We start from the raw sequence: 57,671 nt of genomic DNA on the forward strand, positions 1-57,671 counted from the left end.
GCCGCAGCCTACAACGCCAATTTTCAAAATGCCCATTGGAATTCTCTCCTTTTATATAAGGTGATTCTATTATAAACCACTTGCGGGTGTGCTTCAAGGGTGCAGCGTATTTTTCAGCGCACCGCCCAATTTTGGGGCTTCTGTTTGGTGAAAAATAGCAAAGCGGAGCGCAAAAAAAACGTGCAAAATATCCGTGCATTGTGCTAAAATAGAAAATGCACAGGAAAATGCAACACATTGCACGTTGGTGTCTAAAATGCGGTGAAACGCTTGTGCGCTTTACTGCACTATGATAAAATATGAACGTATTGTGGCAAAAATGTGTCTTTTAGGGATAAAAGAGGATACATGGATGCCTGAAAAGGAGAATATCTTATGAAGGTAACTGCACAGTGGATCGCAGAGCAGTGCGGCGTATCGCGTGGAACAGTGGACCGAGTTGTAAACGGCCGACCGAATGTAGCGCCGGAAGTGCGGGAGCGCGTGCAGAAAATAATCAGCGAATACGGCTACAAAACGCCGTCGCAGCGGCAGGCCGCCCGTGCGGGACACGGCGCGTTCCGCATCGGCGTGATTCTGCCGAGCTGGGATGCGTTTTTCATCCGCCGGATGCGCGAGGGCATTCGCGTGGCTGTACACAACCGCGGATTAAATGATGTAAATGTGCTGGTGGAGGAGCTGAAAAACCGCTCGCACCGTGCGTATTTCGAGGCCATCGGACGCATGGAGGAGCGCGGCATTGACGGTCTCATTGTCACCGCGCCGGACACGGTAGCGATGAGTGAGGAGATCGACCGGCTGGTCGCAATCGGTATTCCGGTCGTTACCTGCGACTCGGATGTGCGGCAGAGCCGCCGCCTGTATCATATCGGACAGAACATGGTCAAATCCGGCCGGATTGCAGCCGGACTGCTTGCACCGTACGTTGAGGGACAGGATGTGCTCGTCGTCACCGGCAACCGTGAATTCACGGCACACGGACTGCGTGTGCGCGGCTTCCTTGACCGTCTGCATGAGATTTTTGATGATAACGTAAACGTCAACGTCATCGAGAGCGTCGAGCAGTATGAGCTGACCTACGACGGCGTACTGCAGCAGGTGCGGCAGAACCCGCGTCTGCGCGGTATTTATATGGCAAACGAGTCCGTGCGCGGCTGTATGGACGCGCTCGAGCGCGCAAAGCCCAATCGGCGGATTCATGTTGTCTGTCACGATCTGACGCCGCATGCGCGCCAGTATTTGGAGGACGGACGGCTGGATTTCATCGTCGATCAGGATTTTTCGGCGCAGACGACGCGCGCGATCGAAGTGCTGGCGCATACACTGCGTACCGGAGAGTCGCCGCGGCAGAGCATCGAATACATTCACACCAGCATTATCACAAGGGAATTGTTGTGAGAAAGGAGCCTATATGAAAGCAAACTGGAAGCGCACACTGCTGTCTCTGGTGCTGTGCGCCGGATTTGTATGGCCGGCAGGCGCGGTAAGCACCGGGCAACCGGCGGCATCGCAGACGGGGACGAGCACCGCGCAGAGCAAACCGGCGGCTTATACCGTCAAGAAAATGGGTCTGCTGGGCGTCAAGCGTACGGTGGAGAGTGACAATAACACGGTGAAAATGCTGAACAAAACGGCAGCTTCGCTGGACAGCAGCTCGTATATGTCGGGTTCGGCGTCCGGTGCGACCGGCGAGAGCGAGATAGCAATCTACGCTGCGCTGATTGAGGATATGAAAAAGGCCATGGACGGACTGGATAAGACCAGTGATCTTTATAAGACCTATGCGGCACAGTTAAAGGTATTAGAGGATTACCAGACCAGCCTGAACCAGAACGCCGTCAGCGGCATGCAGCAGGCGATGGCCATGCTGTCTCAGCTGGATGACGCGGCGTACACGCTGCGCAAGCAGGCGAAAAACGTCTCCGGTCAGCTGGCGCTCGGTGCACAGACCATGCTGATTACCATTAAAAATCTGGGCTACACCAAGGAAAACCTGCAGGTGACGCTCACACAGCTGGACCGCAACCTGGCTGTGCTGAAAACGCAGAGAAAACTCGGCATGATTGGGCAGCTGCAGCTTGACACGGTGCAGAATCAGCGCGACAAGCTGGCGCAGTCCATCGACACACTGGAGACCACCCGCGAAAACCTCGGTTCGAGCGTTGCGCTGATGTGCGGTCTGGATGCGAATACCATCGTCATGCCGGCTGACTTTGAAACACTGTACGAGGGCAATCTGGATAAGATGTCTTATAATAAGGATTTGGAGCAGGCGCAGAAGAACAGCTTCCTCATCTGGCAGAAGCAGGACGCTGTGCGCAGCGCGTACAACTCGTACGACAAGAACATCAGCGGTACCGCCGAGGCGGTCAAGTCCGCTGAGGACGCACTGGCGGCGGCCAAGGAGTCGGTAGTGGCTGCATTCGACAGCACCTACAAGACTGTCAAGGACTGCCGGACGACTCTGGCAGCCAAGCGAACCGCACAGGCACAGGCGGAGCTTGACCTGAAAACCGCGGCCGTGAAGTACAGGAAGGGCATCATCTCCAAGCTGGCGTATCAGCAGGCGCAGGATGCCGTAACGACCGCAAAGCTGAATGTGGAAAGCGCGTATCTGTCGCTGTATACCGCATATAACCAGTACGAATGGGCCAAGGAAGGCGTACTTATCACCACCGCAGCCGCATAACAGAAGGGAGAAAACAATATGAAACGAACCATTGCAGCCGGTCTTTCTGCCGCTCTGCTGTGCGGCATGGTCGTACCGGCGTTTGCCGCCGATACCAAGACCGCGACGAACACCACCGGCACCACCCAGACCCAGCCGACGGCGCCGGTCAAGCTGACGTTTGACAAGCTGGAGGAGACCGTCCGCCAGAATAACGTCACCATCAAGGCGAACAACAACACCGTGCTCAGCGCGGAAAAGACCGATGTAAGTGACCAGTACATCGAAAGCTATTTCCAGCTTTCCGAGCAGATTTCGTCCTACCAGAAGCAGATTAAGGAGCTGCAGAAAACGCTGAACAGTCTGGATGCCAGCAAAGAGGAAAACGCCGGTCTGCGCAAGACGCTTGAGAGCCAGATTTCCATCCTGCAGCGCAATCTGGCAGCCGCCGAAGCATCGTACAAGAACCTCGACGATGACGAGGACGACGCAGAGGAGGATCAGGAGAAAACGGTCGATCACACCCGCCGTCAGATGCAGAATGCAGCCGATGAAATCTGCCTGAGTGCGGAAAACACGTACATTTCTCTGCGCGGCATGAAGTATACGCTCAACCAGACAAACCGCAGTATTCAGCAGCTCGACCGCAACATTGCGACTGTGCAGAAGCAGGTAAAGCTGGGTATGACCGGTGTAAACACGCTCAAGAGCCTGCAGGCACAGCGAGAGAGCGCCGTTGCCAGCAAGGCCTCGCTGACCACGCAGGTAGAGGCGCTGACCAACACGCTCGCTATCCAGTGCGGCTATACCACCGGTACACAGATCGAAACGAGCGATCTTCCGGTCGTAACCGCCGAGCAGGTCACCTCCATTGATTATAACAAGGATCTTGCCGAGGCGCTCAAGAACAGCTACGCGATCTACTCCAAGGAGTACGCAATGCAGACCGCGTCCGACGATTACGAGAACAACAAGACCAACACGCTGTATGCTTATCAGGCAGCCAAGATCGACCGCGACGCACAGAAGGAGAGCACGACCGCTTCCTTCCGCAAGCTGTATACCGACCTGCAGGAGAAGCAGACCGCACTTGCTGCGGCGGATGCCGATCTCGCACAGGCGAAAAAGACGTTTACGGTAAGCCAGGTGCAGTACACGCGCGGCATGATCTCCAAGATGGCGTACACGGATGCGCTTGACACCTTCACCACCGCACAGGAGACCGAGGTTGCAGCGCGTATTGATCTGCTGACCGCCTACAACACCTATCAGTGGGCAAAACGCGGTGTAATTACGGCAACAACTTGATAAGCTGACCGTTTTGGCGAATATAGCAGATATATATAATGAATTGGAGGACCCCGATGAGCAATAGCAAACGAATCCTTGCGGCGCTGCTGGCCAGTGCGATGGTACTGTGTGCAGGCTGCGGCAAGGAAGAGGAAACCGAGGAGGAAAGCTCAAACAGCACTGCGGTTGAGGTAACCGATGTTACCTCGGGTGCGATGAGCTCGGAGTACACGCTGAATGGCAAGATTGCCGCCGTCAATGAGGTGCAGGTGTTCCCGCTGCTGGCAGGTCAGGTGCAGACGCTGAACGTCAGCGAAGGCGACACCGTATCCAAGGGTCAGACCCTGTTTACGGTGGATACCTCGACGGTTACCTCGACGATGAGCTCGCTGCAGCAATCCTACAGCGCCACGAAGACCGCGACCGACCGTGCGATTGAATCGGCAAAGGTCGGTGTGGAGCAGGCGGAACTGGCGGTCAGCAACACGGAAGCACTGCTCGAAGCCGGTGCGGCTGCCGAGCAGGATCTGACCAAGGCTAAGCAGGCACTGACGCAGGCGCAGGCTGGTGTCGCACAGGCGCAAGCGCAGCAGTCCGCGTCTCTGGCGCAGATTCAGGCGTCCATGGACCAGATCAACAAGCAGGCAAGCCTTGGCACGGTAACCGCTCCGTGCTCGGGTACGGTTACGGCTGTAAACGTAGACCGCGGCGGCATGGCATCCTCGGCGCAGCCGAGCGTGGTCATTGCCGAGAACAGCGCGGTTGAAGTGCAGGTTTCGGTTGCTGAGGACGTATTCACCGGCATTAAGGTCGGCGATACCGCAAGCGTCACGGTTTCCGCTGTCTCCAAGGAGCCGATGAACGGCACGGTCAGCACGCTGCCGGCGGCTGCCAATGTGCAGACCAACCTGTATGACGTATCGGTTGCTCTGCCGTCCGGCACCAAGCCGCCGATCGGCGCGTTTGCTACCGTCACCTTCTATACCGACCGCCGCGCAAGCACGATTTCCGTGCCGACCGAGTCCATCCTGACCGGCAACAACAACGAGCAGTATGTGTTCACCGTAAATGCGGACGGCACTGCCGCAACCCGCGTTACCGTCACCACCGGACTGGTTACCAAGGATTCGACCGAGATCGTTTCCGGCCTCAAGGCGGGCGACCGGGTTGTTACCAAGGGTCAGTCCTATCTGTCGGACGGTGCAGCCGTGCATGTCGTCACCTCGGACGCCGCAGACGGCGGGGAGGGCTAAGCGCGCATGAAATTCGCACAAACCTTTATCAAACACCATGTAATGACCATCCTGCTGTACATACTGGTCGTTGTGTTTGGTTTTTACAGCTTCCAGAACCTGCCGCTGGCGCTCATGCCGTCCATGGAGGTTCCGGCAGCGGTTGTTTACGCTACTTATCCGGGGGCCGGTCCGGAGGATATCGAGCAGCAGGTAACCAAAAAGCTCGAGGGTGCGGTAGCGGGTCTGTCCGGTCTGGATACGCTTCAGTCCACCTCGTCCGAGAATATGGCTATGCTGGTTATCCAGTTTACGAATCATACGGATATGGATCAGGCAATGACCGACCTGCGCGACAAGGTTGCACAGGTAAAGAGCCAACTGCCGGATGACGCATCCGATCCGACCGTTATGTCGATTGATATTGACTCCATGCCGGTCGTACAGGTCGCGCTGCGCGGCAACGACCTGGCCTCTCTGCAGTCTATTGCGGAGGACGAGATTCAGCCGGCGCTCGAGCGTCTGGACGGCGTAGCGTCTGTTGATATTTCGGGCGGCTACGAGCAGGAGATCGCAGTCCATACGGATGCATCCCGCCTGAAGGGCTATAACCTGACGATTTCGTCCATCGGTCAGCAGCTCGGCGCGGACAACATCGCCATTCCGGGCGGCGAGCTGGATAATGGTTCGCAGACGCTGGCTGTCCGCACGGACGGCGAGTATTCGTCCATTGATGATGTTAAGAACGCCCTGATCTCGCTTCCGGCAGGCGGCACGGTACGTCTGAGCCAGATCGCGGATGTTTCCATGCAGCCCAAGGATCAGGACGCCATCTCCAAGGTTGACGGTGAGGAATGTATCATCCTGTCGGTCAACAAGCAGTCCGGCTCCAATACGGCGCAGATTGCCGAGCTGGCCAAGGCTGAGTTTGACTCCTTGCTTAAGAGCAACGATTCCCTGCAGTGGAATATCGTTATGGATCAGTCCGACTATATCAACATGACGGTTGATAACGCTATTCAGAACATCTGGATGGGCGTGCTGTTCGCCGCGATCGTGCTGTTCCTTTTCTTGCGCGACTTCGGCGCGACCATGGCTGTTACCATCGCAATGCCGTGCTGTATCCTGTTTACGTTCCTGATTATGAATGTGCTGGGCATTACGCTGAACATGATGTCGCTCGGCGGTATCACGCTCGGCGTAGGTATGATCGTGGATAACTCCATCGTTGTTCTGGAGAACATCTTCACCTATCGAGCGGACGGCTACGACCGTATGGATGCCTGCACCAAAGGCACCGGCGAGGTCATCGGTGCGGTTATCGCTTCCACGCTGACCACGGTTGCCGTATTCCTGCCGATTGCACTGTCCGGCGGCATGGCCGGCATGATGTTCAAGGAATTCTGTATCACCATCGTAGCGCTGCTGCTCAGCTCGCTGATCATTTCCGTCACGCTCGTGCCGCTGCTGTGCTATTTCCTGCTCGGCAGCACCAAGCAGAAGAGTGTCAAGCCGCAGGGCTCGGGCGCAACGCCGATCACCGAAAAGCCGCTCTCGCGTGCATACCGCAGTTCGCTGAATTTCCTGATCACCCACCGCTGGGCAGGCATCGCGCTGACCCTTGTCATCTGTATTGTCAGCGTGCTCAGCGTCAGCCAGGCGGGCATGGAGCTCATCCCGGAGATGGATGAGGGTCAGGTGAGTGTTACGGTTTCCATGCCGAACGGTTCGACTATGGAGGACACTGCCGCCATTGAGGACCGCATTGCGGCCATCGCAGTTGATACCATCCCGGAGCTGGAGCAGATCTACTACTCGACCGGTTCTTCGACCTCGATTATGTCCTCGTCCTCGGGCGCAAGCGTTACCATTTCGCTGGTAGATCTTGATCAGCGTGACCGCTCGTCAGCGGATATCGCCAAGCAGCTGCGCCGTGACCTGCAGGATATTGCAGGCTGTGAACTGACGGTTTCGACCAGCAGCACCATGTCGATGTCCACGGATTCGGACATCAGCGTTGAGCTGACCGGCGATGACTACGACCAGCTGGCTGAGACGGCAGACGATCTGGCAAACCGGATCGGCGCACTGCCGGATGCTATCAACGTGGAATCCTCGGCAGGCGAGCAGACCCCGCGTGTTGCCGTTAAGATCAACCGCGAGAATGCGTCTCGCTTCGGCCTGAGTGCGACTGCTATCGGCGGTCTGGTTCGTGGTGAACTGACCGGCTCGACCGCGACCACGCTCCGCATGAACGGTGAGGAATACGACGTTACCGTTGCCGGCGACGAGGATGTAGCAACCAGTCTGGACGCACTGCGCTCCATGCAGATTCCGACCATGACCGGCGGCACCGTACCGCTGTCCATGGTGGCGGATGTCTACACCGAGCTGAGCCCGCAGTCCATCGTGCGCAAGAACCAGAAGGAGACCGTTACCATCACCGGTGAAAGCGAATCCGGTGACAGCAATGCGATCCAGGCGGCTGTTGACAAAGTTGTGGCGGATTATGAGTTGCCGGACGGTGTAGAGGTCGGTTCCGGCGATACCGCCGCATCGCAGATCGCGGAAACCACCGGTACGCTGATGCTGGCCCTTGCGGTGGCAATCCTGCTGGTATATTTCATTCTGGCAACGCAGTTCAACTCGTTCTCGCTGCCGATTGCAATCATGCTGATCCTGCCGATCGGTCTGCTTGGCTCGATGATCCTGCTGTGGCCGACCGGAAATCATGTTTCCATGGTCGCACTGCTCGGTGTTATCATTCTGGCCGGTACAGTCGTCAACTCGTCCATCGTGCTGATCGACTATACCCTGCAGCGCCGTCAGCGCGGTGAGGATAAGAATACGGCTATCCTGAACGCATGTCCGCGCCGTGTCCGTCCGGTGCTAATGACCGCTATGACCACTATCCTCGGCCTTGTGCCGATGGTATGCTCGAGCGGCGAAGGCTCCGAGATGATGAAGCCGATGGGTGTTGTTATGATGACCGGTATGGTTATCTCCACCATCGCAACGCTGTTTATCACTCCGGTTTACTATTCGCTGACCGACAGCGTCGCTGCCCGCCTTTCCGGCCTGTTTAAGAAAATCAAGCTGCCCAAGTTTAACTTCCATAAGAAAAATCCGCAGCAGTAAGCAAAAAGGGAACCGATTTCGGTTCCCTTTTTGAATTGAGAATGGATAATGGAGAATGAATGGCGGGTAAAATGGGTACCGCAGTTGTCCAATGTCTGTACAGTCTACCCCGTAGGGGAGCACAGTGTGCTCCCGCACCCATTTAACGATGACTTGGGCGAACACGGTTCGCCCCTGCGGGTATGCGTGTGCAAATGAATTTACAAGCGACGTATTGATTCAACCGCCGCGATAATTTTCCATTCTTCATTCTCAATTTTCAATTCCGATATTCCCTTGCATATCGCACAAGTGAAGTCTATAATATTTGTATAAATTGCAGATAGGAGCGAACAATATGGCTTCGGATAAAACAAATGTAATGCGTGTGCTCGAGCAGCACAAGATCGCCTATAAGCCGCACGAATACCCGCACGGCAAGGACGCCGTAGACGGTGTTTCGGTTGCGGAACTGCTCGGCCAGAACCCCGATCAGGTATTCAAGACGCTGGTTGCACGAGGCAAATCGGGAGGCTTTCATGTATTCGTTATTCCGGTTGCAAAGGAGCTTGACCTGAAAAAAGCAGCCAAGGCGGCAGGTGAAAAGTCGGTCGAGATGGTGCATGTCAAGGAACTGTTGGGCCTTACAGGATATGTACGCGGCGGCTGCTCGCCGGTGGGCATGAAGAAGGCGTTCCCGACCGTGTTTGATGAGAGCGTGAACAATGTCCCGACCGTGATGGTCTCTGCGGGAAAGATCGGTTTCCAGATTGAATGTGCACCGGCGGATCTCATCAAGCTGACACGCGCCGCGACCGCGCATATCACGACGGATTAAGGCAATACTGCATGATTAAACAAGAGCGATTTGTGAGTGGATTTTGTGCACTGACGAGGCGCGGTTTTGCGGTAATACTTGATGTATTACCGTAGAATCAGCGGCAGCGCGACCGGAACCTGTACAAGGGACCGCTATAAAGTCAGGGCACAAAATTTCCGCAAAGCGCCGCAGTCTTAATTGTGCAGTGCTGCCTTACGTCTGCGGCTTCAGCAGCCCTGCCGCATCCGGAAACAGCGCGAACACGTTCTGCACGCCGCAGCCCGCCAGCTGCGCCAGCTTGGCCGCCAGCGTGGAATCATCGTCGTACAGGACAAAGTGTGCCTGTCCGTCTGCATTCATGTAGGTGAAGTATTTCGCGCACAGCTCGCGCGAAAAGAACGGCTGTGCGCCGGTCTGCGCGAGCAGCGCGGCTCTTGCTGCGGAACTGAGCGAAACGCCGTTCGGCGTGGGTGACGGCAGGGTGAAATCCTGCGAAACCGGCTGCAGAAACGCGGCAATCCGCGCAGCGCCGTAAATGCCCTGCAGGGAGGAAATGTACTCGGTCAGGCTGCCGCCCGAAATCGCGGTGGAGACCGTGAGTATCGCGTGCGACAGCGTGCGTCCGCACTCGAGCGGCACATACAGCGGAATATCCGCATCGTACAGTGCTTCGTCGAATGCGGCCAGCAGACGGCGGTTCAGCGGCGTGTCGTGTTCAAAATCCGCGAACACGCCGGGCGCTTCCGTACGCCGCGCTTCGAAAACCAGATCGGCGGCAATGCGCTCGGCGCTGCAGAAGTTGATAGCCTGCGGCGGGTCGGTCACGCCGAGCAGGCAGTGTCGCTGCACCGCGGACACCTTGAGCCGCTGCAGCGCCCCAGACTGTGAAATGCCAAGACAAAGCTGCAAAACCGGCATGCCGAGCGAAGCGGCTTTCGTCGTGTCGCGTCCGGTGCATACCAGAATAAGATTTTTCGTGTAGACCATAATCGTCAACTCCTTGATGATAGAAATACGTTGGAACGGCCCGCGGTCCGTTCCTCCTGTCGGCAAAACTGTAGTTTTGCAACAGCTTCTTTTCTGGACTTTTTGAATAAATTCCATTACACTATATGTAGCATTACGCTAAATTAGAATACGGGTATTAACAGGAGTGTATGAATGAGCAAACTGATTCCCGATTATGTATTTGATTCGATTTACGATATTACGCCGGAGGTGCTGACTGCCCACGGCGTACGCGGCGTGCTGGTCGATCTGGACGGCACAATGGCGTCCCACAAGGCTGCTTTGCCGCCCGATACGCTGCACCTCTTTGTCGATCGGCTGAAGGATGCCGGCATTGCTGTGCTGGTGTTCTCCAACAACCATCCCGAGCGGGTAGGGAAGTTCTGCGAGCCGCTCGGTGTAGGCTATATCAGCCATGCCGGAAAGCCGTTTTCCCGCGGCTTCCGCAAGGCGGCAAACCGGCTTGGCCTGTCCATGCGCGAGATTGCCGTCATCGGCGACCAGATTTTCACCGACGTGTTCGGCGGCAACCGCGCAGGCGCGCTGACCTGCTATGTCGAAACGCTCGACCGTCGGTTCTTCTGGATCAATGTGCGCTATCAGCTTGAGCGCGGTTTTATCGCGCGCGGACGGCGCAGAATGGAGGCGAGAGCACATCATGGCTGAGCCGAAATTCGGTCCTGCGGGCAACTCGGAGTCGTTTGCCGCCGCAGGCTTCAAGAAAAGCGAGGATGCGCCTGCATGGCTCGAACAGATGGGACTGACCGCGTTTGAGTATCAGTGCGGATGCGGCGTGCGCTGCGGCGAGGAGACCGCACTCAAAATCGGTGCGGCAGCCGAGCAGCACAGCATTCAGATGAGCATTCATGCGCCGTATTTCATCAATCTCTCGTCCGAGGAGAGCGAGCGCATGGAGAAAAACGTCGGCTATGTGCTGGAGACCGCGCGGCTGGCCGTGCCGCTTGGCGCAACGCGCATGGTCGTGCACTGCGGCGGTCAGGGCAAGCTGACCCGTGACCGCGCTATGCGCAACTCGCACGAAAACGTAAAAAATATTCTGCGTGCGCTGGATGAGGCCCACCTGACCGGCTGCACGGTCTGTCTGGAAACTATGGGCAAAAAGAGCGTGCTCGGCACCGCTGAGGAGGTCTGCGAGCTGGTGGCTGCCGATGACCGCCTGCTGCCGTGCATCGACTTCGGTCATCTCAACTGCCGCACGGGCGGGCACATGAACACCCGCGAGGAAGTGAAAGCGCTGTTCGATCTGATGGAAAATACCATCGGTCACGAGCGTACCGCCAAGCTGCACGCCCACTTTTCTCATATCGAGTATAACGATAAGGGCGAGGTGCGCCATTTGACGTTCGCGGATACGGTATACGGTCCGGATTTCACGCCGGTCGCGGAGGAAACCGCTGCGCGCGGCTACGCACCGACATTCATCTGCGAATCCGCCGGAACGCAGGCGGAGGACGCACTCGCCATGAAGCAGTGTTTTATGGCTCAGGCAGAAAAGTAAAAAGTAGGACATTTGCCCTACGGAGACGCTTTGTAGAACTATGCAAAGGGGTATAAACGTATGAAAAAGGTATTATTGATCCACGGTCCTAACCTGAACCTGACCGGTCAGCGCGAACCGGGCATTTATGGTTCGAACACGCTGGCATCCATCAATGCGGAGGTTGTACAGAAGTGCGAACGTCTGGGGATGGAATGCGCGGTATTTCAGTCCAACTCCGAGGGTGCGCTGATCGACCGCATTCACGCGGCTCGTGAGGACTGCGATGCGATCATCATGAACGCCGGTGCGTACACGCACTACAGCTACGCCATCCGCGATGCGATTGCGGCTGTGCGCCTGCCCTGCGTGGAGGTACATATGTCCAACGTGCACGCGCGCGAGGAATTCCGCCACAAGTCGGTCATCGGACCGGTGTGTGCGGGCGTCATTGCAGGCTTCGGCAAGCACAGCTATCTGCTCGCCGTGGATGCGGTAAAATCCATCATCGGCTAATATTTAAGAGGCGATTACCATGAAAAGAAACGAACTGCGTGCCATGCTGCTCGAGCAGCCGTATGACGCGCTGGTACTGACCAGTGAGATCAGCCGCCGCTACGCGACCGGCTTTCACTCGACGGCAGGCGCGGTGTACCTGTCGGCCAAACAGGCGGTATTCTTCACGGATTTCCGTTATGTCGAAGCGGCACACGCGGCCATCAAGGATTTTGAGGTGCGCGGGATCAAGGCGGGGCAGAGCTATTCTGCGCTCATCAATGAGCTGCTCGACGAGGACGGCGCAAAAAAGGTCGCTCTCGAGGACAAAACGCTTACCTATGCGGAGTTCATGTCCTGGGGCACGGCGCTGCACGCGACAGCCGTCCGTCTCGAGGACGGTGTGGAGCAGCTGCGCATGTGCAAGGAAGAGGACGAGGTTGAGAAGATCGTCGCGGCACAGCGAATCGCGGAGCAGGCGCTTGAGGAGGTGCTGAACGACATCAAGATCGGCGTGACCGAGAAGGAGATCGCGGCACGGCTGACCTACCTCATGCTGCACTACGGTGCGGAGAACATGTCGTTTGACCCGATCGTCGTTTCGGGCGCGAACAGCTCCAAGCCGCATGGCGTACCGGGTGAAAAGACCATCGGGGCGGGCGATTTCGTGACGATGGACTTCGGCTGTATTTATGACGGCTACTGCTCGGATATGACGCGCATGGTCGCGGTCGGCCATGTTACCGACGAGATGCAGACCGTGTACGACACGGTGCTGAACGCACAGCTTGCAGGCATTGCTGCCTGCAAGGCCGGTGTGACCGGTCGGGACGTTGACGCGGCAGGCCGTAAGATTATCGAGGCGGCAGGCTACGGTGATGCCTTCGGTCACGGCTTCGGCCATGGTGTAGGACTGGAGATCCACGAGGCTCCGGTTGCCTCTCCGCGCGGAGAAGCGCCGCTGCCGGCAGGCAGTATCGTCACCGCAGAGCCGGGCATTTATTTGCCGGGCAGGTTCGGCGTGCGTATTGAGGATATGCTGTACGTCATCGAGGACGGCTGCATTGATCTGACCGATGCGCCCAAGCAGCTTATCGTTCTGTAAATTGTAAAAAAGGGGGAAAACGCTGTTTTCTCCCTTTTTATATTCCGCAGATGTTGAAAATCGGTTGCCGCATCGCTTGACGGCAGCTTGATGAAAAAGAATCAATTTAACAATTTATCCATAAGCTATACACAAAAAATCCACACAAGTTCGGCACAATGGTTACACCGATAGGAGGAGATGTTCTCATGCGCATTTTGTTAATCAATGCAGAGCAGGACGAGCGCCTGTTCGCCACCTTCAAGCATGAACATATTCTGTATGATCAGCAGCCGGAGAGCGACACGCTTGATATTTCGGAGAATATATATGATGTAATCGTGTACAATGCCACTAAGCTGGATGAGAAGACCGTCGACGCGGTGTACTCTCTGCGCGAAAGCGGTGATATGACACCGTTGCTCGTCATGGCAGGTCACACGACCGCGCGGGCGCGTATCCGTATTCTGAATGCGGGTGCGGACAATGTGCTCATGCGTCCGTGCCAGAGCGATGAGATTCTGGCGCATGTCAATGCACTGGCACGTCGGCCGAGAATGATGCAGAGTGAAATCCTGACCGCCGGCGATCTGACGCTCGACCGCGGCCGTTGTGTGCTGTCGGGCAATGACGGCGAAGTCCGTCTGTCCGGCAAGGAGCTGCAGCTTGTAGAGATGTTCCTGCGGGAACCGGGACAGGTGCTGCCGCGTGAAATGCTGCACCAGAAGGTCTGGGGAGCAGGCAGGGACGCGACCTACAATAACATCGAGGTTTATTTGACACTTGTGCGCCGCAAGCTGCGTGCGGTCGGCTCGAAGGCCGAGCTGATCTCCGAGCGAGGCATCGGATATTATCTGCAGGAAGCAGAATAAGGGAAGGGACGTACTTTCATGGTACGTCCTTTTATTTTTCCTTCCTTTTTGAACTTCTGCTGTTCCCTCGCTTCCTGATCTGGTGCAGATCAGAGACCGGCGACAGCTCCGAAAAGGTGAACGGCTGAGGTCAAACCGTCTTCGGATGGAGGATGGGATGTTTCTGCTGAGATATTTGGTACAGGCATTGAAATGTGGATCCGTAGTCAAGGTACATATGAAGAATATAGAAAAATTCGACAGGGTTACGAGATCGACAACCGCAAAATCTTCGGTGAGTACGCCGAAGGTGTGATTGGTGCCAAAGAACGTGCAGGTGTCAAGCACAACACGATATACGAGAAGTTACATAAAGAAAAAGAGATGATGGAAGCAAAAATGCTTCTGCCATCTCTTTTTTAGGTTTATAAAGAAGAAACGATTCATTTGGATAAATTACAGTGTTCAAAAATCATCTGCCATACCGGTCATGGTATTGCGGTGTTGCCTTAAATGTATCAGAAAATAAGAAAAACCGGTTATTTCAAACGAAATAACCGGTTGATCTGGTACGCCAGAAGGGATTCGAACCCCCGACCTTTTGGTTCGTAGCCAAACACTCTATCCAGCTGAGCTACTGGCGCATACACGATCTATTTTCTTTTGCTGTCGGCGTTTCGCTTTGTCGCTCTCGCTGACTGCCTTATTATAATATCACGGGTGGGACCTAATGTCAACAATTATTTTCAGATTTTTTGAAAGTTTTTTCGGAAACCTGTTTTCGGCAAAACAAAGCCGCCTGTGGGGGAACAGGCGGCTATATACAGCAGAGAAGTTGGAGGTCTGCCATATACCTTATATTGCGTTTTATTCCTGCGGCGGAATGGTATCGAAGCCGACCTGCAGTTCTTCATCGGTGGGAACGTGGTTGCGCATGGTGCCGTTATGATATGCCTCGTATGCTGCCATATCAAAGTAGCCGGTACCGGTCAGACCGAACAGAATGGTCTTAGCTTCGCCGGTCTCCTTGCACTTGAGTGCTTCGTCGATTGCGGCGCGGATGGCGTGGCTGGATTCCGGAGCTGGAAGAATGGTCTCTACCTTGGCGAACTGAACTGCCGCGTCGAATACGTCGGTCTGCTTGACGGAAACCGCCTCCATATAACCGTCGTGGTACAGCTTGGAGAGGATCGGGCTCATGCCGTGGTAGCGCAGGCCGCCTGCGTGGTTGGGCGCGGGCATGAAGCCGTTGCCGAGCGTGTACATGCGGGCCAGCGGCGTAACGTGGCCGGTATCGCAGAAATCGTAAACGTACTTGCCGCGCGTGAAGGACGGGCAGGACGCAGGCTCAACCGCAATGATGCGCGGGTCAGCCTTGCCGAGCAGTTTATCCTGCATGAACGGGGAGATCAGGCCGCCGAGGTTGGAGCCGCCGCCGGCACAGCCGATTACGATATCCGGATACTCGTCGAGCATCTCCATAGCCTGCTTGCTCTCTAGACCGATGATGGACTGGTGCAGCAGCACCTGATTGAGCACTGAGCCGAGTACATAGCGGTAGCCCTCGTGTGTAGTAGCTACTTCAACGGCCTCAGAAATCGCACAGCCGAGAGAGCCGCCGGTGGTCGGATCGTGTGCCAGAATAGCGCGGCCTGCCTCGGTCGTATTGGACGGAGACGGCGTTACATTCGCGTCAAAGGTTTGCATGATAGCCTTGCGGAACGGCTTCTGCTCGTAGGAGACCTTAACCATGAATACCTTCAAATCCAGTCCGAAATATGCGCATGCCTCGGAGAGTGCAGTACCCCACTGACCGGCACCGGTTTCGGTGGTAAGACCCTTGAGACCCTGCTCCTTGGCATAGTACGCCTGCGCGATCGCGGAATTCAGCTTGTGGCTGCCGGAGGTGTTGTTACCCTCAAACTTGTAGTAAATCTTAGCTGGGGTGCCCAGCGCTTTCTCCAGATTGTACGCGCGGCACAGCGGAGACGGACGGTACAGCTTATACATATCGAGCACCGGCTCGGGAATATCAATGTAGCGGGTGTCGTTGTCCAACTCCTGGTGCGCCAGCTTTTGGCAGAAGATGGGGTACAGCGCTTCTTCCGGCAGCGGCTGATGCGTACCCGGATGAATCAGCGGGTCCGGCTTTTCCTTCATGTCCGCCCGCAGGTTGTACCACTGCTTGGGCATCTGGTCTTCGGTCAAATAAAGTCTGTGGGGGATCTTAGCCATGGTGATTGCTCCTTTGCAAATTTCAGATAGAGTGGAGAGATGGTGAATATCTTCATTCGTCACTCTCAACTCGGTTTTACAAAATAAAAAACTCCTGTCCCAGATTTCTCTTGGGACAGGAGCGAATACGCTCTTGCGGTACCACCCAGATTGACGCAAACTGCGTCCACTCTGCTCACACATCAAACAATGCGCGCTCCCCTGATAACGGGCGGAGTCCCCGTCGCAGTTACTTGGCCGAAGCCGTTCGCCTTGCCCTGCTGAAGTCCATTCACACGGTCCTTGCCTGCCGCAATCACACCGCCTGCGGCTCTCTTGGAGGTTTGGTCTCCCTGCTACTCGTCTTCGTCATTGGTTTGTGTTGGTTTACTTGGTATAGTCACAGTATATTCGCAAAACAGGGGATTGTCAAGTGTAATTTGCGAAAAATAATATATTATTTATGATATAAATTCTTATCATGAGAATAAAGGCCGCAGTATCGTCTTTTTCTGCATACTGTGCTATAATGGGTAGAAGAATGAGAATTTATCGAGGGAGCGAGTACAAATGCGCGTGATCGAGGAGGAAAACGAACTGCGGCTGACCTGTTCGCGGAGTGCGAGCGGCGGCATTGCGCTTTTGCGGTGCGAAACGCAGGACGATATTGTGCGTCTGCCGGACGAGATCGACGGCGTGCCCGTCACCGAGGTCGGCGCGTATGTACTCAGCGAGCGGGCCCCCGATCTGACAGGCAGGGACTCGTTCGCTGTCCGTATCACCTGCGGCGGCACAGAGCCGAAACACAATGCGGCGGCTATCCGCATGGTTACGCTCCCGAAGGATGCAAAAAGTGTTGGCAGTTATGCATTTTATAACTGCCGAAACCTTGAACGCATTGAACTGACTGATTCCGTCAGCGAATTCGGCGGCGGTGCGCTGATGAACTGCATGAGCCTGCGCGGAGTCATCCTGCACGCCGCACCGTCCGCGCCGACCTGCCTGCCCAGGCTGCTCGGCGAGTACGCCGGAGAACTCGATGTGCGGTTTGATGAGCACGCGCGGCTGCTGTTTCCCGAGTACGTCGAGGAGCTGGAGGACCTCAGTCCGGCGCATATTTTTCAGCGGCGCATTCACGGTGCAGGCTACAGCTACCGTCAGTGCTTTGACGGCGGTGTGCTGAATTTTCGGCAGTATGATGCTGCCCTGAGCGAACTGCTCGAGCGGCACGATTTTTCGGTCGCGGCACGCGTAGCCGTGCGGCGGCTTGCCGTACCGTTTGTGCTCTCGGATGCCGCAAAAGCGGACTATCTCGCGGTTTTACGCACCCACGGCGGCAATCTGGCGCAGTCCTGCGCCAAGGCAGGCGAGACCGCTGCCTTGTCCTTCCTGCTGTCGCTCGGTGTGCTCTCTGCCGCCGATGTGGATGCCGCGTGCACGTCTGCCCGCGAAGCAGAGCAGACGGCAGCGCTGTCCGTTCTGCTGTCAGCCGCCGGCAAAACGCAGTCCAAGGGACGCGCCAAATCGTTTGAATTATGATATAAATATATAGAAGTTATCAATAAATCCGTAGGGCACCCCGCCCTACGATGCAAGATGAACCTGTGAGGTGATGTTTTCCATGCCGCAATCCGACCGCTGGCGCTCCATCGGACGCGAAATCCTGTTTTCCGCCCGCACCGAACTGTACATGAATCTGCCGTTCCTCGATTCCGCGCTGGCGGCGCTGCCTGCGGCAGACGGTTACGATACACCCACGCTCGCTACCGACACGCGCGTGCTGTTTTTCAGCGGTGCATGGCTGGCGCAGCAGTACGAGCGTTCCCGCGCGAACGTCAACCGCGCGTACCTGCACACGCTGTTCCACTGTCTGTTGCGACACCCCGGAAAGACACGCGGACGCGATGCTGACCTGTGGGACCTTTCGTGCGATATCGCGGTTGAAAGCATGCTGGATTCGCTCGATTACCGCTGCCTGCAGGCAGAAAAGGTGTCGGTTCGGCGGCAGAATATCTACCGCGAACTGCGGGACGAGCTGCCGGTCCTGACGGCTGAGGCGGTCTATCGCCATTTTCGGCGCACACGGCTGAATTCGTATGACTGTGCCACGCTCACGCGCGTGTTTGCGACAGACGAGCACACGCTGTGGTACAAGGAGGACGACGATCAGCAGGAGCGCCGCTGGCAGCAGCAGGCCGAGCGCACGCAGACCGCGATGGAAACCGTTTTTGCGAACAAGGCGGAAGGCGGTCAGGTCGTGCGGGAGCAGCTTGCCGTTTCCACTCGCAAAACGACCGATTTCCGCGCGTTCCTGCGCCGGTTTGCCGCTCTGCGGGAGGAGGTCTCGGTGGATGCGGATTCGTTCGACTACGGCTACTACGCCTACGGGCTGCGTCATTTCGGAAATATGCCGCTCATCGAGCCGTTAGAGACGCGGGAGGTGCGGAAAATCGAGGATTTCGTCATTGCCATTGATACCTCGATGTCCACCTCTGGTGAACTCGTGCGCGCGTTCCTCAGCCGCACCTATGAGCTTTTGCAGGAGAACACCAGTTTTTTCCGGCATTTCAACCTGCGTATTCTGCAGTGCGACGATCAGCTGCGCTCGGATAAAAAGGTGACAAATGCGCGGGAACTTGCGGAATATATGGAGCATTTTGAACTGATCGGTCAGTCTGCGACCGATTTTCGTCCGGTTTTCGAGCACGTTGACCGCTTAAACGCCGAAGGCGCGTTCCGCCATCTGCGCGGCCTGCTGTACTTCACGGACGGACTCGGCATCTACCCGAAAAAACGTCCGAAGTACGATGCGGCATTCGTCATGCTCGAAGGCGAAGCCTATCCGGATAAGGTGCCGTCCTGGGGGATTCGGGCGGTAATCAGCGAGGATGCGTTAGCCGTAGAATGAAAGTAGAATGAAAAAGGACGCTTTACGCGTCCTTTGAGGCTGTCGCGAAACTACAGTTTCGCCGACAAGCAGGAACGGACCGTGGGCCGTTCCAAAGTCGTCCGAAAGTTCCTATACAGAAACTTTCTCCCTCCAGAAGTTCAAAAAGGGTGATACATGCTCCCCCTTTTTGAGCATTTGCAGAGCAAATGCTATTTCATGCGCGCTGCCGCGCGAAATGCTGAAAAATGCTGACTATATGACTTTTCGACAGACTGAGGACGCTTTACGCGTCCTTTTTTGCAGTTCGGTTATTTTTCACCCATTCGGCGATCGTCTGCTTGACCTTCTTTATCTGCAGCGGCTTTGCCAGATGGGCATTCATGCCTGCGGCGAGGCACTTCTGTGCATCCTCGTAAAAGGCATTTGCGGTCATGGCGATGATGGGCAGCGTTTTCGCGTCCGGGCGGTTGAGCGAGCGAATGGCCTTCGTAGCGTCAATGCCGTTCATCACAGGCATCATTATATCCATGAGAACCGCGTCGAAGGTGTCCGGCGGATTGTTCTGCACGATTTCCACAGCCTGTTTGCCGTCCGTGACGACGGTTACGGTTGCTCCCTCGTCGGTCAGCAGGATCTGTGCGATTTCGGCGTTGAGGGCATTGTCCTCGACGAGCAGCAGCCTGCAGCCTGCAATGCTGATATCCGGCGCGGCATGTGCGTCCGGTGTCTGCTCGGGAGACGGTGCAATTTCAAACGGCAGGGTGATCACGAAGGTGGAGCCGACGCCAAGCTGACTCGTGACCGCAATCGAGCCGCCCATCCGGTCGACAAGCTCCTTGGTGATGGTCATGCCGAGACCGGTGCCGTGATAATAGCTGCGCGCGTCCTGCTTTTCCTGCGTGAACGGTTCAAAAATATGGTCAACAAAGTCCGGACTCATGCCGATACCCGTATCCGAAATCGTCCAACGGTAGATGCATTTGCCGTCCTGTTCACCGAGCGAGTCCGTACGGGTGGTGATTTTACCGCCGGGACGGTTGTATTTGATGCAGTTGCTGTAAATATTGAGGAAAATCTGCCGCAGATGCAGCGGACTGCCGTAAATATACGGGTACGGAATGATGCATTTGTCCTTTTCGTACTCCCACTCAATGCCGGCTTCTTCAGCGCGGCCGACGATAATGGTAATGATATCGCGGGTCAGCTCCACCAGACTGATACGCTCATGCGTGAGGACTGTCGTGCCCTCCTCCAGTTTGCTCATCTGCAGCACATCGTTGATGAGCGACAGCAGGTGATTGGCGGAAATCTGCATTTTTTTGTGATTTTCCAGCAGCAGCGCCTTGTCATCAAAGTGGGTTTCGTCCACCTGCAGCAGACCGATAATGCCGTTGAGCGGTGTGCGGATATCGTGACTCATGCGTGAGAGAAATTCGGTTTTGGTGCGGTTCGCAATACGCATTTCATCGAAGGCGGCCTGCAGACGGGCGTTCTCCTGCTCGTCGCGGGCGTGCATCTGCGAGGTATCCTGCAGCAGGATAATCGCCGTGACCATCGGCATTTCGGCATTGATTTCCGGATCAAACACGGTAGTCTGCGTCATCAGCACGGTTTTCTGTACCCAGCGGATAGCGCCGTCATCCTCCTGCACGCAGTACTCCACCGTGATGTGTTTTTCACCGGCGGCAAAGCGCTTGAGCAGACGGGCACTGGTATCTGCCGTGCGGTAGCTGCCGAGTGTTGCCGGTGTGACGCGCTTGCGGTACTCATCGCAGTAGTCGCGGTAGGCGCAGGGAAGCGGGTAGTCGAGGAACAGCGCCCGGTCCGAATCACTCTTGCCGGCAGGTGAAATGTTGCGCTCGAGGGTGTCGCGCGTGAGGTTTACCGTGTAGATTGTGCCTGCCATATCGAGCAGCGCGTCCACATAGCTGTCGTTCTCAAGGATAGACTGCTTTAGCTGCTCGTAGTACAGCGTCAGCTGCTCCTTCGGGTCGATGGCTTGGTCGGCGTTCAGCCGAATGGTCTCGAATGCGAGGATGAAATGATGCAGCCTGCCGTTTCTGTCCCAGTCAATCGGAAGAACGGTCAAACGGCTGTAGCGGCTTTCCTCGGCCGCGTTGTACTGCAGTTCGAGGGTATCCTCTGCGCTGTGCAGGCTGCGCTGCAGTACGTCAAGCTGCAGCGCAGAACGGACGCGGCTGCGCTCGCTTTTAGCAGCCTGTTCCTCGGCAATCTGCTCAACAGCGCCGGTGTAGCTGCCGTCCGATGCCAGAAAAAAGCTCTCGCACGCGCGGATGGTGCGGTAGGTGTCCAGACGCGCATCGCAGTACAGGCAGTCGGAAAAGCTGCGGTGCAGGTGGTTGACCTGCTTCAACAGCTGAAAATCCAGCCGCTTTTCGGCGGCGGCTTCCTCGCGCTTGACGTGGTTTTTGTTGATGTACATGTTTTTGTCCGCAAGGTCAAACAGATCGCGCATATTGCTGTCCGGATTGTCCGATGCAAGCGCAAAGCCGACTGCATAGCTGAGCGGTGTATCCGGATGCTGTCGGGACTCCTCGGCAAGCTGTTTACGGACATGGGAGAGCAATTTCTGCAGCGCATCGGCATCCAGTCCGTGCGTTACCGCGAGAAACTCATCGCCGCCTGCACGGCCGACAAAATGCTCCTCGGGCATGGCCGCACGCAGCGCGACCGCAAACCGCCGGATGTATGCGTCACCGGTCTCATGGCCCATGCTGTTGTTGATGCGGCGCAGATTATTCAGGTCAAAGCTGCACACACCGGTTTCGGGTGCAGGCGGCGTCGGATCGTCGAGCAGCTCCTCGCACCTGTTCTTGTTGGGGAGACCGGTCGCGGCATCCAGATAGACCTTATGCTGCAGAGCGCGGTTCATCGTAGCCGTGCGCAGCGCCTGAAACAGCTGGTAGCCGATCAGCAGCATGAGCACGACGATATCCGCTGTGATGTACTTCTCCAGAATGGAAAGCGAGGTTGCCTTGCGCTGTGAGTACGCCTCTGCCAGACCGGTCGCGTCATTGCAGATGCCGAAAAAGGTTTCGCTTATGGGAATGATGTCCGTGTTATTTGACCCGACTGCGCGCACGCGGCCTATCTCCTGCTTGAGTGCTTGAAAATAGTCGTCCAGCTCCTGCATTTTGCTTTGGAAGGCATCATTGTTCAGCCGCACGAGGTTGAGCTCGTCGCTGCCGAAGCGCAGTCCGTCGATAAACGCGTCAATATCTGCGAGCATGCCGTCCTGCGGCTGACCGGAGATTTCCAGCTTGACGATACGCTGGATCATGCCGCGCACGAGTCCGGCGTAGTTGATGATACGCGCGGTGCCCTGAATACCGGCAACGAGGTTCATCATCCAGACAATCAATATAGCCAGCACGACTGCCAGCGCGCCAATGGCGGCGTTGACGATGCCGGTGCTTTTCTTTTTGGGGTTGCCAGCCATGTGCAATGACCTCCTTGCAGGCTGTCGAATTTTGTCGAACAAATTAGACGGGTGAGAAAGTATATATAGAATCATTATATCGTGAAAAGGGAACAAATGCAATGACAGAAGCGGAGAATCACACGCTGCACAGAGATATCCACAGACTTGTGGATACATTGCCGATTTTGTGCTATAATGCAGAAAAAGCAATCGGAGGAACAGAGGATGAAGCTGCGTTATATGATTATCGGTGCCGGTGGCGTTGGCGGACCGGTAGGCGCGTATTTGAGCAAATCCGGTGCGGATACCACGCTTATTGCACGCGGAAAGCATCTTGCGGTCCTGCAGAAGCACGGCTTGACGCTTGTATCCGGAGAAAATGAGCGCGAGAGCATTCCGGTCAAGGCAATCGACATGGACGGCTTTCTTGCCGCGCGGGAGCAGGGCGCTCCCGCGCCGGATGTGATTTTCGTGTGTGTCAAAGGATACTCTCTCGCGGATACCGTACCGTTCATCCGCAAGGCAGCAGGCAAAGACACGGTAGTTATTCCGGTGCTCAACATCTACGGCACGGGCCGTACCCTGCAGGCAGAGCTGCCTGAGCTGCTTGTCACGGACGGCTGCATCTACATTTCGGCCAACCGGATTGCGCCGGGTGTCATTCAGAAGCACGGCGCGATCTGCCGTATCGTGTACGGACTGCCGAGCCACAAGACCGACCATCCGGTGCTGCAGCAGGTCGAGACAGACCTCAAAAACGCCGGAATCGCCCCGATTTATTCTCCCTATGTCGAGCGCGACACGCTGCTCAAATTTGCATATGTGTCGCCGAATGCGGCCTGCGGACAGTATTATCACGCAAAAGCTGCGGAAATGCAGCATCCGGGCGAGGTGCGCGACAGCTTTGTGCGCCTGATAAAAGAGGTCGCTGCGATAGCGAACAAGATGGGTATTCCGCTGGAGAGCAGGCCGGGGGAGCTGGTCGAGCGCAACCTGCGCATTCTGGACGCACTTGCACCGACCGCGTCTACCTCTATGCAGCGCGATATGGAAGCCGGCAAGCAGTCCGAGGTGGATGGTCTGATTTATCAGGTTGTGCGTCTGGCAGAGCAGTACGGCGTGGACGTGCCGGAGTATCGCAAAATCGCAGAGGCGGTAAAAAAACAGACAGAAAATAAGTGAAAACGGCAAAGACCCGGAATCTTCCGAAGAAAGATTCCGGGTCTTTGCACTATGGGTGGTGATGCTGTTTCGACTGTCATTGTCAACAACGACAATTTCACTGCACACCGTCCGATGGACGGTGACATTCGCAATCCTTCTTGAGCGCCTGAAGCTGCTGCTCCATGGTCGGCACCTCGCACTTGCCGGTGCGGATGGCCTCGCGCACGACCTCGGGCGACGCAGGAACCTTATTGATGCGCACGCCGATGGCACGCGACACGGCGTTGAGAATCGCCGGTGTGACGGGCACGGTCGCAACCTCGGAAATGCCCTTGGCACCGAACGGGCCCTGCGGTTCCGGGTCCTCGATTAAAATAATCTCGTAATCCGGTGTATCCTCGGCACGCGGCAGACCCAGCTGACGGTACAGCGTCTTGACCGGATAGCCGTTCCTTGTCGGATAACCCTCGGTCAGTGCGTAGCCCTGTCCCATCGAGCAGGAGCCGTGCATCTGTCCCTCGATGATATGCGGATTGATGGCGCGGCCAACATCGTGTGCCGCAATGATTTTGAGCAGACGAACCTTGCCGGTCTCCTTGTCCACCTCGACGATAGCGGCCTGCGTGGCATACGCATATGCCGGAAAGTTGCGGTATTTTGCACCGCGCTTTTTCGCGCCCTCAAAATCGCCGATGGCGAAGCAGGGGTCGGATGCATAATAGTATTCCGCGCGGCGTTCTTCGCCCGGCCGCCACGGACGGCTGTCTAAATCCTGCTTGAGCTTGACGCACGCCTCATATACTGCACGGCCGCCGCACAGCGTCTGCCGCTCGGAAACCGACTCACCGGTGGGGATAGTCAGCTCGGTGTCGCCGTTGGTGATGTAAATATTTGCGATATTCATGCCGAGCGTTTCCGCCGCGATCTGCGTCATGGCTGTGCGGAAGCCCTGTCCCATATCCGTGCCGGAAACGATCATGTGCAGGCGGCCGTCGCCCTGCAGAATCAGCCTGCACGCACCGTCATCGGTGAAAATACCCTTGCCGACGCCTACATTCTTGAATCCCGAGGCCATGCCCCATCCAAGCACCTTGCTGCCCTTGGGATACTGGCCTTCGTATTCCTTGAGTGCTTTTCGCAAACTTTTTTCGCACTGGTTGATGGTATCCATCATACCCATGCTGTATTTGAGCACCTCACCGCCGACCGAGGTCGCACCCGGATAGACGGCATTGCGCCGGCGCAGCTCGAACGGGTCGATATCCAGCTTTTCCGCCATCATGTCCATCGCAGTTTCAATGGAGATCGCCGCCTGATTGATGCCGTAGCCGCGAAACGCGCCGCCCTGCAGATTGTTGTTGCGGATCGCCGAGCCTTCCACCTTGACATTGGGAATGATGTACGGGCCGCCGCTCATCAGCGCGCCGGTCATCAGCGTGCCGTAGCTTTCGCATTCGTACGGGCCGCCGTCCGAAAACATGCGGCAGTCCAGATACTGGAACTTGCCGTCCGGCGTAAAGCCGATCTCGTAATCCGTATGGTAGCCGTGGCGTTTGGTGGTGAGGATCAAATCCTCCTTGCGCGTCAGCGTAATCTTGACCGGCTTGCCGCAGGCGTGAGCGGCAACAACCGCCGGTGCTTCGAGAAATGAGTCGCATTTTTTACCGAAGCCGCCGCCGAGCGGTGTCACGATAACGCGGATATCCTCCTCCGGCTTGTCCAGAATCTTTGCCAGCATACTGCGGATTTCAAACGGCGCCTGTGTGCAGGAATAGAGGATCGTTTTGCCGTCCTGCACCATGCCGATAGCCGAAACCGGCTCCATGCAGGCGTGCTCCTGCGGCTCGATATCCTTGGAGACATTGAGCTTGACGATGTCCGTCCGCTGCTTTGCCTGCTCCACATCGCCGCTGACGCGGCCGGTGTGTACGATGAAGCTGTTTTTGCGGTAGCCGTCCGCCATGGTGTAGATACCGGGCAGTTCTTCATAGTCGATTTTAACCAGTTTGGCGGCCGCTCTCGCGTGCGCCGCCGTATCCGCGACAACCAGCGCGAGATGGTCACCGAGAAACCGCACCTCATCCGTGCAAAAGACCGGCTGCTCCGGCGTCCATGTGCCGACCTTATTCATGCCGGGCACGTCAGCCGCCGTCACGATGCGCACCACGCCTTCCGCCTGTTCGGCGGCGGAGTAGTCCACTGTGTTGATCTTTGCTTGCGGTGCCGGCGCCCAGACAAATGCACCATGCAGCAGAGTATCTGCGCCGATGTCCTCAGCGGTGAGGTCGTCGCAGAATTTCAGTTTGCCGCCGGTCTTGTCCATGCCGTCCACATCCCAGACCGACTTGCCGACCGCGGAACCGGTGATTTCGGGCACGACCTGATTTTCCCCGACCACAATAACCGTGCTTTCGTGGCTGCGGAAGCTGTCGATATCCGGATCTTCCCCGCGCAGCCGCGCCGCTGCCAGCTTGACCGCCTCGATAATTTTGACATAGCCGGTGCAGCGGCAGTAGTTGTTTTTCAGCCCGTCGCAGATTTCCGGCTCGGTCGGAGCCGGATGGTGCAGCAGCAGCGCCTTTGTCGCCATCACCATGCCCGGTGTGCAGAAGCCGCACTGCACAGCGCCGACATCGAGAAACGAGTGCTGAATCACCTGCAGCATGGTGTCGTTCGGTGCATTTTCGATGGTCTCGACGGCTTTGCCGTCCAATCGGTGCACGAGCGTCACGCACGAGCGTGTCAGCCTGCCGTCCACCAGTACGCTGCACGCGCCGCAGTGACCGGTGCTGCAGGCTTCTTTTGTGCCCTTCATGCACTTTACATTGCGGAGATATTCGAGCAATGTGCGGCTTTCGCCGTCTTCTATTTCAATTTGTGTGCCATTGAGCGTAAATCGTAGCATGGGATTTCGCCCTCCTGCCGTTACTTGATTTTTGCTTTGATGCGCATGAAGCGTCTGTGACCGGAGTCAAGCGCTTCGTAAAAGTCCTCGCTGTCCTTCGGGTCATCCTTTGTCAGCTTAGAGACCACATACATCAGCACGAACGCGGTCGCCAGACCGATCGTGCCGTACCACACATAGCCGAGATCCCAGACGAAGAAGGTCAGGCAGATGATGATCGCACCGACCGAAATCGAGGTGATAGCGGCTTTTCGGGTTGCCCACTTGCAATAAATGCCGAATACCAGTGCCGGGAACAGCGATTCGACCAGGGAGTCTGCGAAAATCATCAGATTGTAGACGTATTCCCAGTGCATGAGCGATACGGCGACTGTTACAGTACCGAACAGCAGAATCACCACGCGGATAACCGAGGTCTCGGAGGCCTTGAACCTGCAGTGGCCGATGCCGACGAGCAGATCCTTGTAGATGATAGAGGACATGACCATCAGCAGCGCATTTGCGGTGGACAGACCGACCGCCAGTACGCCGATGAGGAACACGATCATCAAAATCTGCGCGAGCAGACCGTGCGTGCCCGCGATGATGTTGCACATATACGGGATAACCAGTTCGGTCTCCGAGCTGGTCAGATTCGGCATGGCAGCCAGTGCTACCAGACCGATGAGCATTGTGCCGCCCCAGACAATGATCTGCAGGAACGGTGCAAGGAAAGCCATCTGACGCTGGTCCTTCAGACCCGCGCTGTAATAACCCGAGCGCACAAAGACCTGCGGCAGCAGCAGCGTGTAGCCGAACGCGCACGCAAGCGGATAGCTGACGCGCGACGGATAGGTGCAGATACCGATCGGACCAGGGTAGGAGAACCAGTCCGGCGTCTGCACACGGACGGTCTGGAACGCCTCGATGATGGAGCCGTTGAACACAATCTTGAGCGTTACGAAAATAATTGCCCACAACGCCAGAATGAAGAACCAGCCCTGTACAGCATCCGCCAGGGCGGTGGATTTTACACCGCCGAGCATGACGAATACCGTCATGATAATGCCGCAAATGAGCGTAAACGTCTGCGAGGATACCGCGCCGCCGGTGGCTACCTCAGCCGCGCGTCCGCCGGCTACCAGTACCGCCGAGATAAACGGCACGGCGCAGATAATGTAAACAATGTCGATGATAACGGTCAGCGCCTTGGACTTGTAGCGGCAGAAGAAGAAATCTGCCGGAGTGGTGAAGTGCTTCTGCTGGTTGACCAGCCATACCTTGGTCATTGTAAAGTAGCAGATGATCGGGAACATGGAGTAGATGCACATCTCCGAGAAGAAGTAGCCCAGTCCGTAGCGGTAATATGCGCCCGGGCCTGCGAAAAATACCCAGACGCTCATGCAGGAGGCGATATAGGTCATGACCATGACCGGCCACTTGAACCGGCCGCCCTGCAGATCGACCTTGCCGGCGTCACGTTTTTCCTTCCATGTGGTGTAGCGCGCGATGGCGATTAAAAATAGAAAATATGCCGCAAAAACGATCCATACCGTTTTGCCTGAAAGTAAACCCTGTGTTGTCATTTTCTCTGTTATCCTTTATTTGTCCGATTCTTTTTGCGTTTCGGAAGCGGCAGGCGTCATATTCTCTGCTGTTTCGCCCTGTTCCTCGTCCTCAATCAGAGGATACTCCTTTTCGGTCAGCTTGCAGCCGATATACACGGACAGCACCGTGCCGACAAAGCTGATCAGACCGTGTATGATGCAGGCGGTCTCGCTGCCGTAGGGTGGGAATCCCGGGAAATTATAGAATACCCAGAAGAACAGCACAGACGCCAGCCAGATTTTTTCTGTTCTGCCGATTTTCATTTTGTGTCACCTTGTTTTCTTGTTTATATGTAATTTCAGGTATGCATTTAGTCCTGAGAGCGCCATTCATCCAGCAGCGCATCCGAATCTACGACCAGTCCCAGATGCAGCGAGATCATGCGCAGCGCAGGCTCTTCGAGGTGCTCGGAGCCGCGGGTCAGGTCGCGCGGCACGACGACGCGGAAATCGCGGTTTGCGGCATCGAAGGCGGTGTTGATAACGCAGCAGTCGGTCATGCAGCCGGTGAGCACCACGCGGCGGATGCCGAGGTTGCGCAGCAGCAGCTCCAGATCGGTCGGATAGAACGCGCTCAGGCGCTTTTTGGTCGTCACCATGTAGTCCTCGTCGTGTACGTCGATGGACATTCTGTTCCAGCGTGTGCCTTCGATGGCGTGCTCTGCGATGTTGGGAATCTCACCGACCGTAACCGGAAACACCATGCGCCACGCAGACGGAAACAGTTTTTCGTCTGCGCCGCCCTTACGCAGCGTTGAGCGGACATGGATGATCGGCAGACCGAGCGCGCGTGCTTCGTTCATGAAATGATTGAGCGGTTCGATGATCTCGCGTCCTCGCGGAGATGGACATGGACAGTCCGGGTCGGTTGACAGGTGTCCATCGTGCATGTCAATCGTAATGACAGCCGTATCGCGGCGATTAAGGAAAACCTGCTGTAATTGCTCCGGAACCTCCTTTTCAATGCTGTCAAAGTATGCTTTCATTTGATTTTTCTCCTTCCCGGCAAAACGCCGCAGCAATCTGTGCGGCGCTGTCAATAGCGGTATTGGAGTTATTATAGCACATGTGTCATGACATGTGCAAATATTTTGGTCGGGTTGGGGAAAGATCGTGAAGGGATGGAGACTGGCGATGCTGGACGGGAGGGAGGCGATGCGGCTATCTGTGTCGCTCCGCGAAGGGAGCGACGCAAGGCGTATCTGCGGACATACTGCTGCATATTAAATTTCAATCCGCGCTCCCCGCGAAGAGAGCGACATCGAGAACACCAAGAAACCCGGTCTGCTCATCAAATTTCAATCCACGCTCCCGCGAAGGGAGCGACTCGTCCAATGCCCCAGAGGACCGCCGCGCGCTTATTTCAATCCACGCTCCCGCGAAGGGAGCGACCCAATTTCCGTAGTTTAATGCCGTTGCGGGCATATTTCAATCCACGCTCCCGCGAAGGGAGCGACGATGCCGTACCGCTTGTAATTCTGGAAATTGTCGTTATTTCAATCCACGCTCCCGCGAAGGGAGCGACGGCGGGGCATCGGCAGACGTTCCGAGAGCATCATCAATTTCAATCCACGCTCCCGCGAAGGGAGCGACCGTCAAGCGCCAGATCAACACGGCTGAAATTCGCATTTCAATCCATGCTCCCGCGAAGGGAGCGACCACGCGGCGCGCTGAGTGTTACGCTGCTGCATCCATTTCAATCCACGCTCCCGTGAAGGGAGCGACATATCCGCGACACGCAGGAGCGTACCTTCCGCGTATTTCAATCCACGCTCCCGTGAAGGGAGCGACTTAAGCAGATCGCCACATACATCAAAAACGATACCATTTTAATCCACGCTCCCGCGAAGGGAGCGACCTATTACTGGGATAACTCGCAAATGTCAGTTAAATTTCAATCCACGCTCCCGCGAAGGGAGCGACCGATTGACGATTGCGCACGCGCCCATGAGCGCCGGAGACAGGTTTCGCCTTCATCAGCTCGGGCAAACACAATTCCTTGAGCGAGCAGGCCGAGCAGCCTTTCTGCGGTTTTACCTTAGGCGTGCAGCCGCGCCGCAGATAGTCATGCATTTCGGCAAGGCTGTCGCGCACACGCTGACGCAGTTCGTCTGTAAATTCGACAGGCGTCTGTCGGCGCGGCTCACCGTAGAACAGCGCACCGTCGGAAATCTGACAGCACAGCATTTCCTCAAGACACATCGCCTGACCGCACAGCTGCAGCTCGTCCGCGCCGTGCGGCTTGGGCTTGCCGCGCTTGTATTCGATTGGAAACGGCGACCACAGTCCGTCTCGTCCCTGCAGGGTAACGCCGTTTTCCGAGCGATGAAATTCCACCACATCGCATTCACCGGACACACCGAGCACCGCAGAATGGATACGCATGGCACGAACAATCAGCAGGTCGCCGCGGCTTTCCGTGCCGCCGCCGAGCGCTTTCTCGTGCAGAATCGAGCCGTCCACCGTGCGGTAATTCTCCGCCCACTGATGCTCTACATGGATGAGCGCCCATTGCCGACGGCAGAATGCGAAATGCTGCAAACCGGAGAGCTGGAGGAAGTCCTCCTCGGCGTAGATTACCCCAGTACCTTGCAGGTCACGCCGGCCGGCAGGTTGGCTTCGTCAACCGTGATGGTGTAGTCCGTGTACGCACGCGGCGCAATCACGCCTTCGTTGTGCTCGGCATGAACCAGATCAAACAGCTTGTGCGAGGGTGCGTTGCCAAGCTCGGAATCATGCTTGAACACAATCAGCTGGCGTACAGCCATCTTGCCGCGAGCAGCCGAATGGTCGTTCTCGAACATGTTGATGATTGCCGTCCACAGCAGTTCAAGGTCATCCTCAGAGAATCCGGTCGTCTTGCGGGCGAGGTTAGCGGAAACATAGCCTTCCGCACGGTACAGACCGTAAGGCACGATGTACTTGCGGCCCATTTCGGTGTCCTTTTTCTCCGCGTCAGCCTCGGTGGTGATGGCAACACGGGTGATCGTGACTTCCTGCGGAACAATAGGATCCACACTGCGGGCAAAGCCAAGCTGCACCGGACCGCGCACCTGTCCACAGTTGAGTGCACCCTTGACAAAGGTGGTCATAACCGCACCGAATGTGCGAATATCGTAGAAATTCTGGCACATAAAGTCGCGCAGCTTGCTGTCCAGCTGGTCGTCCTTCTTCTTTGCATCCTTGAGCTTGTCCGGCGCTATACCGACATAAGCGCAGGCTTCTGCATCGCTGCGGTTGAGCGGTACACCGTCCTTGATGTAAATGCGGTAGCCGGATTCGCCTTCCTTGGCCATTTCCACATAGTTGCGGATTTTGCGCTTGAGGCACACATCGGTCACCAGACCGTAGCCGGTTTCCGGGTCGATACGCGGCATGTTGCCCGCATCCGGATCGCCGTTCGGATTGCCGTTTTCCACGTCGAAAAAGATTACAAATTCATAGCGGTTTTTGATGGGTTCCATTTACTTGTCCTCCTTTACTTTGCGATGGTAGTATCCAAGATAAAAACAGGTGGTTTCTTCGGGGTTATAGCGAGAAGGAAGCGTCTCGGTCAGCAGAGAGAGCAGATGTTCCTTTTCGTTCTGCAATTTAACGGCATAATTGTGCTTATTGCGCATCAGTTTTTTTATATGGTACTCACTAAGCGGAATAATTTTATTAAATGCAGTTTTAGGAGTGGAGCCAGCCGCACGAAAATAGCTGTCCTTAATACTGCGGTTGATCTGATAATCTACAGATGCAAGCTGAATCTGCTCGAGGACATAAAATAACTGTCCCAGAATGTAGGGCTGGTAGGTGCAGTCTTCGTTCAAGTGCATATATGCCACCTCTTTTAGAATAGAATAGTTAGACTGATTTTCGCAGTTTTTCAGCAGATACGCCTTCAAAATTGCGGCACGCCGCCAGTTTACCTCAGAATCTGCGCGGATACGGAGCATAACACCATTCAGCAGTGCCGCCGGATAACGGTCGTTGTTCCAGACAGCACGGGCAGTCGCACCGGCCATAACCGGACTCGGCTTTTTGTCGCGGGCACTCTGGTTGACGGTTTCGGCAAGCAGCTGCCACAGCGGCAGGAATCCGGTCGGCGCCTTTGCCGGACGCTTGATTTTCAGATGTTCATAGTGCGCGTTGACGTTCTTCATCAATTCACCAAACGTGTTTTTATAGAAGAATCGCACACTCAGACGCGCGGCATTCGGTGCCAGACCGAGAATGTAGAACGCACGTTCAGGATCAAGATTTAATTCCTGACACGGTTCGCTGTCTGCAAGGTGTTTGAGCGCAGCGGATAAGTCATTATCCGACCAGCTTTGCGTGTTATTGCCCATAAGGCAGCTGAAAAAATCAGTATACTGCGGTTCTGCAGTCTCCGCCCAGCAAACGACGGTGGTGTCGCCGATGTACTGCGTATGCTCGCGGTCAGCCAGCAGGTGATTGAGCGCCGTCGTATAAGCAAATGCAGCGTGCTTACCAACAGGTGCATTGTAGTTCTGCTCGTGACCGTAGGAACAGAAGGCGGGTGCGTTGAACGATACAAGTGCGGCGCCGCTGGACTGCGCATCACGCACACCCTTGATGGCGGGATGAACGGCGGCAATCTCATCCAGTTCGCCGGTGACAAGACATTGCTGTTTGGGTGCATCGGAGTCACCGTCGTAATGTGCCTGCCATGCAGCGCAGATGGCTGGATCATCTGCCGGATATTGTCCGTTCACATAAAATACCAGATTGGCACCGGCAATGATTTTGTCGTAATCATCGACAAGAGCAGGGGGCTGTGTAGCTTCGGCAGGCTGCCATGTATCAAAGAAGGAGAGAATTGCGTGTGCGGCAGGAGAGTCCACATTGTCTAACAGCTTGCGGTGCAGCTCGGCGGCGGCGTGAAAGCATTGCAGACTGCGCTCCGGTTTGCCTTTTGCGTCTATGCCAAGCAGATATGCCGAATTATCCCACATAAAGTTGGACGTGACACCGGAAGAACGCTTGACTGCCGCCGGCAGATGAATATCCTCACGCGGTCGGAGCACTTTCTTTTTGCCTGCCTCTGCTTCGTGCAGCAGCGGAATAACCTGGGCGAGTTCACCGTTTTCCCGCAGCTGGAGCGCATAACTGATTTTCGGTCTGCCCCAGCCGGGCGCATCAATTTCACCGCGGGCATTGAGGGCATCATAATATTGCGTCAGCGCCTGCAAAATCATTTGACCACCTCCGCACTGTGAATCGGGGGAACCTCCATGACACCGTCTATCAGCTTGGCGCGGAAGAACATCGGTGTGATATTGGCGGGATCGCTGTAATCCATGTCGAGCAGCATCCAGCCGAGATCGTGCTCACCGAGCAGCTTCTCCGGACAAGGCGGAAGTTGTTCACAAAGCCCAAACTTTACCGGAAATTCCCGTGTGCCGAAGTAGGGCATGCTGTAGCACTGTCCGCGGCGCAGACGGCGTTTCATAATGTCCTGAAACTTGCCGGGATTGTCGGTCGGCGCAGCCTTGTCGGTCATTTCAAAGTGCGCTTCGATGACATAGTGGACATCACGCAGTACCATTGCGGCACGCTGCTGAATGCTTTCCGATGCAGCAAGGTACAGCTCACCCTTGGTTTTTGCAATCCACGCCTTGACCGAACGTGCGTTGATGGTGTCCTTCACCTCATTTCGGCGGATGTTGGTGAAGTGAATCGGCGCACAGACATGAATGCGGTCGATGATCCAGCGCAGACCGGGGTGCCAGTAAATACTTTCCAGCAACCCTCGTGCCGCCGAGGGTGTCATGCAGTCATAGCTGACGCGTTCGGTCTTCATTTCGGGTCTGCTGAATAGAGCGTATGGACCGCTTACTTCAACTTGAATTGACATTGGTAATTCCCTCCTTTACGAAGCCTTGCCAGATATTCCTTGGCATCAACAGAGAGTGGGATATGTGACAGGGCTTCGGTGTAATTTATTGAATAGACAGGGAAGCAAACTTCCTTATCCATGTTTATATCATAGCACTAAAATAAAACAAGAACAACTAATTTCATGAAAAATGTATTCTGCAATATGCATAAATTTAAGAGGGAAGATTTATGCATGTATATAAATTAATACATATAGAGGTTGTATGTATTTCTATTATTCATGGAAAAAGTTATAATAATATTATTGTCGCTGCGAACAGCGTGGATTGAAATATGAAAAATGTTTTCAGTAGAAGAACGAGAGAATGTAATTGCATTCTCTCGTTTTTCTTTCACCCGAAAAACGCCTGACCGCTGTCTGCCTTGAGCGACAGACCGGTTTTCTCATCATACAGTGACAGATCGCACAGAATAGCACTGCGGTCGTCCAGACCATTGGTTTCATCGGCGGTTTGAAGCGCACCGGCGTCGTACAGTGCCTGAAAATGCGCATCATACACCTGCACGGCGTACTGCCCAAGCTGCCGATACAGTTTTTTAGAGCACGCACCATCGCAAAGCCGCTCGATGAGTTCAGAACCGTCCTTCCACGGAATATAAACTGTGCGTGTGTCGTTGTCGATCATGCGAAAATTCTCGGCAATCGTGCGGAACGGATACAGAGAGCCGCCGCGTCCACGCTCAAACGCGTCGATCACGCCGATTTTATCAATCGCGGAACCGTTCAGCTTGCGCAGTTCGCGGAAATAGTTTTCCATTGTCTGCGGAGAAGCGGGATCGGCATTGTTATCCAGCGCAATATTTGTCGCGCCGATGGCTTGTCCAAACAGCGGCGGAGCCTTCTCCGTGCGGCGGAAAATAGTAACAATGCTGTCCTCTGCGGCACGCTTGCCCTCGCGGTTGCAGCGTCCGGCGGCCTGCAGAATGGAATCCAGACCCGCCAGTTCGCGGTAAACGGCGGGGAAATCTATGTCAACACCGGCTTCAACAAGAGAAGTCGATACGACACGGCAGGGCAAACCGTCATTTAGTCGGCGTCGGATTTGCTCGAGCACCGTACGGCGGTGTGCCGGAACCATCAATGTGGACAGATGGAAACTGCCTTCCTCCGGCAATTTCGAGAAAATGGACTGCGCCGCTTTGCGGGAATTGACGATGCAGAGGACCTGCTCATGTGCGCACAGTAATTCGGCGAGTGCGTCATCCTCGAGGACACCGACTTGCCGGAACGTTACACGGCGGAATTTGTCAAAATAGAACGGAATCTCCGGGCAAATCTCGGAAACCGCATGCGACGGTGCGAATCGCTGAATCAAATCGCCGAGTACCGGCTGGGTAGCCGTACACAGCACGGCAGTTGCGCCGAACTGCTCTACCAGAGCGCCGATGGCTGCAACGCACGGCATCAGGTGGCACAGCGGAAGCATTTGCGCCTCATCGAAAATAATCACGCTGTTCGCCAGATTGTGCAGCTTGCGGCACTGTGAGGAACGGTTAGCGTACATCGACTCGAAAAACTGAACGGCGGTTGTGATAACGAGCGGGCTGTCCCAGTTTTCGGCGGCCAGTGCCTTGGGATCGGGATTGCCGTTTTCCTCATCGTTCTCGAACTGTACACCGGAGTGATGCTCGAGTACGTTCTCATCGCCTAAAATACCGCGGAAAACATCGGCATTCTGCTCGATGATGGAGGTGTACGGTACAACATAAATCACACGTTTCATACCGTGCTCAACGGCGTGATGCAGCGCAAATGCGAGAGAACTGGTCGTTTTACCGCCGCCGGTCGGAACCGTAAGCGTGTAAATGCCCTTGGGATTGGCTGCGGCGGAAACGCACGCCTGCAAGATCTGCTGACGGAGCTTGTTCAGCGCGGAAGTCGGGTTGTCCCATTCGTTTAGCTTGGCCTGTAAGCGGATGAGCAGGGTTTCGAGCGAATCTCCGATGCCGCGCGGCATATCGCCTTTCATGAATCGCTCGGTATCCAGATAATCCGCGTCCACCAGACAGGAGTACAGCATGCGCGTGCGGAATGACTCGGAAAGCGACGGCTTGGTGACCGGACGCTGCGGCAGGCGTACCGGCGGAATGGGGTAACCCGGATCGAGCGGCGGAATAGCGGGAGTGCCCCACTTTTTTATTCTGCCGGTGAAGGTGGGCGTGCCTTCCGGGTCATTTGTGCTGCCTAAATCCGGCAAACCGCTGTGATGCCCCATGACACAAGCGGCTAAGAGCAGATTGTTTGACAACATGATGTTTCGTGCACCGGCGGTTGCATGATCGACCTTTGGACCATTATCCAGAAGACGATGCTTAAATGCGGCAGTTGCTTTGCCGTCATCGTGGTGAACACCGGCCTCGTGACCTTCAGCTTGTGCACCGAATGCTTCGGCAAACTGCCCGCAGAGCGTGCCGACACCGCGCTCGTGATCGGAGAGAAGCTGATATTCTGTACGTTCAACGCCGTTTTCATTGATCGGACGGGTGTGTGCATAGAATTTTTTATCCATAGCGATCACCTTCTATTGAATTGTTATATACAGTATATAACAGTTAAAGTCCGATAAAAAGTACAACACCCAATATGCCTGCTAAGAAGACCGTCTTGAATTACAGCAAACTGCTGAAAATATCAGTCAAATCCCATAGATTTTGCTGGATGAATTTATACAAAACTGGCAAAACCGCCAGAAAACGAAATTCCCATAATTCCGAGGTTGACACTGGGGATTGACTGTGCTATTCTATAACCAACAAATCCAGTAGGGGATCGGAAAGGAGCGAGCAAAATGTTCATCGTAAACGCACGAATGTCGGGTCGAATGTGTATGAACATGCTGTATTATGCTCAGATGCTGCCTGACCGACAGAATACGAAATTACTTTGAATCGTCTTGCCTGACGCTGCGCGTTCTTGCGGATTCATTGCATTTTCTGAAGCGGGGAGCTGCGAGCTTCCCGCTTTTTTTGCGCATTTAAGAGGAATAAGGAGGAATTTTCTTGATAAAATTGTCACATATCTCGAAGGAGTTTGTGAGCGGCAAGCGAACCGTTCATGCGGTGCAGGATGTTTCGCTGACGATTGACAAGGGCGAAATTTTCGGTATGATCGGCTTTTCCGGTGCGGGTAAATCGACGTTGGTGCGCTGCATCAATCTGCTCGAGCGGCCGACCTCCGGCAAGGTGATCGTAGATGGTCAGGATATGCTGTCGCTCTCGGCAAAGGAGCTGCGGCAGGCCCGCAAGAAGATTGGCATGATCTTTCAGCACTTCAACCTGATGCCCTCGCGCACCGTAGCCGGCAACGTAGCGTATCCGCTGCGCGGCAGCGGCCTTTCCAAACAGCAGATCGAGGAAAAAGTACAGCGGTTGCTTGATCTGGTCGGCATCGGTGATAAGGCGGAGGCGTATCCCAAGCAGCTGTCCGGCGGTCAGAAACAGCGTGTAGCAATCGCTCGCGCACTGGCAAACGACCCGAATGTGCTGCTCTGCGATGAGGCTACCTCGGCACTCGATCCGCAGACCACCAAGGCGATTCTGCAGCTGCTCAAGCACCTGAACGAAACCCTCGGCATCACGGTCGTTATCATCACCCATGAAATGGCGGTCGTCAAGGAGATCTGCCACCGCGTAGCCGTTATGGAGCGCGGCAAGGTGGTCGAGTCCGGCGAGGTATTCAACATTTTCGCCAACCCGAGAGAGGACATCACCAAGAACTTCATCCACACGACCTCCAATCTTCGCAAGATCGAAGAACTCATCGCGGAGGATTCGCCGGTCGTCAAGCTGAATCCGGGTGAACTGATCGTGCGCCTGAGCTACATTCAGCGCAACGTATCCGAGCCGCTCATCTCGACGGTATCGCGCAAGTTCGACATTGTGCTCAACATCATCTTTTCCGATATTGCCATCGTGCAGAATGCACCGATTGGCGGCACGGTAGCCATCATCAGCGGCGGCCGCGATCAAATCACACAGGCAATCGCCTATCTCAGTGAGAAAAACGTAGGAGTGGAGGTCATCAAGGATGCAAGAGTTTCTGAATAACATCATTCCGAACGTGATGGCAAAGCTGCCGGACTTCTATGCAGCCATCGGCGACACGCTGCTCATGGTGGTCTGGTCGGGGGCAATCTCGTTCGTGCTCGGGCTGGCACTGGGCGTGCTGATCACGGTCACCAAGCCGGGCGGCATTCTGGAGAACAAGGTCGTCTATCAGATTCTGGACAAGCTGGTCAGCCTGTTCCGTTCCATCCCGTTCATCATCCTGCTGACGTGGGTAATGCCGGTCTCCCGTGCAATTATGGGTACGGCAATCTATGTTCGGGGTGCAATCGTTCCGTTGGTATTCGGTGCGGTGCCGTTCTTCACCCGTCAGGTGGAAAGCGCACTCGCAGAACTTGATCCGGGTCTGATCGAAGCGGCGCTCTCGATGGGCTCCACACCGATGGAAATCATTTTCCGCGTTTACCTGAAGGAAAGCGTTGCTGCCATCGCGCGCGGCACAACCATCACGGCGATCAGCCTGCTGAACCTGACCGCAATGGCCGGTGTCGTCGGTGCCGGCGGTCTGGGCGACTTCGCCATCCGTTACGGCCACGACCGCAATATGCTAGACGTTACCAACGTCACTGTGCTGGTCCTCGTCATCATCGTTTGCATTATGGAGTTCGTTGGCGGCAAGGTCGTCAAGAAGAACACGCATTAAGGAGTGTCTGACATGAGTATTTCCAATCGTAAAGTTGTTATCGTCGGTGCAGGACATGTCGGCTCCCATGTCGGCTACGCACTGATTTCGCAGAGTCTGGCAGACGAGATCGTCTATATCGACTCCGACCGCGCAAAGGCAGTCGCACAGGCGCTCGACCTGACCGACGCGACCAATTACCTTCCGGTCCGCACCAAGGTCACTGCGGGTGACTACAGCGACGCGAAGGACGCGCAGATCATGATCATTGCGGCGGGTCCGCTGCCGACCGGCAATCAGACCCGTATGGATACACTGGGTCAGACCATCGCCATTTTGAAGGATGTAACAAAATCTATCAAGGAATCCGGTTTTGACGGCATTATCGTCAATATCTCCAATCCGGCGGACGTTATCACGCATTACATCCAGCACGCGCTGAACTGGGCGCCGGAGCGCATCTTCTCCACCAGCACTACGCTGGACTCCGCAAGACTGCGCCGCGCGATCGCGCAGGAGATCGGCATTGACCAGAAATCCATCACCGCTTACGCGCTCGGTGAGCACGGCGAAAGCCAGATGGTCGCATGGTCGGCTGTCACCATCGCGGGCAAGCCGCTTTCACAGTGGCGCGAGGAGTATCCGGACACCTTCGGCAAACTCGACCTGGATGCTCTTGCTGACGCAGGCCGTGAAGGCGGCTGGACCATCCTGCGCGGCAAGCAGTGTACGGAGTTCGGCATCGGCGCTTCCGCCGCAGAAGTCGTTCGCGCCATTTTCTACAACGAGAACCGCGTTCTTTCGGTTTCTGTTCTGTTGGACGGCAAATACGGTCAGCACGATGTGTACGCCAGCGTACCCGCTATCGTGGGTCGCGACGGCATCGCAGAGATCATTGAGCTGCACCTCACCCCGGAGGAGCAGGAGAAGTTCAACGCATCCTGCAAGACCATGAGCGAGAATTATCAGCTGGCGCTCACTCTCTAACATCAGTTAATTAAAAAGTTCACATCATAAACGGAGGTAATCCCAATGAAGCTTAAAAGAATCATCGCACTGTCCCTGTCCGCAGCAACCCTCGCCCTGTCTCTGACCGCCTGCGGCGGATCGAGCAGCGCAGCTTCCGATGACGCACAGGCATCCGACAGCAATTCCGGTGATGTCGTAACCGTAAAGCTCGGCGTAGTCGGCAGCATCTATGAGGATCTGTGGACTCCGGCCAAGGAAAAGCTGGCTGACGAGGGTATCGACCTTGAGTTCGTACAGTTTTCGGACTACGTTACCCCGAACAACGCACTTGCGAACGGCGAGATCGATCTGAACGCTTTCCAGCACCGCATTTACCTGCAGAGCGAGATCGACAACTACGGCTATGAGATCGAGAACATCGGCAACACCTTTATCATTCCGCTGAACCTGTACTCGGACAAGGTTAAGTCGGTTGATGAGCTCAAGGACGGCGACACCGTAGCCATTCCGGACGATGTAACCAACGGCGGCCGCGCCCTCAAGGTTCTGGAAGCAGCTGGCCTGATCAAGCTGAAGGACAGCGCAGACTTCAACCCGACCATCGACGACATCGAGACCTACAACACCAAGATCACCATCGAGGAGCTGAAGGCAAACGTTATCCCGTCCACGCTGGCTGACGTTACCGCAGCTGTCGTAAACGGCAACTACGCACTGGATTTCGGCCTTAAGACCGAGGACGCCATCTACAAGGATGATCAGCTGGACATCGAGGAGTACTGGAACCTGATCGCAGCACGTTCCGCTGACCTCGAGGATGCAGACAAGCTGGAAACCTACAAGAAGGTTGTTGCAGCATTCCAGTCCGACGAAACCGAGGCAGTATTCAACGACCAGTTCGGCGGCTATTTCATCAAGGCAGGCTGGGATCAGGATCTGCTGGCAGGCAAGTAATTCATAATTATTCCTAATGCCGCCGGAAACAACCGGCGGCATTTTCGGCAGGGAGGAAACAGTAATGCAGATCAACAAACAGGCGCTGCAGGAGATCATTCCGGACAGCGAACGCCTGCTTTTCGAGGAAAATATTCCGGCGGAATACCTGAGCGATGCGCTCGGCCGCCGCACCGGCACGGCAGACGCGCTCGTGTTCGCGCGCTCGACCGAGGAGGTCAGCGGCGTGCTTCGGTACGCCAACGAAAACGCCATACCGGTCACGCCGCGCGGCGCGGGCACCAATCTAGTAGGCTCGACAATTCCGCTGTTCGGTGGTATCATTCTGGATGTATCCCAAATGAACCGCGTGCTCGAGCTGGACCGCGACACCATGACCATCACCGTCGAGCCGGGTATGCTGCTCAAGGATCTGCAGGCTTACGTCGAGGAACGCGGCCTGTTTTATCCGCCCGACCCGGGTGAAAAGGCGTCGAGCATCGGCGGCAACATCAGCACCAATGCGGGCGGTATGCGTGCGGTCAAGTACGGCGTAACACGCGATTATGTGCGCGGGCTGGAGGTCGTTCTTGCGGACGGCACAGTGCTGAAAGTCGGCGGCAAGCAGGTGAAGGACGCGAGCGGACTGTCGCTCAAGCACCTGCTCATCGGCTCGGAGGGTACGCTGGCGGTCATCACCAAGTGCCTGCTGCGCCTTCTTCCCAAGCCGGAGACCACGGTGAGCGTGCTCGTTCCGTTTGCTGACCTCGGCACGGGTATCCGCAGCGTGCTGACTATCCTGCAGGCGAACGCCAACCCGACCGCAGTCGAGTTCATGGAACGCAAGGTCGTAGCCCTCGGTGAGAGCTTTTCCGGCGTGAAATATCCGCGTCCGGATGCCGGTTCGTACATTCTGCTGACGTTTGACGGCCACGAGAGCGAGGTCAACGCGAATATCGAGCGCGTGCGCCGCCTTGCGCTCGACAACGGCGCCATCGACTATATCGTGCTCCGCAGTGCCGAGCAGGCGGCGGACATCTGGAAGGTGCGCGGTGCGCTCGTCATGGCGGTCGAGGCCGTGTCCGAGCAGGAGCCGGTGGATATTGTCGTGCCCATCAGCCACACGGCGGATTTCGTTCGCTATATCAACGAGCTGGAAGCATCCTCGGGTATGCGCATGATCGCGTTCGGTCATGCGGGTGACGGCAACGTGCATCTGTGCGTGGTGCGTGACGGCCGCGACCAGCAGACCTGGGAGCGTGAACTGCACGACAACATGGAGCAGGCATACGCGAAGGCGTATTCCTACGGCGGCGTAGCATCGGGTGAGCACGGCATCGGCATTTCCAAGCGGTCGTACTTCCTGCGGGAGACCGCGCAGGAGAATCTTGCCGTGATGAACACCATCAAGGCCGCGCTCGACCCGAAACATATACTGAACGATCAGAAATCTTATATTGTGGGAGGAAAATAACCATGCAGAGCTTATCAGAACGCACCGCCGGCTTTACCGACTCGGTTATCCGCCGCATGACGCGCGTTTCCATGCAGTATGACGCGGTTAACCTGTCGCAGGGCTTCCCGGACTTTGAGCCGCCGAAGGAGCTGCTCGACCGTCTGGCGCAGGTGGCCTACGAGGATTACCACCAGTATTCCATTACCTGGGGTTCGCAGAACTTCCGTGAGGCGCTGGCCGCTAAGCAGACCTATTTCATGGGCCGCAGGATCGACCCGAACACCGAGATCGTTGCGACCTGCGGCAGCACGGAGGCTATGATGGCCGCGATGATGACGGTCACCAATCCGGGCGATAAAGTCATCATTTTCTCCCCGTTCTACGAGAATTACGGCGCGGACACCATTCTGTCCGGCGCAGAGCCGATTTATGTGCCGCTCGTGCCGCCGGATTTCCACTTTGACGCAAATGTGCTCGAGGACGCGTTCCGTCAGCACCCGAAGGCCATCATTCTGTGCAACCCGTCCAATCCGTGCGGCAAGGTGTTCACCCGTGCCGAACTGGAGATTATCGCGTCTCTCGCAGAGAAATACGACACCTATGTTATCACCGATGAGGTGTATGAGCATATCGTATTCGCACCCAACAAGCACACTTATTTTGCCACCCTGCCGGGCATGTGGGAGCGCACGCTGTCGTGCTCGTCGCTCTCCAAGACGTATTCCGTCACCGGCTGGAGACTGGGCTATATCATCGCTCCGCCGGAGATCATCGACCGCGCGAAAAAGGTGCATGATTTCCTGACCGTCGGCGCAGCAGCACCCTTGCAGGAGGCTGTTGTTACCGGTCTCAAGATGGGCCAGGACTACTACGACGACTTGCAGGCCAAGTACACACAAAAAAAGGAGCTGTTCCTCAAGGGTCTGGACAATTTGAAGATTGCCCATACCGACCCGCAGGGCGCGTACTATGTTCTGCTCGACATTTCCGAGTTCGGCTACGAGAGCGATCTTGCGTTCTGTGAGGATCTGGCGCATTATGTCGGTGTAGGCGCGGTTCCCGGCTCGAGCTTCTTCCGTGAGCCGGTCAACAACCTGATTCGCCTGCATTTTGCCAAGAAGGACGAGACGCTGCTCGATGCACTCAACCGTCTGGAAGGTCTGCGTGATAAAATCAAACCGAAACACCGATAAACAGGAGGAAAAGCCGTCATGGATGTAAAGAAAGCCGCAGCGGAAACGAAGGACTACATCGTATCCATCCGTCGGGAATTTCACCGGCACCCGGAGCTGAGCCTGCAGGAATTCCGCACGGCACAGCGCATTGAGGAGGAACTGGACAAGTTCGGCATTCCGCACACGCGCGTAGGCGAGACCGGCGTGCTCGGCACGCTAAAGGGCGCAAAGGACAACGGAAAAGTGCTGGTTCTGCGTGCGGATATCGACGCGCTGCCCATTGAGGAGACGCACGAGTGCGTCTATCGCTCGGAGAATGCAGGCGTCATGCACGCCTGCGGTCATGATGCGCACGCTGCCTGCCTTCTGGGTGCCGCGAAAATCCTGTCGGAGAACAGAGACGCGTTCAGCGGAAAAGTCCGTCTTGTGTTTCAGCCGGGAGAGGAAATCGGAAAAGGCGCAAAGCCGTTTGTCGCAGCCGGTGTGCTGGAGGGTGCCGAGCGCGTGTTCGGTCTGCACACGGCATACGATTTGGAGGCAGGCACGGTAGGACTCAAACCGGGCATCAACAACGCCGCAGTCGATCATTTCCGCATTCGCGTGCACGGCAGGTCCACGCACGTTTCCACGCCGCATCTGGGCGTGGATGCGCTGTATATCGCCAGCCAGATTGTTGTGGCAGTGCAGGGACTGGTTACGCGCTGCACTTCACCGACCGAGCCGGTCATCATCGGCATCGGTAAGCTGAACGCGGGCACGACCTACAACGCCGTGGCAGCATTTGCTGAAATGGAGGGCACAACGCGCACCATTTCGCAGGAGAGCCGTGACCGCGTTCGCGCACAGGTCAGTGAGACAGCGCAGAGCATCGCTGCGCTGTACGGCGGCACGGCAGAAATCGAGTGGACGGACTTTGCCGCTGCGCTCGTCAATGACCCGCAGGTGTGCGAGGAAGCTGCTCAGGTCGTGGACGAGCTGCTCGGAGAAGGACACGTTGTCACCGACCGTGAGCTGTCGCTCAGCGGCGACAATTTTGCCGAGTTTGAGCTGTATAAGCCGGGCGCGTATGCGTATCTCGGCACCGGCAATCCGGATTTTCCGCACACGATGATCACCAACCATAACGGCGGCTTCGATGTGGACGAGAATGCGCTTGTGACCGGTGCCGGTCTGTATGTCGGGTATACAGTCGCGCGGCTTGGATAAAGCAAAACGCTCAGCTATCAAACGATAGCTGAGCGTTTTGCTTTTGAAATTACAGTTTTGAACTTACATCCCGCACTCAAGTCCGTTATACCGTGTTACTACAAACGGATAGCTGAGTGTCTCCGGCTGGATGCCAAGCTGCCGCAGACCGGCGCACAAATCCTCGACAACCTGCATATCGTGATCGCGCTGCGCGACGGACAGTTTCATTTTATCTCCATACGACGAGATCAGCAGCGCAAACGGCTGCACGGCGCACGGCAGGATTGCGCCGTAATCGAGTACATACGGACGGCAGCTTTCCGGCAGGGCGAACCGGCCGACATTGGTAATGAGAAAGCTGTCCTCGAGCACAAAATCGGTCGTGACCTTCTGCGCCGCCTGCATTTTCTCCGCGAGCGGCATATCTGCCTCATGCAGCGATTCACAGCGGTCTGCGGCGGCTTTTGCACGATAGAGCAGCTGTTCGCGCTGCATCTGATCCTTCAAAAATGCCTTCGTGCGCCGGAACACCTCGTCATTCGGCAGATCGCGGTATTCCGGAAAATACGGCAGATCGATGAAGCAAATAAAATACCGCGTGGTAAGCGTCGGCAGCAGCGGACGCAGATCGACCGGAATCTCCGCGATAACCGGCTTGTCCGTTCCGCCGAACTTATCATCAAACGCTTTCATCATCAGCGGAGCCAGTACAGACAGCGGACTGACGCCGATGGACTTTGCGTAATCGTGCAGCTGCGAAAACGGGAACGTCACCTCGGTGACGACCTCGGAGCCGTCAGCGCCCCACTGTACCTCGGGGGCATGAACAGCCTCCGGCTTTTTCCAGATGCCATCCGGCGAAAATTCACGGTCTGCCAGCTGCTCGTAGCCGTTTGCGCTCTCCTCGGGAGACCAGCGGGTATCCATGCCGCGCACAGAGCCGTCATTCTCAACCGGGAAACCGCAGTTTTTCAGGTACTGGAACAGTACACAGCGGATAAACTCCTCGAATCCGCGTCCATCCGAGATAGAGTGCTGATACTCCATATAGATGGTCTTGTCGTGGTAGCCGACGAGAAATAAGTATCCGTTCGTATCCTTAGAGCCGATGGTGTAGCGGGTGGATACGCCATCGAACGGCAGCACCACGGCGGGCTGCACGTTGCGGCGGTAGCGGAACGCGGTCTCGGTCGGCTCGGCGGTCAGCATCATGTGCGGAAAGCGCAGCAGTGCCTGCTCGACGGCTTCGCGCAGCTTGTCCGGGCGCACTTTATCGCGCATGCGGATGGTGTGGCGCGGCACACAGGCGACGGTTTCATGGGTGTTGTACAGGAAAATTTTTGCATAGCTGTCCGTGCGGAGCAGCGGGTCATTCATGGTCATTATAGCATCTCCTCAAAGCATAATCCGGCGCATCTTATCTGGTAATTTCAGTATATCACCCTTCAAAGATGTTGTAAATCAAAATAAGTCGAATTTGCACAGTATTATGCAAATATAGAACGTGGTGTACGATATAATGGGCCGTGAGATTGGAAGTACTTGTGATTCGATTGACAGAGTATATCACGCCGGAAAAGAAGCTGACATATGGGCATGGAATTTCTGCCGCGGCTGTTCGATTTGTTCTCGCGCGAGCGTATTCCGTGTGAGAAGCAAAAAACAAGCGACACCATTTTTCGATTGGTGTCGCTTGTGTGCGTCTTCAGGCGCTGTCGGTATTGTCTGCCCTTGCAGGGCGGTTGTTCATACCATATCCGTTGGGAGGTATGGATCGGATGGGATTACTGGTCGGTGTAGCGGCTGAGGATAACCGCTACCTGAGCACGGGTTGCGGTGCCGTTCGGCACGAGCGTAGTCGGGGTAACGCCGGTTACCAGACCGTTGCCGTTCGCCCAGCTCATTGCTTCAGCAGCCCACGACTCGACAGAAGCCGCGTCTGCGTAGCCATCGAGTGCTGCGCTGCCCTGCGGCGTATGACCGCGATAGGTATCGTAGCGGTACAGGATGGCCGCCAGCTGCTGACGGGTGATCAGCGTATCCGGCTGGAATCTGCCGTCGGTGAAGCCGTTGACAATGCCGTTTTCGGAGGCCCATGCGATGGCTTCTGCGTACCACTTGCCGTCCGCCACATCGGTGAACTGTGCGGTGGAAGCGGCCTTGCTGCCGCTCATGCGGTAGAGCACCTGAACCAGCATTGCGCGGGTCATGCCGTCATCCGGACCGAACTTGGTTGCGGTCAGGCCCTTGAACCAGCCGTTCTCGAGTGCAGTGTTGACCTCGTTGTAGAACCACTTGCGCAGGTTGACATCGGAGAAGTCGCTGCTGTACTCGTGGGTGATAACGAAGGTGGAGAAGTGGGTGGTCTTAAAGGTAGCCTTTCCGGTCGCTGCATCATAAATGACAGGCAGCTTTTCAAACGAGCCGTCCTCAGCAAGATAGTATGCAACCAGATGATCGGCGTTCTCGCCGCTCTTGAGGGTGTATGCCACAGAAATCGCAGCCGTGCCGTTCAGCGCGTGAACATGGGTTGCAGTGCCGTTTTTCGGCTGTACCTGTGCAGAAATGTTCAGGATGGTGCTGTTCTTCGGCAGGTATTTGCGCTGTGCGTCAGTCAGGGAGGACTTGTCAGCGGAAGCGAACGAAATACTTGCCATACCGTCAGCCTGTGCGGCGCTGCTGAGTGCGGTCAGCGTCTCACGGTCGAGTGCAACCGTGCCGTTCGGCAGGATAAGCGCTGCGCCGTTCTTTGCACCGGCAAGAGCAGCTACCACATCGCCGGTGAGCGATACCGCGCGTACGGTGGAGTCTGCGGACAGATCAAGCGTCAGCGAATCCTTGCCGGAAACCGCAGTCAGCTTGGAGCTGTCGGCAGAAACCGCTGCGGTGCCGTTCTTTACCGCAACCGTTGCGGGAATCTTGGTGCCGTCCGGTGCAGTGATGGAGGACGAGCCGTTGTCGGACGGAGCCGGTGCAGCACCGCCGCCGCCCGCTCCACCGCCGCCGCCTGCGCCGCTGCCGCTGCTCGGCTTGACGGCAAAGGCTGCGGTAACTGCAACGTCATTCGCCGGCATGGTGAAGGTGTAGGTCAGGGTGGACGCGGAAACCGTCTTGTCGAGTGCGGTCTCCGGTGTCAGCGTCAGGGTTTTCAGCTGATAGCCGCTTGCGGGTGCAGCGGTGAGCGTTACCTTGTCGCCAGCCTTGGCGCGTGCCGCAGAAGCGGAAACGCTGCCGTTTTCAGCCTTATTGGCCGTGATTGCGTAGGTCTTGTGGAACAGATTGTCGGTGTTGACCGTCAGAGCTTCCGTTACGTTGCGGATAACCGCTTCAAAGCTGCTGTCCTTCTCAGTGACGGAAACAACGGCATTCGGAGCCGCCTTCTGGAGTTCGGACTTGATTTCCTCGGCGGTGCCGACACAGTTTGTGCTCGGCGTGAGCGTCAGCTTGACCGTGCCGTTCTTGCGAACCTGAGCGGATGCGCTGTTGACTGTACCGGTGTCGTTCGGCTGAATCGGCGTGGTGTAGGTGAATTTGCCGGTGCCGTTCGTGCCGGTGATTGCTGCGTTGTACTGCACAAGGTCGGTGAAGTGAACGCGGATGGTCTGGTTGGCATCGAGTGTGTGAATATAAATTGGATCGACAAGATTTACACCATCAACCTGTACAGCATCGTTTTCTGCTGCGGTAATGTCACCCTGGGTAACCGTCCACTTTTCGACCATCTTTTGGGTGTTTGGTGCTGCAGTGAAGGTGATTTCACTGCTGTTCGGCTGCTTGGTCTGAGAGTTAATCGCGGTGTCGTCAATCTTGGCGGTCAGATGACCGTTCTCACCAACGGTGCCGAAAGTAAGCTGATAGCTTGCCGTAACCTTAAAGTATACGGTTGCAGTAATATTCTTGTCCGCACGGATTTTGCCTTCCGGATTGGTTTTGGAGTTTCCGGCAGTCTTTTTGCCGTTTACTTCCCACTGTTCAACCTGATAGCCAGTCTTCGGCGCTGCATGGAAGGTGATTTCCTCATCCTTATAAATGGTTACGCCTTCTGCAGGCATAGCCTTGGTCTCGACTTCCACGCCGTAGATATCATACAGCGTGTATTTTACGGTGCCGTTGCCGGCCGCAGCGGTAGCCTTGGCAGTGTAGGAATCGCTCTCGGCAAATGCAGCGCTGATGGACAGATTGTCGGCCAGTTCGCTGATGGTGTAAGTGCCGTTGGTCTTTGCCGCAGCTTCATCCTGAGCAGTACCGTTTACAACCCAATTCTTGAAATGCCAGCCGCGGTCTGCGCGTGCCTGCAGTTCAACCTTGCTGCCGCCGGGAATCTTGGACAGATCGTCCACAGCTTCGCCGTTTACGGTTGCAATGATCGTGCCATGCTCCATTTCCGGTGTGGTAATCGCAAATGCGGCACGGTCGGTCTTGAGCGAAACCTTGGTATTCTCAGTGATGGGGAAGGTATAGCTGCCGTCAGCGTTGAGTTTTCCTGCTTCAACAGCCGTACCGTTCACCTGATAGGTCTCGCCCGTGGCGGCAGCATAGCCTGCCTTGGGCGCTACCGTAATCTTCGTATCACCGGTGACGCTTTCGCCGCTCTTGAGAGACTTGGTAAGCGTTTTGGAGGTATCGTCCGGATCAACCGTCTGATAGCTTGCGGTCAGCTCACCTTCTAGCGTCAGCGTGTAGCTGTCGCGCTCGAATACGGCAGCCAGATCAATATCCTGCACGCCAACCTCAACAGAGAGCATGTTGGAGCCGTTCGTCGGGTCCGATTCGCCGGACGGATAGCTGTTTGCACCGCGTTTCGAGAGAATCCACTGCTTGAAGTGCCAGCCGGTATCCGGCGTTGCGGTGAAGTTGAACTTTGCACCGCTGGCAATGTAAGCCGGGAAATTCTTGAGGCTTTCGGAGCCATTTTCATCCGTGCATTTGAGTGTACCGCCCTGCTTATTCTGAACGGAAGCATTCAGTTTGGTATTGGTGGTCTTGAAGTAAACCAAAACAGATGCCGGTTTTGCAAGGGTCTTGATGGTAACCGAGTTCTTCTCCTTGCTGTTCTCGATTTCTGTGCCGTCATAGGTCCAGTAATCGACTGCATAACCTGCATCCGGCACAGCCGTCAGGGTGACATCGGTGTTTGCGGTAAAGCTGGAGATTGCACTGCCGTCATCCGCCTTGCCGGCATTCAGACCTGCGGTGATGATCGACGCAGAACCGACAGAGTGCTTGTTTGCGCCTTCGCCGAAGTCCTCAGCCTTGAGGGTCAGGATGTAAGTCAGGCCGTTTACCGTGTAAACACCGGGGATAAAGGTGAATTCATAGTTGTTGTACAGCGTTTCGTTGGTAGCGGTAGTCTTGCACGGAGAAACCGTGTAGTTGCTGGGTGCAATGTTCGGCGCGAGCGTTACCTCGTTGCCTGCGGTGTTGACTGCGGTATAGCCAAGGTGCAGAGCGGTAATCTCTTCAGCAGTCATATTTTTCGTGTCTGCCGTGAGAGAAAGCTGTTTCGAGTCGGTAGGATCAACCTTATCCTGTGCAACGCCGTCCGACGGAGTGACAACGCGCAGCGTAACGGCACGCTGAACAACGGTAAACTCGGTTTCCGCAACCGGATTGGTTTCGCCGTTTACATAAGCATACAGCGTGTAAGTGCCGACATTCAGCTTATTGTTCTCTGTCAGCGGCTGCGAATCCTTGGAACCGGAAACCGCGTACTTGAAGGTTGCGTTAGTGACCTTCTGCAGACCCTTCGTATCGTTGCTCATGCGGGAGAGCGACGGCGTTACCGTATCGCCGTAGGTGAAGCGGGTGACGCTGTTGTTATCCTTGCCGTTGGTGAGCGTCAGTTGATAGCCGGTCGCGTTCTCGCCAACGAGAACCATCTTGCCTTCCGCGTTGCTCATATCCTTGAATACATAGCTGCCCGGATAATACGGGGTAACCGTGTAGGCGCCGTCTGCGGGCACGATAACATCCTTTGTAACGTTGCCGGTATTGTCAATCTCAGCCGCAACCGTGGTAGAGAAGTCCGTGCCGCGAATCAGGAAGCTGAGCGTGCCGGTCGGGATGGAAGACGCAGACGCGGAACTCATCTTAGCATTGATATGCAGCGTGCGGTCAAACTGAGTAGTGTCGCCTTTTTGTACATTCTTCGCCGTAACCGTCAGCTCACACTTAGGCGTGCGCTTGCTGTACTGTGTGGTAATCTCAGGCGAGTAAGCGGAAATGCTGAACTCCTTCTGGGCGGTGTTGTCGAAGTAGAGCACATTCAATCGGCAGCGGTAAGTGCCCTTGTCGGCAGAACCGGCGTTTTCGATGCTCAGCGTATCGGAAACGCTGCCGGCAATATTGGTCCAGGAACCGCCGTTCAGCTTCTGCCACTGATAGCTTACGCTGTTGTACTTGCCGCCAGCTGGATTTTTATTGTCTCCGTTATATTTAACCGTTGCGGTTGCCAGAGAATCCGGATAGATCGGCAGAACCGTTTGATTTTCCTTGCCGTCAATCGTTACCGAAATATTGGGATAGCCTGCTGTGGCCTTGGTGCGGCAGGTCAGCGGTTCGCTGTAAATGCTGTTGCGCTGCTGCTCAGCCTTGTTGTTGTTGCGGGTCTGAATCTGATACTCATACTCGGTATAGGGAGACAGATTCTTATCCGTGTAGCTGAAGGTGTAGGTGCCGTCATCGTTGCGGTCACCCTCGGTAAACGGCACAAATGCGAGTTCCTTGCGGCCGGAGCCGTCCGGGAAGTTGTAGTAGCGGTACAGCTGGAAGCCGGAAACGATCTTGTCGTAGGTCCACGTCAGGGTGACGGAATCATCGGTGGTTTTCGCAACATCCTGCTCAAAATCCTCCGGCAGCGGAGACGGAGCCTGCGGCTCGGTTACCGCGTAGGTAACAACCGGGAACGCCTGATTGCCGCTGCGGTAGTTATAGCAGAAAATTTTCCAGTTCATGCCGTAGCCGTACGGTTGTGCTTCAATCGGCATGTTCTGCAGCGAACCGGAGAACGAGCCGCCTGCGGTGTTGACAGACACCTTGCCGGCAGAGTGTTCCGAACCTGCCACAACGCCTGCGGTTACGCCGCCTGCGCCTGCACCGGCCTTGGTTTCGATAGAGGTGGTGTTGGTGTAGTTTTTGCTGTCCGAGGTGGAGAAGCTGATTTCCTGCGTGATGCCGGAGCCGCCGCCTGCCGCGGTGAAGTCAACCTTAGCCGGATCACCGTTATAAGCCTTGGAGCCTGCACTCGGTGCGCTCGGATAGCTGGACGGATCACCAATCGTATGCGTCAGCACGCTGCCCGAAATGGACGGCAGAACGCTGTAATCCTCGGCAATGTTTTCGTAGTCGGACAGGTCGATCAGACCGATCGAGGCTTCGTGCGGGATGGAAACGGTGGAGGTTACTTTAGTGTATTTGCCTGTTCCGTCCGGGATGTAGGAGGTATACTCGTAAATCTCCATCGGGATGGAATAGAACGCCACTCTGTCCTCGCCGGAGGTTGTCTCGTAGGTGATGGACTGCTCGAGCGAGGAGGTGTGCTCGGTCTCGTAGGTGAAACCGGAGGTAAAGGCGGCTTCTGCCTCAACGCTGCCGATCTTAACGCCGAATACCGAGAATTCCTGCTCAAAGGAGACATACGCGCCGACCGAGATAGTAGAGGAGGAGCTGGTGCCGTTCTCGGTGCCCTTCATGCTCGAGTAGGTGGTGGAGGACTCAGCATAGTTGCCAGACAGGTCATCGCGGTCGAGCAGATCGGAGAAGTACGGAGGCGAAGCCAGTACCGCCAGAACCTGCGGGTCGGAGTAGGTGTAATAGTGCTTGCCGGTGTAGGTCATGTAGCTGGTATCGTCGTCCGTGTTGGCGAGACAGAGCGTGTACGAGCTGTTGACATCGGTTTTTACCGGCTGAGAGCCGTCAAACAGGTTGACGGTCGAAAGTCTGGTTGTACCGGGAGTACGCTTGTTGTATGTGGAGTTTGTTTCCTTGTTTACAGTATCGTATGTACCGGTGAACGCCCAGTAGGAGGAGCGAATCTTGAACAGCTTGTGCAGCCAGTTTTTGTAGTAGTAGCGGAGCTCGTAATGCGGAACCTTACCGTCTACCGTGTACTTATCAGACTGCTTGTTCTCATCCTTGGACATAGTCTGCGTCAGGGTGAACAGCGTACCCGAACCTGCGGTGTTGTTGTCTTTATTCACCGCGGTGGTCACAGAGCCTGCGGATGCATCGTACTCAACGTAGTCATCATTCGGCATAGCATCCGTGTTGTCGAGCGCCTGCTTGATATTCAGACCATTCTCGTCGCAGGAGATAACAAGGCTGTCAAAGTACAGCAGATCGCTGGTTTTGCCGTTATCGGCTTTTTCGCCTGCGGTCGGACGGGAGATGATAGCCGTATTGGCCGGGCACAGCGGCAAAGAACGGAAGGTATCGTTGTGCTTTGCCATTGCACCGTAGATGTACTCGCCTTTATCGTTCTTTGCAAACAGATCGAAATTCTTAGAGACAGACGGCTTGAAGGTGACGCCGTTCCATGCGTACAAGCCTACATAGCGCGTGTTCTGCTTATTTGCCTTGAGGTCATCATCCGACTGAGCCGCCAGAATCAGTGTTTTGCCGCCGCCGGTCATATCGCCGAAGGCGAAGGATGCGCGGACCAGATTGCTGCCCTCGTAGGTCAGCGGGAATTCCTGCGAACTCTGCAGCATGTGCGCGCTCGTGGAACCGAACATTACAACGGCACGCGAGCCTGCGTTCTGCTGCGGACCGTAGTAGTAACCCCAGGTGCAGGCGAGATCGTCTACGCCGTCCTGGTTGACGTCACCGCTGACGAGAGAGATCATGTTGGAAACGACACTGCCCTCACGGAAGAAGTACGTCCACGCCTGTCTCCAGTTAGAGGGATTGGAGTAATCGTCAGTCTGCAGGTCGTAAATCTCAATGCGGGAATTGCCGACCTCCGGCACATAGACCGCAACCTCGTCCTTACCGTCGTTGTCCCAGTCGCCGGTAGCTACCTGCAGGTAGTTTTTCAGCTGATACGGGTTTTCTGCGAAGTTTTCGACCAGCTTGGCTTCGGTCGTCTGACCGTCAGACGTTTCGGCGCTGTCCTTGAGGGTCGGGTTGCCGATTTCCTTGCTGGTGTCCAGCAGCGTGATCGGATTGCCGTACTCGCCGGTTGTCGCATTGCCGAACCGCAGGTACAGACCGCCTTTCGCGCTCAGGTCACCGGCGTAAACCATGACCGTCTGCGAGGACTTGGCGTCACTGCTCGAGGTGAAATGGCCTGCAGTTACGTCTGCCATGGCGTAATCGGTCTTGTCGTTCAGCTTGGTAGTGGCATTGGTCATGCCGGTCAGATAACCCTTGGTGGCATAGCCGTCATTGTCCTTGCTGCCTATCGGGAACTGTGCGTATGTGCCGGTAGAGGTGGTTTTACCCTTGGAGATTTTCTTGGAATCGGTTTTAGCCGTCAGAAACTGTTCAGCCTTGGTAGATGCGTTATCATCATTGCCGTACAGCGTGCTTTGAAGGGTATTGTCCTTCTGGTTGGACTGGGAAACGCTTGTATTGCATTTCTCTGCACTTTCACACTTGCCCAGGCCGATTTTATCCGACGGCAGAACATCATTCGTCAGACCAACGGTATACAGCTCGTACACCGGTGTAACCTTGATGGTATTGCGGCCATACGGGTTGCTGGGGTCGTTGGCATTAAAGCCATCGGGCGCTTTGCTCGAATCTATGCCGAGCGCCGCAAGCGCGTCCGAGCTGCCGGTATCCGCCGCCGCTGCGCGGATATCAAGCGGGCCGCCCATGCCGGAGATGATCGCCAGTGCCAGAGCAAGGCTTATGCCGCGTTTGAATTTCATGGTATATTCCTCCTTTTCCCATTCTGCGGTGCAGTGGAACGAGCCGCGCCTGCAGAAAAGAGACTAAAAATTGCCTGCATTTATCATAGCAGCTTTGCAGCCCGTTGTGCGGCCGGATACACGAAATGTCCGATTTTCGACACGAAATACACCGATAGGAAAAACAGCGTGAAACACGCGTAAATTCTGCAAAAAAATGACACACAATCCACAGAAGTTATCAACAGGCTGTGGATAAAATGCGGTAAAAAAACACCCCGGTTTTGTCAGGTGACAAAAACGGGGTGAAAGGCGCAGCCGTACTTTTCCGCCAGTGCGCGGAACCGTGCGGGCAGAGCACGGATGAGTGCGGCACTGCTTTCGTTTGCGCGTATGTTGCTCGAGCAGGCAGACATCATGCAGGAGCACTTCGGGCGTGGGCCGAAAGCGCGTGCCTAAGTTCTGCGTGTCATGTCAGCACTATTCGTTTGCGGTGAACGCATTCGACGAGGTTGTCAAGGAGTATGACGCGGACCAGTACGGTTTTATCCTGCGGGAAACACAGACCGGAAGTGCATCACGCTCGATGAACTGAAACCCTATCCGTATCTGATTTTTGAGCAGGGAGACCGCAATTCCTTTTATTTTACCGAGGAACTGCTCAGCATGCTCGATATGCCGAAAACCATTATGTTACCCAAAGAGATAGATACCCTGAGCAACCGGAAAACCCCATCTCGACATATTCTGCCGCGATGATTCAGGTGTGTCGGTGGAGCACCGGAACGATTTGTGGTCGTTCGACATCGCAAAAGCCGCTAAACGGTATACGTTCAGCGGCAGCTTTTTTATCGGTTTCTTCTCCACGTTTCCGGCGCAAACAGCAGAAGCATGGGGAACAGCTCCAGACGACCGGCGAGCATATCGAAAGTCAGCACGATTTTACTCAGAGGGTGCAGCGCACTGAAGTTGGCTGCCGGACCGACCTGATTGAGTCCCGGACCGACGTTATTGATGCAGGTAACAACCGAGGTGAAGCTGGTTACCATATCCTCACAGTGCAGACTGACAATAAGGACGGAAATGGCAATGACGATCAGATATGCCACAAGAAAGGCGTTGACCGAGCGCATGACCTCGTGCTGGACGCGCTGTCCGTCCATTTTATGCACGCGCACCAGACGCGGATGAATCAGAGACATCATTTCCTTCTTTACGCCCTTGAACAGCAGCAGGATGCGCGAGCATTTCATGCCGCCGCCGGTCGAACCGGCACACGCGCCGATGAACATCAGCAGCACAAGCAGCAGCTTGCTGAATGCAGGCCACTGGTTAAAGTCCACGGTTGAAAAACCGGTGGTCGTGATGATAGACGCAACCTGAAACAGGGAATGGTGGAAGCTCTCGCGCAGCGAACTGAAGCAGCCGCGCACGTTGAAGGCGATCAGCGTGGTAAATACGGCAATCACGCCGAGGTACACGCGAATCTCCTCGATTTTGAACAACTGCTTGAATTTACGGGTCAAAAGCAGAAAATACGCGTTGAAATTGATGCCGAAAAGGATCATAAAGACCGAGATAACATTCTGCAGGTAGGCGCTGTCGTAATGCGCGATGGAATCATTCCAGTTGCCGAAGCCGCCGGTGCCTGCCGTGCCGAGCGAAACGCAGATGGCGTCGAACATCGGCATGCCGCCGAACAGCAGCAGAATAATCTGCAGAACGGTCAGTCCAAAGTAAATCGCGTACAGGATAAGTGCGGTATCGCGCATGTGCGGCGATATTTTGGAGACCGAGGGTCCCGGGCTTTCCGCACGCATCAGATAAATGGTCTGACCGCCTGCCAGCGGCAGGACGATCAGCATGAACACCAGAATGCCCATGCCGCCGACCCAGTGCATCAGGCAGCGCCATAGCATGGAGGCATGCGAAAGCGCCTCCACATCGCCGAGAATGGTAGCGCCGGTGGTGGTGAAGCCGGATGCGGCCTCGAAAATCGCATCTACTGCGAACGGAATCTCGCGGCTGAGCACGAACGGCAGGGCACCTGTCACGGCCAGCACCAGCCAGCACAGCGCGACTGCCACAAAGCCTTCGCGTGCGTAGAACTTGGTGTTTTTTGGCTTATATTCACACAGAATGCCTGCACCGACCATACAAATCAGTGCAGTGGCGATATAGGCAGGCAGCTCGGGTTCACGGTAAATGACCGCGGTAAACGCGGGCAGCAGCAGGAACAGGGACTCAATGCCCATCAGCCAGCCGATCAGATAGCGGACGATTGCGAAATTCATCTTCCGCTCCCTCTGGTTGTCGGCAGGAAGATATCCTGAAGGTCGTTCATGCCCTCGAAGGTGGAAACGACGATAACAGTATCGCCTTCATGCAGCACATCGTGGCCGCGCGGAATGATACGCTTGCCCTTGCGGTTGATGCAGCACAGCAGAACATCCGGACGAATCGGCATATCCTGCAGGGGAACACCGGTGAGATGGTGCGCCGCAACACGGAATTCAAGCGCTTCTGCGCCGTCCAGCTGATGCAGGGTCTCCACGTTGGAGCCCATCGAGTTCTGCATGGCGCGGGTGTACTGGCTGATCAGCTCGGCGGTGGTCTGCTTGGGGCGAATCACCTTGCCAATCGGCATGCTGGCGATGACTTCCTCAAAGTTCACACGGTTGACCTTGGTGAACAGCTTGGCACGGGAATGACGGCCGGCGTGCAGCGCGAGCAGAATGTTCTCCTCGTCCATGCCGGTGAGCGCCGCAAACGCCTCGCAGGTTGCCAGACCCTCCTCGTCGAGCAGGTCGCGGTCGGTGCCATCGCCGTAGATGATGGTCGCGTTCGGGAGCATTTCGGAAAGCGCCTCGCAGCGTTCCAGTTTGTTTTCGATAATCTTGACTGAAATGCCGGAATCCAGCAGGATTTTCGCCAGAAAGTACGAGATTTTGCCGCCGCCGACCAGCATTGCGGAGGAAATGCGCTTGACCGGCAGACCGACCTTCTCGAAAAATTCGTTCTGCTCGTGCGGCGGAATGATGACGGTGATGTTATCGTTCTCGTGCAGGATGAAGTCGCCCTTCGGGATATAGGTCTGACCGTCGCGGCGGACCATGCACAGCAGCACGTCCGTGCGGAGCAGAGGATTGACCTCGCAGACCGCCATGCCGTCCAGGCGGGACTCGTGCGGGATTTTGAGGTCGAGCAGCTCGATGCGTCCGCGGGCAAACGTGCTGACGCG

At 55.8% G+C, this 57,671-nt stretch carries 38 protein-coding genes, 1 tRNA gene, 1 pseudogene and 1 CRISPR repeat array (1 of these 41 running past the window's edge); of the genes and pseudogenes, 23 read left to right on the forward strand and 17 right to left on the reverse strand.

Translation table 11 applies throughout. The features are described from left to right. Positions 1 to 375: 375 nt before the first annotated feature. The 6 genes from PGS25_RS09475 to ybaK all read left to right on the forward strand — a co-directional run bounded on the left by PGS25_RS09475 (position 376) and on the right by ybaK (position 9,145). Positions 376 to 1,398: a LacI family DNA-binding transcriptional regulator gene (locus PGS25_RS09475; RefSeq protein ID WP_110435861.1), complete on the forward strand. Its 1,023-nt coding sequence runs from the start codon at positions 376 to 378 to the stop codon at positions 1,396 to 1,398. Positions 1,399 to 1,411: 13 nt separating this feature from the next. Then, on the forward strand, positions 1,412 to 2,689 hold the full coding sequence (locus PGS25_RS09480) for a TolC family protein (protein ID WP_270418444.1): 1,278 nt from the start codon (positions 1,412 to 1,414) through the stop codon (positions 2,687 to 2,689). Between the two features lie 18 nt (positions 2,690 to 2,707). Beyond that, on the forward strand, positions 2,708 to 3,976 hold the full coding sequence (locus tag PGS25_RS09485; RefSeq protein ID WP_270418445.1) for a TolC family protein: 1,269 nt from the start codon (positions 2,708 to 2,710) through the stop codon (positions 3,974 to 3,976). A 56-nt stretch (positions 3,977 to 4,032) separates the two neighbouring features. Continuing rightward, complete coding sequence (locus PGS25_RS09490) at positions 4,033 to 5,211, forward strand: efflux RND transporter periplasmic adaptor subunit (RefSeq protein WP_270418447.1); 1,179 nt, start codon at positions 4,033 to 4,035, stop codon at positions 5,209 to 5,211. A gap of 6 nt (positions 5,212 to 5,217) precedes the next feature. Then, a complete protein-coding gene (locus tag PGS25_RS09495; RefSeq protein WP_270418449.1) occupies positions 5,218 to 8,328 on the forward strand; it encodes an efflux RND transporter permease subunit in 3,111 nt (1,036 codons plus the stop codon). Between the two features lie 337 nt (positions 8,329 to 8,665). Continuing rightward, a complete protein-coding gene (ybaK, locus tag PGS25_RS09500) occupies positions 8,666 to 9,145 on the forward strand; it encodes a Cys-tRNA(Pro) deacylase (RefSeq protein WP_110435866.1) in 480 nt (159 codons plus the stop codon). Positions 9,146 to 9,340: 195 nt separating this feature from the next. On the opposite strand, the gene PGS25_RS09505 is transcribed toward ybaK, so the two are convergent. Then, entirely contained in the window at positions 9,341 to 10,114 is a 774-nt protein-coding gene (locus tag PGS25_RS09505) for a hypothetical protein (RefSeq protein WP_270418450.1), read from the reverse strand. 174 nt (positions 10,115 to 10,288) lie between these two features. Between PGS25_RS09505 and PGS25_RS09510 the strand changes: the two genes are divergently transcribed. The 6 genes from PGS25_RS09510 (at position 10,289) to PGS25_RS09535 (ending at position 14,486) form a co-directional block, all read left to right on the forward strand. After that, positions 10,289 to 10,801, forward strand: a complete 513-nt coding sequence (locus PGS25_RS09510; protein ID WP_118286169.1) for a YqeG family HAD IIIA-type phosphatase — start codon at positions 10,289 to 10,291, stop codon at positions 10,799 to 10,801. Then, positions 10,794 to 11,654: a TIM barrel protein gene (locus tag PGS25_RS09515; RefSeq protein WP_270418451.1), complete on the forward strand. Its 861-nt coding sequence runs from the start codon at positions 10,794 to 10,796 to the stop codon at positions 11,652 to 11,654. Before PGS25_RS09510 ends, PGS25_RS09515 begins: the two co-directional genes overlap by 8 nt. Positions 11,655 to 11,714: 60 nt before the next feature. Continuing rightward, positions 11,715 to 12,149, forward strand: coding sequence for a type II 3-dehydroquinate dehydratase (aroQ, locus tag PGS25_RS09520; protein ID WP_110435870.1), 435 nt, complete (start codon positions 11,715 to 11,717; stop codon positions 12,147 to 12,149). A 19-nt stretch (positions 12,150 to 12,168) separates the two neighbouring features. Next, entirely contained in the window at positions 12,169 to 13,233 is a 1,065-nt protein-coding gene (locus PGS25_RS09525) for an aminopeptidase P family protein (protein ID WP_270418452.1), read from the forward strand. Between the two features lie 188 nt (positions 13,234 to 13,421). Next, positions 13,422 to 14,084, forward strand: coding sequence for a response regulator transcription factor (locus tag PGS25_RS09530; RefSeq protein ID WP_270418453.1), 663 nt, complete (start codon positions 13,422 to 13,424; stop codon positions 14,082 to 14,084). 192 nt (positions 14,085 to 14,276) lie between these two features. Beyond that, positions 14,277 to 14,486, forward strand: coding sequence for a hypothetical protein (locus tag PGS25_RS09535; protein ID WP_270418454.1), 210 nt, complete (start codon positions 14,277 to 14,279; stop codon positions 14,484 to 14,486). A 144-nt stretch (positions 14,487 to 14,630) separates the two neighbouring features. Here PGS25_RS09535 and PGS25_RS09540 read toward each other — a convergent pair. Next, positions 14,631 to 14,707 (reverse strand) — tRNA-Arg (locus tag PGS25_RS09540). Between the two features lie 223 nt (positions 14,708 to 14,930). Next, complete coding sequence (locus tag PGS25_RS09545) at positions 14,931 to 16,298, reverse strand: TrpB-like pyridoxal phosphate-dependent enzyme (protein ID WP_270418455.1); 1,368 nt, start codon at positions 16,296 to 16,298, stop codon at positions 14,931 to 14,933. Positions 16,299 to 16,847: 549 nt separating this feature from the next. Here PGS25_RS09545 and PGS25_RS09550 point away from each other — a divergent pair. Both PGS25_RS09550 and PGS25_RS09555 read left to right on the forward strand, forming a co-directional pair. Next, positions 16,848 to 17,816, forward strand: a complete 969-nt coding sequence (locus PGS25_RS09550) for a leucine-rich repeat protein (protein WP_270418456.1) — start codon at positions 16,848 to 16,850, stop codon at positions 17,814 to 17,816. Between the two features lie 82 nt (positions 17,817 to 17,898). Beyond that, complete coding sequence (locus tag PGS25_RS09555) at positions 17,899 to 19,185, forward strand: vWA domain-containing protein (RefSeq protein WP_270418457.1); 1,287 nt, start codon at positions 17,899 to 17,901, stop codon at positions 19,183 to 19,185. Positions 19,186 to 19,450: 265 nt separating this feature from the next. On the opposite strand, the gene PGS25_RS09560 is transcribed toward PGS25_RS09555, so the two are convergent. After that, complete coding sequence (locus PGS25_RS09560; RefSeq protein WP_270418458.1) at positions 19,451 to 22,627, reverse strand: ATP-binding protein; 3,177 nt, start codon at positions 22,625 to 22,627, stop codon at positions 19,451 to 19,453. Positions 22,628 to 22,834: 207 nt separating this feature from the next. Here PGS25_RS09560 and PGS25_RS09565 point away from each other — a divergent pair, with 207 nt between their 5' ends. Further along, complete coding sequence (locus PGS25_RS09565) at positions 22,835 to 23,791, forward strand: ketopantoate reductase family protein (RefSeq protein ID WP_270418459.1); 957 nt, start codon at positions 22,835 to 22,837, stop codon at positions 23,789 to 23,791. A 97-nt stretch (positions 23,792 to 23,888) separates the two neighbouring features. Here PGS25_RS09565 and PGS25_RS09570 read toward each other — a convergent pair whose 3' ends face one another. From PGS25_RS09570 to cas3, 9 genes and pseudogenes are all read right to left on the reverse strand, one after another. Further along, positions 23,889 to 26,678: a molybdopterin-dependent oxidoreductase gene (locus PGS25_RS09570; protein WP_270418460.1), complete on the reverse strand. Its 2,790-nt coding sequence runs from the start codon at positions 26,676 to 26,678 to the stop codon at positions 23,889 to 23,891. A 20-nt stretch (positions 26,679 to 26,698) separates the two neighbouring features. Continuing rightward, the gene (locus tag PGS25_RS09575) at positions 26,699 to 28,243 is read right to left on the reverse strand and encodes a sodium:solute symporter family protein (RefSeq protein ID WP_118285831.1); all 1,545 of its coding nucleotides are present in this window, start codon (positions 28,241 to 28,243) and stop codon (positions 26,699 to 26,701) included. A gap of 15 nt (positions 28,244 to 28,258) precedes the next feature. Then, the gene (locus PGS25_RS09580; RefSeq protein WP_118480569.1) at positions 28,259 to 28,528 is read right to left on the reverse strand and encodes a hypothetical protein; all 270 of its coding nucleotides are present in this window, start codon (positions 28,526 to 28,528) and stop codon (positions 28,259 to 28,261) included. A gap of 47 nt (positions 28,529 to 28,575) precedes the next feature. Further along, the gene (locus tag PGS25_RS09585) at positions 28,576 to 29,250 is read right to left on the reverse strand and encodes a cysteine hydrolase family protein (RefSeq protein WP_118480571.1); all 675 of its coding nucleotides are present in this window, start codon (positions 29,248 to 29,250) and stop codon (positions 28,576 to 28,578) included. A 309-nt stretch (positions 29,251 to 29,559) separates the two neighbouring features. Then, positions 29,560 to 30,187: a CRISPR direct-repeat array (repeat unit 32 nt; unit sequence ATTTCAATCCACGCTCCCGCGAAGGGAGCGAC). Between the two features lie 33 nt (positions 30,188 to 30,220). After that, positions 30,221 to 30,841, reverse strand: a pseudogene (gene cas4, locus PGS25_RS09590) (CRISPR-associated protein Cas4); the annotation flags it as partial. Further along, on the reverse strand, positions 30,841 to 31,728 hold the full coding sequence (gene cas7c / locus PGS25_RS09595) for a type I-C CRISPR-associated protein Cas7/Csd2 (protein WP_270418461.1): 888 nt from the start codon (positions 31,726 to 31,728) through the stop codon (positions 30,841 to 30,843). The pseudogene cas4 and the gene cas7c, both read right to left, overlap by 1 nt. Beyond that, positions 31,729 to 33,468 carry a type I-C CRISPR-associated protein Cas8c/Csd1 gene (gene cas8c / locus PGS25_RS09600; protein ID WP_270418462.1) on the reverse strand — a complete coding sequence of 580 codons (1,740 nt, stop codon included), beginning with the start codon at positions 33,466 to 33,468 and terminating at the stop codon, positions 31,729 to 31,731. After that, complete coding sequence (gene cas5c, locus PGS25_RS09605; protein WP_270418463.1) at positions 33,465 to 34,127, reverse strand: type I-C CRISPR-associated protein Cas5c; 663 nt, start codon at positions 34,125 to 34,127, stop codon at positions 33,465 to 33,467. The genes cas8c and cas5c overlap by 4 nt, the downstream gene beginning before the upstream one ends. 376 nt (positions 34,128 to 34,503) lie before the next feature. Then, positions 34,504 to 36,681 (reverse strand): CRISPR-associated helicase Cas3', encoded by a 2,178-nt coding sequence (gene cas3 / locus PGS25_RS09610; protein WP_270418464.1) that lies wholly within the window; start codon positions 36,679 to 36,681, stop codon positions 34,504 to 34,506. Positions 36,682 to 37,171: 490 nt separating this feature from the next. On the opposite strand from cas3, the gene PGS25_RS09615 reads away from it, so the two are divergent. The 7 genes from PGS25_RS09615 to PGS25_RS09645 all read left to right on the forward strand — a co-directional run bounded on the left by PGS25_RS09615 (position 37,172) and on the right by PGS25_RS09645 (position 44,597). Continuing rightward, a complete protein-coding gene (locus PGS25_RS09615; RefSeq protein WP_270418465.1) occupies positions 37,172 to 38,218 on the forward strand; it encodes a methionine ABC transporter ATP-binding protein in 1,047 nt (348 codons plus the stop codon). Next, positions 38,199 to 38,879: a methionine ABC transporter permease gene (locus tag PGS25_RS09620; RefSeq protein WP_270418466.1), complete on the forward strand. Its 681-nt coding sequence runs from the start codon at positions 38,199 to 38,201 to the stop codon at positions 38,877 to 38,879. The genes PGS25_RS09615 and PGS25_RS09620 overlap by 20 nt, the downstream gene beginning before the upstream one ends. Before the next feature lie 12 nt (positions 38,880 to 38,891). Beyond that, positions 38,892 to 39,845 (forward strand): L-lactate dehydrogenase, encoded by a 954-nt coding sequence (locus tag PGS25_RS09625; protein WP_270418467.1) that lies wholly within the window; start codon positions 38,892 to 38,894, stop codon positions 39,843 to 39,845. Between the two features lie 45 nt (positions 39,846 to 39,890). Then, a complete protein-coding gene (locus PGS25_RS09630) occupies positions 39,891 to 40,781 on the forward strand; it encodes a MetQ/NlpA family ABC transporter substrate-binding protein (RefSeq protein WP_270418468.1) in 891 nt (296 codons plus the stop codon). Between the two features lie 64 nt (positions 40,782 to 40,845). Next, complete coding sequence (locus tag PGS25_RS09635) at positions 40,846 to 42,234, forward strand: FAD-binding oxidoreductase (protein WP_270418469.1); 1,389 nt, start codon at positions 40,846 to 40,848, stop codon at positions 42,232 to 42,234. Positions 42,235 to 42,236: 2 nt separating this feature from the next. Next, positions 42,237 to 43,409 (forward strand): pyridoxal phosphate-dependent aminotransferase, encoded by a 1,173-nt coding sequence (locus PGS25_RS09640; RefSeq protein WP_270418470.1) that lies wholly within the window; start codon positions 42,237 to 42,239, stop codon positions 43,407 to 43,409. An 18-nt stretch (positions 43,410 to 43,427) separates the two neighbouring features. Continuing rightward, positions 43,428 to 44,597 carry a M20 metallopeptidase family protein gene (locus PGS25_RS09645; RefSeq protein ID WP_270418471.1) on the forward strand — a complete coding sequence of 390 codons (1,170 nt, stop codon included), beginning with the start codon at positions 43,428 to 43,430 and terminating at the stop codon, positions 44,595 to 44,597. Between the two features lie 63 nt (positions 44,598 to 44,660). Here the strand turns inward: PGS25_RS09645 and PGS25_RS09650 are convergent, their stop codons facing one another. Both PGS25_RS09650 and PGS25_RS09655 read right to left on the reverse strand, forming a co-directional pair. Next, entirely contained in the window at positions 44,661 to 45,962 is a 1,302-nt protein-coding gene (locus PGS25_RS09650; RefSeq protein WP_110435567.1) for a hypothetical protein, read from the reverse strand. 401 nt (positions 45,963 to 46,363) lie between these two features. After that, the gene (locus PGS25_RS09655) at positions 46,364 to 54,451 is read right to left on the reverse strand and encodes an InlB B-repeat-containing protein (protein WP_270418472.1); all 8,088 of its coding nucleotides are present in this window, start codon (positions 54,449 to 54,451) and stop codon (positions 46,364 to 46,366) included. A gap of 415 nt (positions 54,452 to 54,866) precedes the next feature. Between PGS25_RS09655 and PGS25_RS09660 the strand changes: the two genes are divergently transcribed. Continuing rightward, entirely contained in the window at positions 54,867 to 55,025 is a 159-nt protein-coding gene (locus tag PGS25_RS09660) for a hypothetical protein (protein WP_270418473.1), read from the forward strand. Positions 55,026 to 55,278: 253 nt separating this feature from the next. On the opposite strand, the gene PGS25_RS09665 is transcribed toward PGS25_RS09660, so the two are convergent. Both PGS25_RS09665 and trkA read right to left on the reverse strand, forming a co-directional pair. Continuing rightward, positions 55,279 to 56,724 carry a TrkH family potassium uptake protein gene (locus tag PGS25_RS09665; protein WP_270418474.1) on the reverse strand — a complete coding sequence of 482 codons (1,446 nt, stop codon included), beginning with the start codon at positions 56,722 to 56,724 and terminating at the stop codon, positions 55,279 to 55,281. Continuing rightward, a protein-coding gene (gene trkA, locus PGS25_RS09670; protein ID WP_270418476.1) for a Trk system potassium transporter TrkA crosses the window boundary here: on the reverse strand, positions 56,721 to 57,671 show its 3' portion. Its footprint extends 420 nt past the window's final position; the window shows 951 of its 1,371 coding nt (coding positions 421-1,371); its start codon lies off the right edge, out of view; its stop codon occupies positions 56,721 to 56,723. Before trkA ends, PGS25_RS09665 begins: the two co-directional genes overlap by 4 nt.

The sequence above is a fragment of the Butyricicoccus sp. AM78-15b2TA genome (genome assembly GCF_027665985.1).
GTDB classification, from domain to species: Bacteria; Bacillota; Clostridia; order Oscillospirales; family Butyricicoccaceae; genus Agathobaculum; species Agathobaculum butyriciproducens.

Bases quoted from the DNA above. Each gene is read 5' to 3' on its own strand.
- PGS25_RS09565 (WP_270418459.1), top strand. From the start codon at position 22,835: ATGAAGCTGCGTTATATGATTATCGGTGCCGGTGGCGTTGGCGGACCG.
- PGS25_RS09545 (WP_270418455.1), bottom strand. From the start codon at position 16,298: ATGGCTAAGATCCCCCACAGACTTTATTTGACCGAAGACCAGATGCCC.
- PGS25_RS09480 (WP_270418444.1), top strand. From the start codon at position 1,412: ATGAAAGCAAACTGGAAGCGCACACTGCTGTCTCTGGTGCTGTGCGCC.
- PGS25_RS09525 (WP_270418452.1), top strand. From the start codon at position 12,169: ATGAAAAGAAACGAACTGCGTGCCATGCTGCTCGAGCAGCCGTATGAC.
- PGS25_RS09655 (WP_270418472.1), bottom strand. From the start codon at position 54,451: ATGAAATTCAAACGCGGCATAAGCCTTGCTCTGGCACTGGCGATCATC.
- PGS25_RS09640 (WP_270418470.1), top strand. From the start codon at position 42,237: ATGCAGAGCTTATCAGAACGCACCGCCGGCTTTACCGACTCGGTTATC.
- PGS25_RS09585 (WP_118480571.1), bottom strand. From the start codon at position 29,250: ATGAAAGCATACTTTGACAGCATTGAAAAGGAGGTTCCGGAGCAATTA.
- PGS25_RS09650 (WP_110435567.1), bottom strand. From the start codon at position 45,962: ATGACCATGAATGACCCGCTGCTCCGCACGGACAGCTATGCAAAAATT.
- cas7c (WP_270418461.1), bottom strand. From the start codon at position 31,728: ATGGAACCCATCAAAAACCGCTATGAATTTGTAATCTTTTTCGACGTG.
- ybaK (WP_110435866.1), top strand. From the start codon at position 8,666: ATGGCTTCGGATAAAACAAATGTAATGCGTGTGCTCGAGCAGCACAAG.
- PGS25_RS09530 (WP_270418453.1), top strand. From the start codon at position 13,422: ATGCGCATTTTGTTAATCAATGCAGAGCAGGACGAGCGCCTGTTCGCC.
- PGS25_RS09570 (WP_270418460.1), bottom strand. From the start codon at position 26,678: ATGCTACGATTTACGCTCAATGGCACACAAATTGAAATAGAAGACGGC.
- PGS25_RS09620 (WP_270418466.1), top strand. From the start codon at position 38,199: ATGCAAGAGTTTCTGAATAACATCATTCCGAACGTGATGGCAAAGCTG.
- PGS25_RS09560 (WP_270418458.1), bottom strand. From the start codon at position 22,627: ATGGCTGGCAACCCCAAAAAGAAAAGCACCGGCATCGTCAACGCCGCC.
- PGS25_RS09625 (WP_270418467.1), top strand. From the start codon at position 38,892: ATGAGTATTTCCAATCGTAAAGTTGTTATCGTCGGTGCAGGACATGTC.
- PGS25_RS09535 (WP_270418454.1), top strand. From the start codon at position 14,277: ATGTGGATCCGTAGTCAAGGTACATATGAAGAATATAGAAAAATTCGA.
- PGS25_RS09665 (WP_270418474.1), bottom strand. From the start codon at position 56,724: ATGAATTTCGCAATCGTCCGCTATCTGATCGGCTGGCTGATGGGCATT.
- PGS25_RS09555 (WP_270418457.1), top strand. From the start codon at position 17,899: ATGCCGCAATCCGACCGCTGGCGCTCCATCGGACGCGAAATCCTGTTT.
- cas3 (WP_270418464.1), bottom strand. From the start codon at position 36,681: ATGGATAAAAAATTCTATGCACACACCCGTCCGATCAATGAAAACGGC.
- PGS25_RS09550 (WP_270418456.1), top strand. From the start codon at position 16,848: ATGCGCGTGATCGAGGAGGAAAACGAACTGCGGCTGACCTGTTCGCGG.
- PGS25_RS09490 (WP_270418447.1), top strand. From the start codon at position 4,033: ATGAGCAATAGCAAACGAATCCTTGCGGCGCTGCTGGCCAGTGCGATG.
- PGS25_RS09645 (WP_270418471.1), top strand. From the start codon at position 43,428: ATGGATGTAAAGAAAGCCGCAGCGGAAACGAAGGACTACATCGTATCC.
- PGS25_RS09495 (WP_270418449.1), top strand. From the start codon at position 5,218: ATGAAATTCGCACAAACCTTTATCAAACACCATGTAATGACCATCCTG.
- PGS25_RS09575 (WP_118285831.1), bottom strand. From the start codon at position 28,243: ATGACAACACAGGGTTTACTTTCAGGCAAAACGGTATGGATCGTTTTT.
- PGS25_RS09580 (WP_118480569.1), bottom strand. From the start codon at position 28,528: ATGAAAATCGGCAGAACAGAAAAAATCTGGCTGGCGTCTGTGCTGTTC.
- PGS25_RS09505 (WP_270418450.1), bottom strand. From the start codon at position 10,114: ATGGTCTACACGAAAAATCTTATTCTGGTATGCACCGGACGCGACACG.
- PGS25_RS09515 (WP_270418451.1), top strand. From the start codon at position 10,794: ATGGCTGAGCCGAAATTCGGTCCTGCGGGCAACTCGGAGTCGTTTGCC.
- cas8c (WP_270418462.1), bottom strand. From the start codon at position 33,468: ATGATTTTGCAGGCGCTGACGCAATATTATGATGCCCTCAATGCCCGC.
- PGS25_RS09510 (WP_118286169.1), top strand. From the start codon at position 10,289: ATGAGCAAACTGATTCCCGATTATGTATTTGATTCGATTTACGATATT.
- PGS25_RS09635 (WP_270418469.1), top strand. From the start codon at position 40,846: ATGCAGATCAACAAACAGGCGCTGCAGGAGATCATTCCGGACAGCGAA.
- PGS25_RS09475 (WP_110435861.1), top strand. From the start codon at position 376: ATGAAGGTAACTGCACAGTGGATCGCAGAGCAGTGCGGCGTATCGCGT.
- cas5c (WP_270418463.1), bottom strand. From the start codon at position 34,127: ATGTCAATTCAAGTTGAAGTAAGCGGTCCATACGCTCTATTCAGCAGA.
- PGS25_RS09630 (WP_270418468.1), top strand. From the start codon at position 39,891: ATGAAGCTTAAAAGAATCATCGCACTGTCCCTGTCCGCAGCAACCCTC.
- aroQ (WP_110435870.1), top strand. From the start codon at position 11,715: ATGAAAAAGGTATTATTGATCCACGGTCCTAACCTGAACCTGACCGGT.
- PGS25_RS09485 (WP_270418445.1), top strand. From the start codon at position 2,708: ATGAAACGAACCATTGCAGCCGGTCTTTCTGCCGCTCTGCTGTGCGGC.